The following is a 57,671-nucleotide window of genomic DNA, read 5'->3' on the forward strand; positions in this document are numbered from 1 at the left end:
AAAAAAAAAGCCCTAACCACTCGCAATGGTTGGGGCTTTTGTGCTATGAAACTTGCACTCGAAACTTCTAACGTTTTCGCACCTTTATTATATCATGGTTTTAAATTTCAATCAAAATACATAATTGATTAACATAAATCACGTTATGCATAGTTAAAAATAAGATGTTATACTTATTATAACCACTTGATATAAGTGTTATACAAAATAAGTTTTTAACATACCCCTCAATCCGTTAATCTATATTTTCTCAAATAATTGAGAAAATATAGATTAATAAATAACAACAGGTCCATAAGGTTTCCTACTAAAAATCGAAAGATAAAAACCTTAAATATAATATACAAGGATGAGAACATGAATACATACAATAAAAAAGATAATCCATTTTTAGTGAAAATTAATAGTGAATTACATTTTAACATCGAGGATATTATTATTCTAATTTGTTCTATTTTTATTGCATCTATTGGTTTGAATATGAATTCGACACCAATTGTTATAGGAGCAATGCTTATTTCTCCTCTAATGACTTCTGTGATAGGGATAGGAATTAGTTTGGCTTTTCAAGACACTTCCATTTTAAGAAAATCAATAACCTTACTAGCGCTACAAGTAATTGTCAGTCTAGTTGTTTCAACGCTATATTTTTCTTTCTCACCACTTACTTATGCAAGTAGTGAAATAATAGCCAGAACAAATCCTACAATCTGGGATGTTGTGATTGCTTTTACAGGAGGAGTAGCTGGTGTAATAGGGTTTAAGAAAAAAACTGCTAATAATATTGTTCCTGGAGTTGCTATTGCTACAGCACTTATGCCGCCTCTTTGTACATTGGGATATGCTATTTCAATTCAGAGTATGACTTATATTTTTGGTGCGTTCTATTTGTTTGTTATTAATATCTTTTTCATCAGTCTTTCGACATTTATAACTGTTTATATTTTTGAAGCAAAACATGATAAGCAGATTGATTCAATAAAAAAGAAATCAACAAATACAATGTTCATTATCTTGACGATTATTATCATTATACCTAGTATTTATACGGCTTCGTCAATGGTCAAAGATTCATTAAATGAAAATAATTTAAATCGATTTATTGAAAGTGAATTAAAAGACTCACTGATTTTAGAAAAGAAAATCTCAAAAGAAAAAAAGACAATTCATTTAACATTATCAGATACAAGTATCAATGATACTAAATTACAAAGTTTACAGAATAAATTACCAGAGTATCATCTAGGTAATATGGATTTAAATATTAAACAAATTACTGAAACAGATAGTTTATCTGGAAAAGAATTAGAACATTTAATTCGACAGCTGATTGACTCAGAAACTTCTGTGAGACCGTCCGTCAAGGAAGACCCCCAGACTCTAGAGGACTTCATTATTGAAAAAAACAAAATAATAAAAACAAACTTTCCACTTGATATTAAAAAATTATATATGAATTCAGAAGTAGCTAGTAATGAAAAACAAATTAAAAACGTGTTAACCATAGAGCTTAAATCCAATCTTACGAAGAGTTTAGAAAGTGACATAGAAAGCTATGTTTTAGATACTTATAATAATAAGATAGACAATTTATCAATAGTATTTAAGGAAGATGGAAATTAGATAAAGCGAAGATTGAAAATGGCTATGAGTTAGTCAAGAAAAGTTGACAAGAGGAAGTCTATTTTTGTGTATCTGTTGACAAATTATTATTCAGACTTATATTCATCCAATATTTTGTAAATCCTATCAAACTAAAATATAAATAAAGTATAGGCATGTTAATATGCAAAATTGTTGAATTAAACACCTTTAAAAAATGAAAAATAGGTTATTTTAACAAAAATTCTGGTAGCCGTTTTGATTGATTAAGAGTTTTACCGTACTGTTGACTAAATAAATATTATTACTAGCTAAAAAAAGCCCTCAGAATGATGAGGGCTTTCAGACTGTAGACAAAGTATTGATAAATTTCGATACTTTGTCTTTTTTTTTGGTAAAATAGAGGAAAGAAGTGACTATTAATGTTGAAAAAGCAAGATATGAGTAAACGCAATCAAATAGGTTTTTATTCATTAGAAGACTTAGTTCCACAGGAACATCTTTTAAGAGATATTGATAAATACGTCAATTTTAGTTTTATTTATCAACTTGTTGAGGATAAATATGATCAGTCTAATGGACGACCTAGTTTAGATCCAGTTATGTTAATCAAACTTCCCTTGATGCAATACTTATACGGAATTAAGAGCATGAGACAAACGATTTAAGAAGTCGAAGTAAATATGGCTTACAGATGGTTTTTAGGTTTAGATATCCAAGACTCAGTCCCTCACTTTTCGACTTTTGGTAAAAATGACTCAAGAAGATTTAAAGGAACAGATATCTTTGAACAAATTTTTTATGGTATTTTAGCGCAGTGTATAGAAGTTCATTTAGTTGATACGTCTGAGGTATTTATTTATGGGACTCATATTAAAGCACATGCAAATAATAAAAAGTATGAAAACAAAGAAATAACTGAAGACAAATTATTTTATGTAAAATCACTTCAAAAAGAAGTTGAAATAGGAAGTTGAAATAGATAGAGAAAAACAATTAAAAAAGCCCTTAAAAAGAAAAAATTGAGACAAATACAAAGGTTAAAAAAATTAGTAAAAACGATGCTGACAGTGTCATAAAGGAGAACATAAACAAGTCTTTGCCTATGCCACACAAGTGGCATGTGATAAAAACGGATGGGTTTTAGGATATACAACGCATCCAGGTAATCAACATGATAGTCGTACTTTTATCTCTATTTACAATAAATTAAAAAGTCATTTCACTCTGAAGTCTCAAGGTCTTTATTAAGATCTTGAGACTTTTTGTTAATTTATCTTATGAATCAAACGTAATGCTTAGATTATATTCCTCAGAATAAGGAGCGTGTTCTACAAAGACCGTTACTTCTTTATCATCTTTATCTTTACCAGTACGTTTGTAAGTAAATTTTTGTCATTTAATTCTGTTAGTTCTAACACAGCACCGTATTTATTTTCTCCGATTGAGACATGAGCACGTCATTTATTGTGATCAATGATGTTAAAGTAACCAAAGTCTCCTTTTGGTTTCCTTGTATTAAGATCGAAAAAGTCATTTTTATTATGGGTTACATCGACTTTTGCTAAACTAATAAACATGCTATTTTCTCTTATTAAGTCTTCTTTTTTAAGTCTTCTTTTTGGGAAGAATCAGTTGTTGTACTTGATTGTGATGAGGCAGACTCACTAGGTGTTGTCGTCTGGCTATTTGTTGAACATCCCGTAAGAATAGTACCGGTTAACGCTGTTGCAAATAATAAAGTATCTAGTTTTCTTATTATTTAGATGGTTTAGTTGAAAAATCGATTAAAGGTCATGCCCCTAATTATGGAATCAATAATTTTGAACCGATTGAGACATTAGATAATGCTAGGTGGGTGTACCACTATATTAAATCGGATTTTTTATATAAGGATGGAAAATATGGTAGCATGATTATTTTAAAGCGAGAAAGTAATTTATTGGAATTTTTTACTAAATGGGGCGTGTGGTTAGTTATTTTTATTATCCTTGTAGCAGTATTGTTGGCTTCTTTAATTATTCAACGCTTGAAAAAACCGATTATTCAACCGATTAAACATTTAGAAGAGACAACTTTTTCCGTTCAAGAATCGGATAGCTTACCTAATATGATTGAACAGTTTCCTGATAAGAATATTGCGAAAGAAGTTGAACATTTACAGATTAGTTTTAAAAATATGTGGATAGAGTTAGAAAGAGCAAAAAAATCAGTGAATAGTACGAAGATAATCGTAAAGAATTGATTACTAACATCTCACATGATTTAAAAACACCCATCACTTCTATTATAGGATATGTTGAAGGAATGTTAGATGGTGTATCCAATACATAGGAAAAAAGCAACGCTATTTACAAACCATCTATAAAAAGTCTCAAAGTTTAAATGAATTAATTGAAGCATTATTTTTATAGTCAAAATTTAATATGGATGCTGTTCTTTTTCATTACGATCGAGTTAACTTAACTAACTTTATACAAGAACTTATGGAAGATTATTTAGTTGATGAGAAGGTAGAATGGACGGTAAATTTATCCGAAGAAGCGATTTATTATGATATATATACCATTCAATTTCATCGTGCATTGACCAATATTATTCAAAATAGTTTGAAATTTTTGGATTCAACAAAAAAATATCTAAGATCAGTCTTTCTTTAATTAACACAGAACAATCTGTCATAATTGAAGTAATAGATGATGGGATAATGACACAAGAACAAGTTAATAAAGTATTTCAAAGATTTTATCGAGGGGATAAGTCGAGAACCCCTTTTACAAAAGGGGCAGGTTTAGGTTTAAGTATTGTAGAATATATGATTAAACCATTTAGTCCAAATGAGTTAATTACCCGGGTTAAAGCACATTTATCACGTTTTTATAAGTTAACTAAACAAGCATCTTCAGAAAAAGTTCTGATAAAAATTGCTAATGTTTCCATTGAGTCATCTGATAGAAAAGTCTTTATTAATAATGAAGAGGTCATCTTTACAACTAAAGCATGTTCTTTATTACTTTTCCTAGTGACATATCCTAATATTGTTTGGAGTAAAGAAAAATTATTTGAAATGATTTGGGGAAGTGGGAATCGATTTAATATATAACCATTGTTAGCCTAGTCCATAAATTACTTATTTGCATCCAGCATTAGACCTATTTTATGAAATGAAACAGGCTAATATAAAAGTATAGCTAGGGGATGACGAATCATGGAAATTAAAGGATTAGAACTAACATTATTTTTTAAAGAGGCAAAGAAAAATGATTCATTTATTTTGTTTTTGAAAGATGTTATTGATACAGGATTAAAAAAATTAGAGTCGAAAGGTATGCCAGACAGCTTACAATTGTATTCTAAATATCGACGTAAAGATGTATTAAGATTGTTAAATATGAAATTTAATCAAAATGAACAAGGGATTGGTGGATACGCCTATAATAATAATCAGTTTGTTATATTTGTCGCACTAGCCAAAGGAAAAGAGTCCAAAGCATCTTTAATGGCCTATGAAGAAGTATTTATTGATGAACAGACATTCCATTGGTTTACTAAACCTTCTAGAACCATAGATTCTCCAGTAGTAACAATATTAAGAGATTCAGAAAACTGGACGATTCATTTATTTATAAAGCGTAAATACAATCAACAAGACAGAGAAACAGATGTTTATTATGTTGGAGAAATGAATCCTATCATTGAAACAATTGAACAGAACAAAAAGCCAACATCTGATAATACATTAAAAAATGTTGTTGAAATGGATTTTTTGTTAAAAAATAGAGTCGAACCTAACATGTATGAATTTTTAACGGGTAATTTAGATTAGTATAAATGAAAACAAGTAGCCTGAAAATTGGCTACTTGTTTTCATTTCTTTTTCTTCATGTAACTCTCACGTAATTTAGCAAGTTGTTCTTTTTTGTCAACTTTATTTGGTGTTTGTTTTTCATGATACTTAGAAACAGCGACTTTTCCTTTTTGATCTAATTGATATTTTCCCATAGAATCACCTCTTTTAATTGATTTGTCTTTGCATTTATAATATACCTTAATATATAAGGAAAACCAATGGAAAGATAGGAGGATTATATGGAGCAGACAGATAAGCAATTATTAAAAGAATTTCAAACATCATGGACTAAACATAAATATTGGGTGATGTCTCGTTCACAACAGGCATACAATGATATCCGTTTACTAGCTAAAGGCAATCAATGGACTCAAGAAAAACATATCCAATATACAAACAAATTATCTGAATTAGAGGATTATCAACCAACAGACAAAACCTTGAGGGTGACTTACCAACATATTTGGGGATATTTTAAAAAGATTGCAACAGTTGAGGAAAAAAATAGATACAAAGATCTAATTGAAACAACACCTTTAAAAAGTAAAGAATTAGAAAATTTTTTAAAAGAGTTAAGTCAAAAGTATCATCAAACTTATTTATTGAATATAAAATGGGGACTGTCATCTAGCTAGATAAATGTAAAGTAAAAACGAAATGTTGGACAGTTTTTTTTTATAAATGCTATCATAAACGTATAATAAAAGTAAGGAGTGATACGATGACAGACTATCAATTACCAAAAATTTGGCAATGGGAAGATGAAAATAACAATAAAGGTGGGAACCGCCCAACAGCCGGCAGTCGTTTTGAACAAAAACTTCCTGTGGGGAGTGCACCATTTCAAGTCTATTCACTAGGAACTCCAAATGGTGTTAAAGTAACGATTCTGTTAGAAGAATTAAAAGAATTAGGAATAAAAGATGCAGAGTATGATTTATATAAGATTAATATAGGTGAAGGCGATCAATTTGGTTCAGATTTTGTTTCTATCAATCCAAATTCTAAAATTCCAGCAATGGTTGATCAAAGTCAAACCCCTAACATTGATGTATTTGAATCAGGTTCAATCTTAGTTTACTTAGCTGAAAAGTTTGGTGAATTTTTACCAAAAGATATTCAAGGTAAGACAGAAGTATTAAATTGGTTATTTTGGCAAGTTGGCTCTGGTCCATTTGTCGGTGGTGGATTTGGTCACTTTTTCCATTATGCACCAGAGAAATTGAAATACCCAATCGACAGATATACAATGGAAACTAAAAGACAACTTGATTTACTAGATAAAGTATTGGCAACTCGTGAATTTATTGCCGGAGACACATATAGTATTGCAGACATAGCTATTTGGTCTTGGTATGGTCAACTTGTATTAGGTGATTTATATGAAGGATCCGCTGAATTTTTAGATATTCAAAGCTATAAATATTTGGTTGAATGGACTCATCGAATTGCTAAAAGACCTGGAGTAAAGCGTGGATTGGCAGTAGAGTACCAATCAATTGATTAAATGAAAAATCTTCTAACTGTTGTGATTGGTTAGAAGATTTTTTGTGTTATTTAGTTGAAAATTTGAATTTTGCAAAAAAAGCTGTCGCGCTACCTAGTAAAAGTAATATCAATCCAGGTAAAACAGTGTTTGATTGACTAGTTTGAGGTAATTTTTTATTATTGACGTATTTTTCACTAGTATCCCCTGTTTTTTTTACGTTATTAACAAACTCTTTTTCATTTTGTTTTGCAGGGTTTGTGTTGTTATCTGTAGAGTTTTTAGGATTGGTTGTTCCACTTTGTTTTGTAGCATTTATGTTGTCATCTGTCGTATCTTTAGCATCAGTTGTGTCATTTTGATTTTGACTATTGTTTGTCGTATTTTCAGGCTGTTCCACTACGGCGTTATTTGTATCATTGTTTTCACCATCTTCACTAGGTTGTGGTACGTTAGTAAAAATAACTCTAATGAATGCACTGTAAGTACCGTTAGGAGTTTCGAAGAACGGTGCACCATTGCCCATTTCCCCACCAATGAAAGGAGTTAATCCAACTTTACCTGGATAATTAGCTTGTCCAACATTTACGTTTCCTAAGATTGGTTTAAAGACTAATTGGTCCCCTTCATCATAAATTCCATAACGAATATTTGTATCAAATTTACCATCTAAAACAGTATGATAAAGTTCAGTAGTACCAATTAAATTTTTGTTTTCTGCACTGTAAGGAACATTTACCAAAGTTAATTCACCAAGTTTTAATCCTTGAAACTCTGCAGGTTTGGGAACAGAAAAGCGATAGTCGCTAAAATCTTGATTGTCTTCATTTGTAGCATAACCAATCAATGTCACTTTACCTAAATTAGGTTTGACATCGTCAACTTGTTCTTTAGCAACGTCTTCTGTTTTTACCTCATCAGTTGTTTCCTCTGCAAAAGTTGTGACAGCAGTTCCTCCTATCAACAACATTGCTGAGAATAATCCAATATAAACATTATTTTTCAATTATAAAACCTCCAATAATATGATATAATACATTATTATAATAACACAAAAAAAGGAATAAAGTATGAAATGATGAAAAAAAGAACCGAAATAAGAAAGAAAAAACAAAAACTAAACAAAAAAAGGAGATTAATGTTTTTAATATCTTTTATTGTTATTTCTGTATCGTTAGTATTGTTGTTTGATCAAGAATTAACACAAATAGTTTTAAAAATGAATATTTCACCCAGTATCCATCAGACAACAAGCCATGATATAAAACAGAATCAAAAAAAATCAGAAAAAGATGATTTTAATTTTTCAAAAGCGAGTAGAGCTGACATTACTTCAGCTTTAAAATCAACTTTTAAAGATGATAAAGTCCCTGTTTTAGGTGGCATTACGATACCGGATTTACATATTAACTTACCAATATTAAGAGGTGTTTCTGATTATGCTATTTTAATGGGAGCAGGAACGATGAAAAAAAATCAAGAGATGGGTGTTGGAAATTATTCATTGACAAGTCATCATATGTTGAACAAAGAAGTGTTGTTTGGTCCGATAATCAATTCAAAAAAAGAGATGCCAATTTATTTGACTGATTTAGAATATGTGTATGAATATACAATCAACGACATGTCATACATCCAAGCTACAGATGTACACGTCATTGACGACCATCCCCAAAAGGCAGAACTAACACTTATCACATGCGATGAAACTGGTGAAGGTAGATTTATGGTAAGTGCAGAACTTGTCAAAAAAACGTTAGTAGATAAAGTCGATGAAAAGATTATGTCATCTTTTTATCAAAAACAGAATTTATATGAATAATGCTGTATGTTTTATATCGTGGTATAATTGAGCAATGCAACTTAAAAATGTGAACAGTAGAGGGATGGTATAATGGGAAGTAGGAGGAACAGGAACAAATCTAAAACAAAACTAAGCTTTATTGACGTAATTTTGGAGTTATTATCATCAGTACTAGTATTTTGGCCTTAATATAAAACCTATGTAATGAGTACCTATTCGCCTCATTACATAGGTTTTATTAGTCTAGCTAAGTAAAGTCAATATTTTATCAGTTAAAAAGGTTTCTAAACAGTCTGCCATAATAATTAAAGGTAGGGCATATCTGATATAGTGCAGGACACAACGTTTTAGTTCAAACGAGAAAGTCGTATTAATTGCCCTTTTGTGTAATTTATTTCTTATCCAGAGGTTTAGGTAATACAAGCTTGATGCCCAAATACAAAAGGTAGCTGGCTCTATAATAGAATGAGGGATTGAAGCAATGATTAGATTTAATCCTGTACTGATTGAGTATGACAAAACAGTACCAACAACAATGCCACCTAACATCGCTGATAAAAAGGTATTAAAGAAATAAAGATATGGAACAGGGATTAGAGCAAGTACAAGTATAGAGAAGGGCATTTTTAATCCGTTATTGATGATGTATTGCATTACTTTAACTAATTTATTTGACGTACTTGTTAACGTAGGGGTAGATTCTATGATACTTTTTAAATCAGGATGAATTATAAAGGTGATAAAACCTACTAATATGATAATCAGGAGTGTCGTACGTAAATAAGTGGTGCATTTTTTTATATCAATGGGTTTAATGAAAACAACCTCCTTAACTAAATTAATATTTTTAATGGTTTTATAATATCGTATCTTTGAATTCTAGTAAGTTAATTATTCGTATTACTAAAATTAGTATCACGCTAATTTACATTATAAAAAAGGTACGTTAGTATTATTAGAATTAAATGAGAGGAAATCAGAGATTATATTGATAAAAGGAGTGAATAAGGATGGAATTTGATTCATTGGTTGTCAAGGTATACCAGCAGTTGAAAATGAAAAAGGATCCGTTGTCCCACCAATTCATTTGGCTACACCGTATGTATAAGAGTCATTATCAAGTTTCCAAGAAATTTGGATACGGGCGAGGGGAAAATCGCACTCGATTTAATTTAGAGGCTTTAGTGAGCCAACTAGAAGGAGTGAAACATGGTTTTGCTTTTTCATCAGGTATGGCAGCGACGACAACTGTGTTTAATTTATTTAAACAAGGAGATAAAGTATTATTAAATTGTGATTTATATAGTGAAACTTATCGTTATGCAGATAAATTATTTACTCAACAAGGGATAGATTTTGAGTTAGTAGATGACGTTAATGACTTAACGGATACAGATTTAACACCCAATGTGAAAGCAATATTTATCGAAACACCATCAAATCCATTACTTCGAGTTATTGATATTTAAAAATTGAGTGATTTAGCTCATAGACATGATTGTTTGGTTATCATAGATAATACGTTTATGACACCGTATCTTCAACGATCATTTGAGTGAGGGGCTGATACTGTCGTGTGTTCAGCAACAAAATATTTAAGTGTGCATTCAGATATTATTGCAGGACTTGTGACCGTAGATGATGATGATTTGGTAGCGGAGATAAAGTTGTTATAGAGTACATTAGGAAATATTTTAAGTCCAACTGATTCATATCATTTGATTCAGGGGAGTAAAACATTAACAGTCTGCATGAATAAACAAGAGGAAAACACAAAGAGAATCATTCAGTTTCTTGAAAAACATCCTAGAATAGCAAACGTCTATTATCCTGGTTCATCATCAGTCGTTGAAGCCCAGATTCAGAAAAAACGAGCTTCAGGTATTGGAGCGGTATTTTCAATCAAACTAGTGCCAGAAGCAAGTCCAGAAAAATTCGTTGATGCATTGAATATTATTAATTTAGCGGTTAGTTTAGGTGAGTAGAGAGTTTAATTTGCCACCCTGCTAGTATGACTCATGATTATTATAGTCCAGAGTTACGTGCAAAAATTGGCATCTAAGAAGGCCTACTTAGATTAGCCATAGGAATTGAAAGTGCGGATGATTTAATTAAAGATTTAGAGCAAGCTTTAGATAAAGCAGTTTAACCTAAAAAGCAGATAGGAGTATATGACACTCTTATCTGCTTTTTTATGTGTTTAGAAATTTAAAGTATTGTAATTGCCACTGTTGCATTTTTAATGCTGTTGGGTTTAAGTCACGTTCCCATGTAGGATAGACTCTAATACCCATTTTTCCTATTTGTGACTCGGCTTGTAAGATTTTTTTCTGTAACAATATTTCTTTTGGAAACATAAAAATTCCTTTTTTATCGGCGTCGATAATCCAAACTAACGTTATATCTGAAGCTTCTTCAAATGAGCACGCTTTATTTTTTGATTTGTCATCTTTTCCCAAAAAGAAACAAAATAACCAGCTTTTTTCGGCGTTTTATTAGCTAAACGACTTCTGTAAGATTTCGTATCATGATAGAAATAGACTCCTTCATATTCAGCATTTTGTTCTTCATTGATTAAAGAAGGAGAGTGAAAATGGTGATTAATATAGGGTAAAGATTGCACAAACATCATCCTTTATGAGTGCTTATTTTTTGTTGATTCAGATAATCCATTACAAACCCAATAATAGAAAAGGCAATAAAGAGAAGTGGGATAATAATTAGTGGTGTTTTAAGTAACAGATTTTTATCGATGATGCCATTCATAATGCCCTGGTCATCAATAGATAATTAATATAGCTTAATAATTGTAAAGTAAACAATAATAATAGTCCGATTGTTAAACTAACTAGATAGTATTTTTTCATGTTAAAGTCTGCTTTTAAAAAAATAATACAGAAATTAATCATTTATAGCAAAAAAAACAGACCAAACGATGTATGGTCTGTCTTAGTTTCACCTATTAAAGTCCAGGAGCTTTATTAAGTGTGGCTTGTAGCATCCATACTTTTTTCTCAAGATCTGTCTTAAATGAAATAAAGATGTCTTGAGTTCCTAGGTCGCCTTCTTTTTCGCTCACTTCAATTCCTTTTTCATAAACACCGATTAGATATTTATAACCAGCGACTAAGTTTTTTAAGCGTTCAGGAATTGGTTTAGTATAGCTTCCCTTTTCATCTTTAATACCAGTGTTGTCAATAAATTCTTGTAAGGTAGAGTAAGGCTCGCCACCTAAAGTAATTAAGCGTTCAGAAATAACATCTAGCTGATCGTTTATTTCATCCATATACTCATCCATTAATGGGTGTAATGATAAAAATTCTGGCCCTCTCATATACCAATGCGTTTGATGAATAACCACCGAAAACTGACTTAAATCTGCTACTAATTGATTCAACGTACGTTTAGTTTCTTCTAATTTCATATATATCACCCTCCTAACTATATGATACAACTAAAGAAGAAAAATTACCAAAAATTTGAATACCCTTTATTGTTTTATCAAACAATTAATGAAGTCATGGTAAGTCTTATATTTTATTGCTTCTTCTAATTTATTTTTATCAGAGAAAAACCAATAATTGACAATTATCTCGTCATGTAAGATAATTTAATTAACTTAATACGAGGGAATGAATGTCTCCCACAGTTCGTTATAGATACTGAAACCGCAAGAAATGCTAATGACTTCTACATATCTTATTTAGGTGTGTAGGAGTCATTTTTTTAGGAGGAAAAAATGAAGAAGTTAATTAAAAGACAAACCATTTTAATAATTAGTAGTGTTGTTATTGGGTTAATAGTTGGTGGATTAGATACTTTTTTTGGTAAAATATTGATTTGGGTATCCACTATTAGGGTGGAATATTTCTATCAGCTTATACCATTTTTAGCCTTTTCTGGTATGATTTTTATGCATTTATTTATGAAGTATGGCAAAGAAAGTTATAAAGGTATGTCTCTTGTTTTTGAAGCAGGGCATGAAACAAGACAGGAGATTACATTGAGATTGATTCCTTTTGTTATGGTTGGAACATGGATGACGCATCTATTTGGTGGAAGTGCTGGTAGAGAAGGTGTCGCTGTTCAACTTGGATCAACAGTGTCAAGTTGGTTTGGGCGACTCATAAAACAAGAGGAGTTAACAAGTCATTTTATCATTATCGGGATTGCAGCAGGTTTTGCTGGATTATTTGAAACCCCTATTGCGGCGACTTTTTTTGCATTGGAAGTTCTAGTAGTAGGAACATTACGTCACGATGTACTATTTCCTACGTTGATTGGGGCTTTTGTAGCAAGTCAGACATCAAAACAATTAGGATTGGAAAAATTTCAGGTTCTATTAACGACAAAATTAGACATTGATTTATCGTTGTTTATTACTTTAGTTTTATTAGGAGTATTATTTGGGTTAACTGGTCGATTATTTGTCGGACTTGTAGAGTATACTAAAGGGTATTTGAGCAAATTAATTAAAAATCCTGTTATTAAAATTGGAATAGGTGGGGTAGTTTTAAGCGCATTATTGATGCTATTGGGACAAGGTAGATACTCTGGCTTAGGAACAAATCTTATCGAGATGTCCTTTACTAACCAATCAGTTCATTATTATGATTGGTTATTAAAATTATTATTGACTGTGTTAACCTTATCAGTCGGATTTCTAGGCGGAGAAGTCACACCATTATTTTCTATTGGGGCGACATTAGGTGTTGTCTTGGGTCAATTAATTGGGTTACCAATAGAACTGACCGCAGCATTGGGATATGCGAGTGTTTTTGGTAGTGCAACGAACACCCTTTTTGCGCCTATTTTTATTGGAGGAGAAGTATTTGGTTTTAGTTATTTACCTTTCTTTGTTATTGTTTGTGTGACATCATTTGTATCTGCAAAAGGAAAGAGCATCTACCCCTTACAAAAATACAATTAAGAAAGTTATTAAAAAATGTGAGACAGACCTCTATTTTTTAATGTATAATATTTATATGGTTGTTGATTAATTTATCATAGGAGATATATCATGAATAAAAAATGGAAAAAAATATTATTACTATGTGGCATGTTGGTGAGTGTTACAGCTTGTGGGAAGAGTGATAACTTTGATCAATCAATGCAAAAGACAAAAGAAGCGATTGTTGAGAAAAAATTTGAACAAGCTGAAGGATTTGTAGAAATGGCTTTGGAAAGTAAACCAAAAGATGAAGAAGCAAAAAACTATCAAAGTCAATTAAAACGTTACATTAATGCGCTGGATAAAAAAGAAAAGAAAAAATACGACGAAGCCAAGGCTAGTTTAGATGCTGTTATAAAAATTGAACATGGCTCTGATAAATTAGTAGAGTATGCCAAAAAAGAAAAAACAGAAATATCTCAGATGAAAAAAGAAGCCGAAAAAGATGACAGTAAAAAAGAAGAAAAAACAACGGAGAGTTCGGATAAAAAAGAAGCAGCATCAAATACTGTATGGAATGATAGTAAAAGAGATAGTCTAAGAGGATTTATGGCACAATTCAGTAATAAAATGGGACAAGATTACAAAGAATATAGCAAAACAAGTAGTGTTGATTTATATGGTGTCAATGTTCCAGGAGATATCTTTAGTGGTGAGTGGACTATGGCAATCAACAATCAACCAGTACAAGTAGAGTGGTCAGAAACAGGAGAAGGTAGCTCACCTTATCAATTAGTAGCTGTCTATTCAGATGCTGATACACAACCTTATTTACAAAAACATGTGTATTTCTTTATTATTGAAAATGGGAAACCAAAAGTATATGTAACACAACAAAATCAAGGTAACAATGAAAATTATTTACATTTTAGTGAAACACAAAACACTGATATTAAGGCTGGATTTAGTCAGATTGTAGGTGGAGATGTAGCACAGTCAACTCAATCAACATCAACAAGTTATGAAAACAATAAATTATTAGCAGCCAAAGTATTGATAAAAATGACTAACTTAACCGAGTCAAATGTGAGTAGCTTACTAAATTCAACCACAACTTACAGTTTATATCCAAATAAATCTTTACAAATCTGGGAAACGGGTGTTTATTTACCGGAAGATGTAACAGTTATTTCAGGAAACCCTCTAGCGGCAGGGATGTTTACATACCATAATAATGAAGATGGCACAGTGACTTTATATCCTGTTCCTAGTCATTATCAAGATAAAGAATGGGACGATCCTGTAAAAGGAAAAGAACTTGCCAATAAGGTAATTTCAGATGCGTCAGTTATTAACATTAAAGATGTTTCAGATGACTTAGCCAATAAGCTTATTCCAATCATTGAGAATGATATATAGGTTTTAATAATAGTTATATTTTTGGTAAAATGAGTAAAGTATGTTATGATGTATGTAATATGAAAAATATTTATTAAGCGAAATTTGGAATATTTTAATGAAATTTATTCAAACTGGCGTAGCTATAGGGCTACAAGGATGCAATAGAGGTTCGGGATTGTGTCGTTTAAATGAGAAGTAAACCTAAATGTAGTAAATAGTCACTCACAACTTTAAAACTTAAATATTGATTAGTTAGATAGCCTGTTTTCCTATAAGGAAAACAGGCTATCGTTCATTTAGTTTGTGTAACCTTGACTAAACATAAATAAAATAGATTCTGCTGTTTTATAATCTGTAGTACCAAACATATCCATAATTTGCTCATTTGATAAGTCATTTGAAGTTAATATAGATTCTTTATCATTAGTTTTTAAACTAGAAACAATACCTTCTTGATGCCACATATAAGAAATTTTATCGGTTCTATCTTGATAAAAAGAAAAGTTGTTTTTATCATTATATTGAACAGTGTATATTAGCTTTACTTTTTTAACTTTGTTATTTTTTACAAAAAGTATTATTTCGATTTGCCCGTCAAATTTTTTAATTGGTTATGAAAACACTATGTTTTTGCTCTATTTATAATAAAATGAGTAAAACTATTGCAATTAAAATCACTCTATATTTTGATAATCCATCTATAGACTCTACATACTTTTAGTTATTTTATCATACTATACAAATATTATTATTTAAGTATAAAGTAAAGATAAAATAACCGTAACCTATTAAATCTATATTACTTAATATGTATAAAAATAGTGCGTATTAATATTATTACTTATTTTTTACCATCAGCGTGCATCTTCCCACGCTGACTTTTTGTTGCTTTTGATTAGTGATTTCAGCTTGCCAAACTTGTGTTGTTTTTCCAATATGGTCAGGGATGGCTACAACCGTTAACGTATCACCTTTGACGGCACTCTTAAGATGATTGACTTGAATATCAAGTCCAACAGCAACTTGCTTGGTTGTATCTATTGACTCATTTGATCCAATACTTGTTGCTGTTTCAATCAAAACAGCATTCATCCCACCGTGCATTAAGCCAAAAGGTTGTAAGTGTTTCACATCAACTACCATAGTTAAGATGACCTTTTCTTTTAAAACGTCTTCGATTTTAATGTCTAAATAATCTAAAGCATTCACTTGTGATCAGTCCTTTGATTTAGTAGATAGATTATAACATTGCGAAGTATTTTATAAAAGTTTATTAGTAATAAGCATCAATTCTACTATTTCAGATAAGATTGTGTATAATTGATGAGTAGAAAATTAAGGGGGAACTTTATAAAATGTATGATTGGAAAACAATTAAAGAATATGATGAAATTTTATTCACACAACATGGGAAAATAGCTAAAATTAGTATTAACCGTCCGCAGGTACATAATGCCTTTACACCTAAAACAGTGTTTGAATTAATAGATGCATTTACAATTAGCCGTGATATGACAGATATTGGGGTGATTATTTTAACGGGAGAAGGTGAGTTAGCCTTTTGTTCTGGTGGTGATCAAAAAGTACGTGGACATGGTGGATATGTTGGAGAAGACCAAATCCCTCGTTTAAATGTTTTAGATTTACAACGATTAATTCGCGTCATTCCAAAACCGGTTATTGCAATGGTTAAAGGTTGGTCCATTGGTGGCGGAAATGTGTTGCAATTAGTGTGTGATTTAACAATCGCTGCTGATAATGCCATGTTTGGTCAAACAGGACCAAACGTCGGAAGTTTTGATGGTGGTTATGGGTCAGGTTATTTAGCACGTGTGGTTGGTCATAAGAAAGCTAAAGAAGTTTGGTTTATGACAAAACAATACACAGCTGAAGAAGCTCTTGAAATGGGTTGGATTAACACAGTTGCACCTTTAGATAAAGTCGAAGAAGTGACGATGGAATGGGCTGAAGAATTACTAACTAAAAGTCCAATTGCGCTACGTATGATTAAAGCGGCAATGAATGCAGATACAGATGGCTTAGCTGGTATTCAACAATTAGCAGGAGATGCGACCCTTTTATATTACACAATGGACGAAGCCAAAGAAGGCCGCGATTCGTTTAAGGAAAAACGTGATCCTGACTTTGATCAATTTCCAAAATTCCCATAAAAGAGTGAAGACAATGTTACCATGGTTAACAGCACAACTAGAAACACATCCAGACAAAATTGGGTTATATACTATTAATCAGTCTTGGACAATAGCAGAGATTGCTAGTGAAGTCGATGAAAGAGCCAAAAGAGTGATGGTGTTTTTATCACAAAATGATAAACGCGTCGCTATTTTGAGTCACAATTCAAGTGACATGTATTTTTTAATTTTAGCTTTGTGGTCATTAGGAAAAGAAATTGTCTTTTTAAATACGCATCTAACCACTCAAGAATTGTCATATCAACTGGAAGATTCTGGGGTGAAAACGATATTTGTCGCAGATGATTTAAAAGAAAAAAATTTCAATCACGTTCAGTTGATTTCTTTTTCGGATATCCATTGTCAACCACTGCTTGATTCGATTAGTTATCCAACCTTTTCAGTTGATGCAACAGCTTCTATTATGTATACTTCAGGCACAACTGGTAAGCCTAAAGGTGTGATCCAAACGTTTCGTAATCATTTAGCAAGTAGCATAGGGACACAAAAAAATATGAACATTACGGCTCAAGATGTTTGGGGATGTGCTGTTCCAATGTTCCATATTAGTGGTTTATCCATTGTTGTTCGTCAGTTAGTGATAGGGTGTGGAGTGTATATACTTGAAAAATTTGATGCATCTCTTATGTCTCGTTTGTTTAAAACAGGAGACATAACCGTTTCATCAGTTGTTAATGTGATGCTCAAACAATTATTACAAGCCTATCCAAAGCAAGGATATTCTGATAAGTTTAAATGTTTACTTGTTGGTGGCGGACCTGTCTCTAAAGAGATGCTACAAGATTGTTTTAGCAAAGACATTCCAGTGATTCAGTCCTTTGGTATGACTGAAACGTGTTCACAGGTAGTGGCATTAGGATATGATGATGCCCTTCAAAAAATAGGGTCATCTGGCTTACCATTAGATGGGATAAGTCTTGTCATTAGAAAAAATGATGAAACCTGTGAACCAATGGAAATTGGTGAAATACTATTATCTGGTCCCAATATTTCCCCAGGTTATCTCAATAAATCGTCGTCATGGACGTCAGATGGTTACTTTAAAACTGGTGATTTAGGATATCTTGATGAGGACGGATACTTATATGTTGTCAGTCGTTTGAGTGAACTCATTATTTCGGGTGGGGAAAATATCTATCCAGCTGAAGTTGAACAATGCATAGCAAGTTTATCCGGTATAATGGAAGTCGCTGTTGTAGGAGAGAATGACGATACATGGGGTGAAGTTCCTGTAGCATATATTGTGATGGACGACACGATAGATATAGAGAAGATAAATGAAACTTGCCTTAACTTTTTAGCGAAATATAAATGCCCAAAAAAATATTATGTCGTTGAATCCTTACCACGTACAGCTAGTGGTAAAGTGGCAAAACGATTATTAGTAAATGAGTAAAAGAAGCGCCAACCATCTTGATAGGTATGGTTGGCTTCTTTTCATTGTATTAAAGGAGTTTTAATTCATGTTTAATATACCAAATGATGTTAGAAAATTAGAGATAAATAAACCAACGTTGGTTAGTTGGGTAGTCAATTTATCCGACATTTTAGAGGCTGTTGTGCCTTATTTTTATCAAGCAAAAAAAGTATTTACCACTCGTTATTTTTGGCAAACACCAGATGCGTCGTTTTCTATTGTGGGCTTAGGCACATGTAAAGAATATGTGGCACAAGATTACCGTGATATGGCGATTAGTCGTGAAAAATTGTTGAAAAACACGATAACGAATGCTAAACACAGTGGAACTGGACCTGTTTTTTTAGGTGGATTTCCTTTTGATAAAACTGTTGATAGTCAAAAAACATGGCAAGAGTTAGGGGATGGGTATCTCTTTATACCTAAAATCATGGTAACCCAAACAAATGATAATCGCTTTTTAACGTTCAATATGATTGTAGAATCAAGTAATGATTTAAATACACAGTGGGAAAACATCGTGTCATTGTGGAATACGGTTAGTCAAAGTAGACAATCTGAGTCACCAACTCGTCAACAGATACAAGCTAATGAAATTCATGTTCCAGAGTGGTTAGAGACGGTTGAACTGGCGATTGATGAGATAACCTCTGATAGTGATATTAGAAAAATTGTTTTAGCACGAGAGTTGTTTATAGAGGCAACAGAGGTCTTTTCAGTGAATGATGTTTTAAAAAATTGTCTAGAGCAACAAGAAAATACGTATGTTTTTGTTTTAGAACATAACGAGAATGCTTTTATAGGTGCCACACCAGAAAGATTGTTGTTACTACAAGAAAATAACATTTCAACAGCGTGTGTAGCAGGGTCTATACCACGTGGAAAAACAGTAGGAGAAGATAATCAACTTGGCAGTCAATTATTAAATGACATGAAAAATCAAGTGGAGCACCAAATCGTTGTAGAGGCAATTGAGCGTGATATGAGCCAGATTACTGAAACTTTATCGGAAAAAGGTCAGCCATCATTATTAAAAAACCGAGACATACAACATTTGTTTTACCCATTTAGTGGCGAAAAAAAAGCTGATATATCATTTTTTTCAGCTATCGAGCAGTTACATCCAACGCCAGCATTAGGTGGACAACCCAAAGAGTTGACAACAAAATGGATTAGAGAACATGAACCAATCAACCGTGGCTTGTACGGAGCCCCAATTGGTTGGAGTTCAGTGATACTTGAGGAAGGGGAATTCGCGGTAGGCATTCGTTCGGCACTTTTATCAGGAAAATCAGCAACGTTATATGCAGGCTGTGGGGTTGTAGCGGACTCTATTCCTCAAGAAGAATTAAAAGAAACACGTGTGAAATTTCAGCCAATGTTACGTGCGATAGGAGGAGAAGAAAATGTCACATCAAAGTAGTATGACAAACTATATCAATTCATTCATCCAAGGGTTGATTGATGGTGGAGTAACTCAAGCAGTGATTAGTCCAGGGTCTAGGTCTACGCCCGTGTCCATTTTATTGCACCAACGTTCAGAAATAAAAACCTATATCGATGTCGATGAACGTTCAGCGGGATTTTTTGCTGTGGGGTTGAGTAAAGCAAGTCAAAAACCAGTGGCGTTAGTGTGTACATCAGGAACAGCGGCGGCAAATTATTTACCTGCCGTGTCTGAGGCGAAGCAATCGAATGTACCGCTTGTTGTGGTGACAACAGATCGCCCACATGAATTAAGAGATAACGGTGCACCACAAACGATGAATCAACTTAATATGTATGGTTCACAAGTTAAACAGTTTGTTGAAATGGCGTTACCTGAAGGAACAGAAGAGATGTATCAATATGCTTACGTTCAAGGAGCAAAATTATCAAATCTATCTTATTCATTGCCACAAGGACCTGTTCATCTGAATTTACCGTTAAGAGAGCCACTATTACCTGATTTAGACTTAGCTGTTCCAAAAGTTAAGTCAGTTAATACAATGACTGGAAAAAGGTGTCTATCAAATGCTGAGATTGAAAAGATAAGCCAAAACTGGTCAGGAAAAAAAGGCACTTTTGTTGTAGGGCCATCATTTGATGAGGAAGCAGTGAGACAATTAGTTGACTTGGCAGAACAATTAGGTTGGGTTATTCTAGCTGATCCGTTAGCAAACATTCGAACTTTTGGCATAAATAGTCCCACAATTTCACCATACTATGATACGTATTTACGTTATGTCAAAGAAAATATGACACCTGATATCATTGTGCGATTTGGAAAACTACCTGTTTCAAAACCGTTAAATCAGTGGCTCGCGACATTTACAGGTGATTATTATCTAGTAGAATCTGCAACAGAATGGTTAGATGCATCAAAAATGATGACAACATTAATCGTGTCAGATGAAGTCGACTTTTTATCCAATATGTTAGAAACTCAGTTAAAAAGGGCTGATGAAAGTTGGCTAGAATTATTTAATAAATTAGACCAAATCGTTGTAAACAGCATAAAAAACCAAGATACAACATTATTTAGTGAAGGTAATATCACCCAAGTCGTTTATCACACGATGCAAGAAAATGATCAGTTGTTTGTCTCAAATAGTATGCCTATTAGAGATTTAGATACATATCTTCCTGTCACGAAAGAAAGAGTTACTATTTATGGTAATCGTGGGGTAAACGGAATAGACGGGGTAACCTCAACTGCTATAGGTGTAGCAGCAAATGATACAACACGTCACACACGACTATTGATAGGGGACTTATCTTGTTTTCATGACACGACAGGTTTGGCTATGGCGACAAAATATCAATTACCTATTACGATTATTGTGATAAACAATGATGGTGGTGGAATATTTTCAATGCTATCTCAAAAAAACTTACCGACTTCGTTGTTTGATGATTTATTCGCTACCTCAACTAATGTTAATTTTGAAGCTATGGCTAACATGGTATCGCTGGATTATTCATCTGCTGAATCCTTAATTGAGTTAGAAAGCTTACTTAACGACCGACCGAATTATCCAAGATTGATTGAAGTTCGTACTAATCGAGAAGAAAACGCAGAGTTAAGAAGAGCGTTCCAACAACAAGTACGTCAGACAATAGAACGTGATATGACATGCTAATAAGCGTCAGAGATTTAGACTATTATATCAATTATGTGACAGAGTTCGACTGTATGAAACCAACATTACTGTGTTTGCATGGGTTTACTGGAACATCACAAACGTTTCGTTTTTTACATGCTATCAAAACCCATAATGTTATCGCGATTGATTTGATAGGGCACGGAAAGACAAGTGTCTTTGTTCACCCTTATCGCTATACAAGTGAACAACAGGTAAAAGATTTGGAAGAGATACGTGAGTTTTTAAATCTAGATAAAATAGATCTGTTGGGTTACTCAATGGGAGGACGTCTTGCATTGGCTTACGCATTTGAATATCCGACACGAGTCAATTCACTGATTCTGGAAAGTTCTTCCCCAGGGTTAGCTGAAGCTGATTCAAGGGGGAATCGTCGCCAATCAGATAATCGTTTAGCTTGTTTATTGCTAGATAAGGGGATTGAAGCATTTGTTGATTACTGGGAGACGATCCCTTTATTTGATACACAAAAGACGTTGTCACAAACAGTTCGTGAGACTATTAGACAGGAACGACTGTCGCAACAAGCAATCGGACTTGCTATGAGCTTGCACTATTTTGGTACAGGGACTCAACCATCACTATGGAGGAAATTAGAAAAAGAGTATCCTTTTCATCCTTATTTTTTGGTTGGACAGAAAGACGTTAAGTTTGTATCACTGGCTAAGCAGATGAATCAGCTTATGAAAGAATCAACGGTGATTGAGTTTGAAGATAGTGGTCATTGCATTCATGTTGAAAAACCAGCAGTGTTTTTAGCAACAGTGATACAACTTTTAGAGTGAGGGATAGGTTATGAATATCACAAAAATAGAGAGTTATCATGTGCAACTACCTTTAGTGGCACCATTTAAAACAAGTTATGGCTTTTTATCGCATAAAGCGATGGATATTCTTGTTGTGACAGATGAACTTGGTAACCAAGGATACGGGGAATTAGTAGCGTTTAAACAACCTGATTATACAGAAGAAACATTAGAAACAGCTCGGTTGATTCTAGCTAATCATTTAATTCCGTTGTTAGTTCAGTCACAGATTACTCATCCCGATGATGTCACACGATTATTTTCTGTAATACGTGGAAACTGGATGGCTAAATCTTCTTTAGAAACAGCAATTTGGGATTTGTATGCAAAAAGGCATAAAAAAAGTTTGGCAGAACTATTTAGTAGTCAGACTGATAAATTATCTGTTGGGGTGAGTATTGGCATTCAAAAAAGCGTACAGGATTTGATTGAAGTGGTATCACGTTATGTGGCTGAAGGATATACTCGGATAAAATTAAAAATAGCACCCAATCAGGATGTAGATTTTGTGAAAGCTGTAAGAAGTCATTTTCCAGAGATGCTTTTAATGGTGGATGCAAATTCTGCTTATGATTTAGACAGTCTAACTATTTTTAAAGAACTAGACACGTATCAACTATCGATGATTGAGCAACCTTTTGGCTATTCAGATTTTTTAGAACATGCTGAACTTCAAAAGAATATTGAAACACCGATTTGTCTAGATGAAAATATTCGTAGTGTAGAAGACGTGATGTTAGGTCATCGTTTAGGTAGCTTGGGAGCTGTTAATCTAAAAATTTCGCGTGTAGGTGGTGTGACACAAGCACAAAAAATTGTTGAGTATTGTAAAAATAATGGCTTAGGACTATGGTGTGGTGGCATGTTTGAGTCAGGTGTTGGACGAGCACTTAACTTGGCTTTTGCTTCTCAAGAAGGGTTTAATTTTCCGGGTGATATTTCCGCTTCAACTCGATATTTTAAAGAAGATATCATTAATGAAACGTTTGAACTAGAAAATGGAAGGCTAAGTGTACCTAGGGAAACTGGGTTAGGTGTGACATTAAATAAAGAGATGTTAGAAAAATATGGTCACTATCATGTGATGTATGTCAAATAAATATTTTTGTATTTTATAAGCAGCCAAGGGTTGCTTTTTATTTTATATTTTTCATTTGTCAAATTAAGCTAGAAAAAATCTATGTTGTCTACATAACTCAAAAATACTTCTAATGGTGTTTTATAGTTTAATGATTTTCTAGGAATATTATTTCTTTTAGATGTGATAGAATGGATAAACGAGTTCTCCACTTCATTGAAATCCATTTTCTGGGCAATTTATCTTGACGTAGCAACCCATTAGACTATTCGTTTAAACCTCTTTGGGATGGGGTTCCAGGCTCAGTAAAATAGATATCAACATCATTATAATTAATCAAAGACAGTTGTTTAAAAAACGTCTGCCTTTTTTATGTAATTAATCGTGATTAAGTTAAAATAGATAGTAAAAAAGCAATAAAAATTAACTATTATTATATTTTTAATTATATTTGTTCGTTTCACTGTTGAAAAAGTAAAAGAAAGTTGTTATGATATCGAGGTAATAAAAAACCATATAATTCTAGTAATACGGTCTAGAAGTTTCTACAAGTTACCCGTAAAGTAACTTACTTTGGCAAATGAATCTTATTATTCTGCCATGATGTGTTTTTTAAATCAATAGGAGGAATAGTAATGAAGGAAAAGATTGATCAGTATTTTGGTATCACCGCTTCAGGTTCTACTTTTAAACGAGAGTTTACAGGAGGGTTAACGGCATTTTTTGCGATGTCCTATGTTATTTTTGTTAATCCGATTATTTTAGGGCAAGCAGGGATGCCACAAGATGCCGTCTTTATGTCGACTATTTTGTCTTCAGCCATCGCCATGCTTATTGTGGGGTTATGGGCAAAATTTCCACTAGGTCTTGCACCATGTATGTCAATGAATGCTTTTTTTGCTTATTCAGTTGTTTTGCAAATGGGAAAATCTTGGCAAGAAGCATTGGCATCCGTTTTCGTTGCCTCAGTATTATTTTTAATGCTTGCTTTTTCAGGTGCTCGCTCTAAAATAATTAAAGCTATACCAACGAATGTGAAACAAGCAGGAACAGTAGGTTTGGGGATTTTTATCGCTTTTGTTAGTTTTAAAAATTCAGGAATCATCGTACCAGATGAGGGAATGTTTATTACATTTGGCGGTTTTTCTAACCCTAATGTGATTATCGCATTCTTTGGTATCATCACAGCCGCATTTTTCTTAGTGAGAAAAAATCAATATGCCGTGTTTCTAGGAATGATTGGTGCTGCCGTATGTGGATTGTTTATTCGATTTGGTGCATCAATGAATTGGTTTAACCTTAGTGCAGATGTTATCGCGACATTACCGCAATTACCAAAGGGATCGCCCGTTGTCATTCCGACTGAGCCAATGAATGCCATGATGAACGATACATTTATGGTTGCGGTGAAAAATTTAGATAAGATGTTATCGTTAGATTCTATTGTTATTATTTTGACATTTTTATTTTTAGATTTCTTTGGAACAGCGACGACATTGTCTGCAGCTGCAACACAAGTATCCGATATTAAACAAGAAAGCTTTGAAGACAACAAACGTATTTACAGTGCCGATGCTTTGGGAACATTTTTTGGTTCAATCTTAGGAACATCAAGTTTATCAACTTATATTGAATCTGTATCAGGAATTATTGCTGGTGCTAGAACTGGTTTGATGAGTGTCATTGTGGCGGGATTATTTTTATTATCAGCCTTCTTTTATCCAGTGTTATCTCTTGTCACAACAGCTGTGACCACGCCAGCGATGGTTGTAATTGGTATTTTTATGATGCAAAACATCACAGGGATTGATTGGGATGGTGGATTTGAAGAAGTTATTCCAGCATTTTTAACGATTGTCATGATGCCGTTAACCGGTTCAATTGCTTTAGGACTTGTATTAGGATTTTTATCTTATGAGTTATGCATGATGTTTGCCGGACGATTAAAAGAAATTCCAAATGTGATGCATTTTATCACAGTGATTTCTATACTCTATTTATTTACAATTTAACTAAAATCCACATGTCTAAAAGTGATGACATGTGGATTTTGTATCTTATACGGTTTGTTTGCGAAACATACTGTAATAAAAATAAGTTAACTTACAATCGACTTAAAGTTGTCGGTCAAGCCCCTCCCAAAAAGAGATGTATTATCGTTTACTTTGTGGGGATATTCTACCTAAAACAATAAAACGTGTACTTTAACTGGATCCAGATATCTTAGTACTAAATTCGTTAGAAGGATTATGGTGAATTAATTTACAAGGAATTTTATTAGCAGCCTCGACTTATAAAGGTGTTACAAAAATCAGTTCAGTATTAATAATATAAGACTTAATACAAATCATGATTATTATGATTCTGTCGTGATGTTGATAGATATCGACAAAGCTCGAGGATGATTAATAGTAACAGTATAAATGATGCGAGAAAATACATGAGTTATTTGGCTAGAAGTTGCGGAAATCATGACCTGTTTTAGGTCATGACCAATACATCTACTTTAAGCCTTTTTAGTCAGCTTTTTATTTCACTTGTTTTCCTTGATAATAGCTTGATGTGATAGGCGATTTTCTAGCAACAAATTCAGCTGATGACATTGCTGGAGTAAGTAAATAAGTAGCTTCATCACCAACATTAGGCCATATATGGTTTCCGTCTTTATCTAAAGTAGTCACGCCATCAGTCATTAATCCTAAAAGCTGAGTCAAATCATTTTGATCTTTTACGTTAAATAATTCACCTAAACGCACCAATTTTTCTTGAAGTGAGCCATCACCGTAAGGAGACCAACAGTCGTAAATATTATCACAACCTAGATGAACAGAGACACCGTAATCGATACGTTCCATGATCGGAGGAATCGTATTTGGTGTAATAGGAACACTCGTTATAATCTAGTGAGTAAGGATCCACGCCGCCAACAAAATTAGCACCATTTTGTAAAGTTCGTTCCATTAATTGATTGATTTTTGAACGTAATAATCCATGTTGTGGAAACGCAACTAATTTTATAGGTGTACACACATTTTTTCGCAATGATGTCATGGCGTTTAGGTATCTAAGGCCTGTTGCTAGCTCAATATCTATATGAGACCTAAACGCAGTCACGCCATGAGAAACTTCTAAGTCATACAGTGCTTTAAGACGCACCTCAATCGGTTCATCTAGACTATCCAATATAGGAATTTCTGTTTCGAAACGTTCCACTAAACTTTTAGCAGGAGTGATCAGAGTATAGGGTGTTCCTAATTTACTTTTGTCTAAGTGGCAGTGTTTATCTACGATACCTGGAAGCAGTAACTGTTCATTACAATCTATAAATTTTTCATCAGTAGCAGAAAAATCTTCTGTAGGAATAATCGTTGTAATCTTTCCATTGTGGATATGGATCGCCACTAATTGTGTTTCAGTTGCTTTAATCTAGTCATTTTCTCTGATAAATCCAGTTTCTATACGCACGTTTGTTAACCAGTAAGCATATTATCTCTCCTTTAATGATGTTGAAAATCACGATTGATTTAAGAGTACACGATGAATAAAAAAATACTAAATAAATGCACGTTAAAAAAAGACTCTAAATTGAGTCTTTCGTTGTTATTAATTAGTTTCATAATCTTTCCAAACTTTATTAGCATAAACACTGTTAAATAAAAGTGCAGCTTGTAGAGCAATTTGAGAAAGATAAATCCCTAACGAGCCGATATCTGATTTTCCTGTCCATGAATTAAAGGCAAGTAGTGACCAGTATAATAGATTGGCAATATTGACAAAAATCCATAATAACCAGTTTTCTTTGTATTTGAAAATATAAAGAGTTTGTGCAATTAAAGATATGACAAGGTTTGCGCTATCAATATATGGTAGTTGCCCACCAAAATTCCCAATGACAATCCAACCAATGACCCAAGCAATCACACTTCCTAAAAATAGGAACTGTTTTGTTTTAGGTTTGAATTCATGCACAGCTTCATCATTACCCCATAAAAACCAGCCAATTGGTTGTGAGATAACATAAATAATATTCATGACAAATGAGCCATAGGCATGACTCTGCCAAGCAATATACGTCATTGCAAGACATTGAATAATACCAAATAAGAACGTGATTTTTCGCCCTTTCATCCCATAAACCAGACAGATAACACCAGCAACTCCACTAATCATTCCGATAACTGAGTCTGGAGAAATCATAAAAACAATCAGTTGAAGAGATAATAAAACAGAAACGTATTTTACTTCAAATGGCTTCCAACCAACAAATAATTGATTATAAATCCATGAATGTTTTGTATCAGTCATTTTAATTTCCCACCTCATTTAAAATCGTTAAAGCAAGTTTTATTGAATCCATTTCACCTTTTGCAACAGCATCTTCTTCATTTACTAAACTGTTGACACCTTCGCTTAAGTCGGCTTCGTAAAGAACTACATTATTTAAGATAGAAAGGGCACGAATACCCTTTAAGCTACCTAAAACATAAAGAGCGCTACTTTCCATATCGGCACCTAAAATACCAAAATGAGACCAATATTTTTCCGTTTCGGCATTATTTTCCATATAAAATCCATCATGCGAACGAGTAATACCATAATAACCATTTGGTAAAAATTTTTTTGCGCTAGATAGTAACTCATTGTTTGCAACAGCAGGAAAATCAGTAGGAACATATTTTTTTGTCAATCCTTCATCGCGAACAACCCCTGTCGGAATAATTAAGGCACCGAGTGGAATATTGTGTTGCATGGCTCCACAACTTCCTACCCGAATAATAGTATCAATCCCAATGTTAGCTAATTCTTCTACAACAATTGCTGTGGAAGGAGCACCGATGCCGGTAGCAATGACTAAAATAGAAGCGCCTTGGTAGTCACCTTTAATAGAAATGTAGCCACGATTATCACTAAGTTTCTCTACGTTTTCTAAACATGAAGCGACACGTTCGACCCGTTTTGGATCACCGACAATAATTGCTTTTGAAACTTGTTTCATTTTTTCTAGTTGGATATGTGCTTGTTTGGTCATAAGATTTCCTTTCTTAAAAACGTTTAGTAGTTATTTCTTTAGATAATATAATACACTAAAAAAATAAAAAGATATAATAAATTTTTAAAATAGTCCGAGACAAATAAATTGCACTAATAAAAAGACGGTGTTACTATAATAACATAATAAAACTTACAAAATGTAAGTGTATATAAGGAGATAATCATTATGAAAAAATACGGAGTTATTGTAGGTTCAACAAGAAAAAATTCTTATTCAGAAGCGGTAGCAAAGGCAATAGTAAAAGGTTTACCAAATGGCGCAGAGGTAACATTCATCAACATCAGTGATTTACCTTTGTACAATCAAGATTTAGATGCCAACTCACCTGCTGAATACACACGTTTTAGAGAAGAAGTCGCTGCACAAGATGCCATTATTTTTGTCACACCAGAGCACAACAGAAGTATACCAGCTGCTTTAAAAAATGCATTAGATGTTGCTTCAAGACCATGGGGACAAAATGTATGGGCTAAAAAACCAGCACTTGTTGCTTCTCAATCTATTTCAGGTATTTCAGGTGTCTTAGCACATCATGTGTTAAGACAGTCATTAGTATTTTTAGATATGCCAACTATGCAACAACCTGAATTGTACATTGGTCATTCCGATCAGTTGTTTGATGAAAACTTAGAACCAACAAATGATGATACAAAACAATTTTTAGCAAATGCTGGAAAACAATTTAGTGAATTTGCAGCAAAATTTGCTTAGTTAAAGACAAAAAAACTATCACAGTAAATGACTGTGATAGTTTTTTTGTCTTTAAGGATGGTGTTATGTCATAAAAAATATATAGAAACCTCTAACATGATATTTATACATCAATGCTAATGTCATGCATTACCATTTTGTTTATTTTACCCCTTGTATCGTATTCGGTTGTAGATGAATAATCTATTACTATGGTATTCATAAAATACTATGGTATTCATAAAAAAATATTAGATAACCTTACCAAAGTGAGAGAGGTTATCTAATAGAGGAATATTTTAAATAGGTTTTCGTTCAAAAGCATCTGTACTGATTCCTTGATCTAATACAGTTTTAGCCCATTCTTTTGCAGAAAACAATGAATGATCTTTATAGTTTCCACAACTTTTAGCATCAGTTCCTTGGACATCTTCCCAAGAAATCTCTTCTACAATTTGAGTTAATGTTTCTTTTAACGCTTTTGCTACAACATCAGCTGGGTAGTTATCCCACACAATTAAGTGAAAGCCAGTTCGGCAACCAAATGGTGAAATATCGATGATTCTATCTAATCGATCTCTTAATAAATCAGCTAATAAGTGCTCTAAAGTATGAATAGCACCTGTAGGCATTTCTCCTTTATTAGGCTGAACAAATCGTAAATCGTAATTTGTGATTGAATCTCCTTTTTTTCCATTTTCTGTTGTAATCACTCGAACATACGGTGCGATAACTTTATTATGGTCTAATGTAAAACTTTCTACTTCTGCCATTTATATCATTCCTTTCAGTATTATAAAAAGTCATTTTTTAGATGATACCTCAAGGATAACCTTTTTTTAAGAAGTGTCAATAAGGTGTTGAAAAATCCGCTAAAAATCTATTTTTTAAAAACAAGTTAATCACATGTTAAAAAAAATCATTTTTTTAACATCATAAATAAAGGTCATTTTTTTAACATCATAAATAAAGATCATTTTCTTTTTGTTGTAGATATGTAATCAACTACTGAATATTAAAAAAAATAAGAATCTAGTTGACAATAAAAAAAATATTTGATAATATTCAAAAATATAAAGCGTAATAATTACGATTTAAAAGTTAAAGAGTTAGGTAGGGTTTTTGGATGAAGAAAAAAATAGTACTAGGTATGTCATGGATAATGATGGGAGGGTTACTTGCAGCATGCTCGACTGCTAAAACTGAGCAGACAAATACTGACAAAATAAAAGTAGCCACCACATTTTATCCAATGTATGAATTTACGAAAGAAATTGTAGGTGATGCTGGAGAAGTGGATATGATTGTTCCAACCGGAGTTGAAGCACATGATTTTGAACCATCAGCTAAGGATTTAAAGAAAATACAAGATAGTGATGTCTTTGTCTATAATAATGAAAATATGGAAACGTGGGTACCTTCCGTTGAATCAGTATTAAAGGAGGGAAACGTAACAAAGATAAAAGCAACTGAAAATATGGTATTACTACCTGGAAGCGAAGAAGAACATGACCATCATGAACACGGTAAGGAGGGGCACTCACATGAACTAGATCCACATGTCTGGTTAGCACCTAGTTTAGCAATTAAAGAAGTCGAAGAAATTCGCAATCAACTGATAAAAAGATATCCAGACAAAGAAAAAATATTTACTACAAATGCTGATAAGTACTTAAAAAAATTGGCTACTTTGGATAAGTCGTATCAAGATACATTAAAGAACGCTAAACAAAAAAGTTTTGTGACACAGCATGCAGCATTTGGTTATTTAGCATTGGAATATGGTTTAACACAAGTACCAATTTCTGGTCTTTCTCCAGATGAAGAACCATCGCCAGCTAGATTAGCTGAACTAAATAAGTATGTGAAAGAGAATGATATTAAGTATATTTATTTTGAATCTAATGCAACAGATGCTATTGCTAAAACATTGGCAAAAGAAACTGGTGTGGAATTACTAGTATTAAATCCGTTAGAGGGGCTAAGTCAAAAAGAGATTGATAAAGGTGAAAACTATGTTTCGACTATGGAAAAAAATCTAACAGCTTTGCGTAAAACTACTGGCGAAGAAACGACAAAATCTATTGTAAGTAAAACACCTGAAAAAACAGTACAAGCAGGATACTTTGAGGATAGTCAAATACAGGATAGACCATTATCAAATTGGAAAGGAAGTTGGCAGTCAGTTTACCCACTTTTAAAAGAGGGCACATTAGATCAAGTGTTTGATTACAAAGCTAAAATGAAAAAAGATAAATCGGCTGAAGAATATAAAAAGTATTATGAGTCAGGGTATAAAACATCAATTAAAGAAATTGATATTACAGATTCAACGATGACTTTTATTGATGATAGTGGTAAAAAAATGAGCTCAAAATATAAGTATATTGGTCAAAAAGTTTTAACTTATGAAAAAGGAAACCGTGGTGTGAGATATTGCTTTGAGGCAACAGATCCTAGTCAAGGGGCTTTTAAGTATGTTCAGTTTAGCGACCATGAAATCACGGATACTAAATCAGCTCATTTCCATTTGTACTTTGGCAATGATAGTCAAGAGGCACTGTATAAAGAACTTGAAAACTGGCCAACTTATTATCCTAAAGAATTATCTGGAAAAGAAGTCGCACAAGAAATGATGGCTCATTAGAAAGGAAGAGATGTATGAGAACACCCATTATATTAGAATGTTCTGAAACAAAAGAACGATTGTATTTAACAAGTAAGAATAAACGAAACACACCTGAACGACTGGAGTTAAGAAAATATTCTCCAAAGCTTAGACAGCATGTGATATTTAAAGAGACCAAAAAATAAAGGAGCTGAATAAAGTGGCAAAAAAATCTAAGATAGCCAAATATGAAAAACAAAAAAAATTAGTGGCAGAATATGCAGAAATAAGGAAAGAATTAAAAGAAAATAAGGACTATGAGGGGTTACGTAAACTACCTAAAGAGTCAAATCCTAATAGATTAAAGCTAAGAGATGAAACAGATGGTAGACCAAGAGCTTATATGCGTAAGTTTGGCGTGTCTCGTATTACATTTAGAGAACTTGCACATAAGGGACAATTGCCCGGCGTTAAAAAAGCAAGTTGGTAAAAAAGAGGAGGAAACAATTTGGCAGTTCCAAAAAGAAAAACATCAAAAGCTAAGAAAAATGCGCGACAAACACATAAAAAACTATCATCAACAGTGTCTTATGATAGTGTATTAGGAGTATATAAACGCAGTCACTATGTATCAAGTGATGGTTACTATAAAGGTAGAAAAGTCATTTAGTAGGGGGTGAATCTAGATGAATATTATTTATCCACCACTTGTTGAGGATAGTTTATCTTATCATTTTGATGAAAAGAATATTGAGATGGAAGATAAAATTAGGATGTATCAGCATATGATTGAGGTAGGAATTATTACAGAACAGGGCCTCCCAACTGAAAAAGCATTAGATATGGGTTGGGTAAAAGACTTTTATGAAGAAGAAGACCTGTCCTTTGAAGACTTTTTGACTCTGTATCCTGTTTTTAAACGATACGACGTCAATCTTTTTCAAAAGATTGATGGTTTTTGGGAAATCTCACTTTCGTTTAAAGAATTGTTAAAAGATCATCTTTTATCTGAAAATATGAGTTATGATGATAGGCTACAAATTACTGAATATTTATCAGAAAGGTAGAGGGATATGGGTATACCAATTACAGTTATCTCAGGATTTTTAGGTTCAGGAAAGACAACATTAATTAATCAAGTCATTAAAGGGAGTGATCTAGCACCTGAAGAGGTTGTCATTATAGAAAATGAATTTGGTGAAGCAGGAATTGACCATGAGTTATTAATTCATTCAAAAGAAAATATTGTACAGATGAACGGTGGGTGTATTTGCTGTAGTTTACGTGGTGATTTGTTAAATGCATTAACAGCAGTGTTAGATGTGTTTGTAACACAAGATTATCCAATTAAACAAGTTATTATTGAGACAAGTGGCGTGTCTGATCCACAACCAATTATTCAAACGATTGTGGGTACCCCTAATTTACAGCCTTATTTTTATTTGGATGGTGTTATTGGGGTTGTAGATGCTGAGAATATTGAACAAAACCTCCAACATCATGAAGCGACAAAGCAACTTGTTATGTCAGACCGACTATTGATTTCACAAAAAGGCGTTACGAATAAAGATAGTATGAATCAAATGAAAGAGCAACTAAAAGAAATTAATCCACTAGCAGATATATACGAGTTTTCATTAATTCAATCATCTTCAGAGTTAGCTGATTTGGTACTAGGAAATCATTTATTTAATCAATCAATCGATGATGAAGAAGAACACCATCATCACCATCATCACCATCATCATGAATTTGAATCAATGATTATATCTGAATCAGGTTATGTTAAAGAAGGTTTATTACACAATTGGCTTTCTTGGTTAATGATGAACTATCAGGAATCTATTTATAGAATAAAAGGTTTTGTCAATGTGTCTGATCAAGACTTTCAAACAGAAATTCAAGGTGTGAATCAGTTATTAAATTTTAATTTGACTAATCGTTTAACAGAAGACAATGACAATAAGTTAGTTATCATCGGTAAAAATATCGATAAAGATGACATTAATCAAGCATTTCAATTAGTGATAGAAAAATCAACAGAGGGAGACTAATCAATGGAAAAAACAGATGTGTCGAGTGCCTATAGACGTTTAAGTAGTCCTAATATTAAAACAAAAAAACGTGCACTAAAAATTATTAAAGAAGCCAAAAGAAATAAACGTGGAAAATAGTCAAAATGCCTTGATTTAATCAAGGCGTTTTTATTTTTTAATTGATAATGAATCTCAATTTTCTTATTTATGGTAGAATATAAAAAATATTATCAATAAATAGGAGGAAGCATATGATATTTGGTTATAACAAATACCATAACGTTCATATAATGAAGTAAATAAAAAATGTCGCAAATTGGTTTATTGATAGCCGATTTGTGGTATTTTATTTTTTTATCACCGTATTATACTAGGTTCATAGATAAGAGTTACACAATTAAAGTTGCCGCTATTAATTGTATGCTTATCAATTAATCTATCTTCCTCCTAATTGAAGTATAGACTATAAAAACACCTACAGTTATTCCCTTTTCTGTAGGTGTTTTTTGTTTAGTTAGCTAAGAAGTTTTAAACCCATAAACCGACAAAGAATAAAACTACTTGTGTGATGGCTATCATACCTAAATTTTTAATGGCTAATGGAAATGTTTTTGTTTTGATTTGTTCTTTCGAATAAATCATAGTATTTTTCCAAATCTTCGGAAAAATTAACCAAATACCAAGTAACGTGATGGGAACGATATTTAACACCACACCAAGCGTGGCAAATACAAATGATAAAATCACGAGTAATTTAAATAGTGACACAGCTCGTTTTTTTCCGATATAGTATACAAGTGTGTGTCTGTTGTTTAAAACGTCTTCTTCCACATCGCATGTATTATTAGCTAACATAAGATTTGAAATGGCTAGAGCAGTTGGTAGTGATAAAATCGCTACTTGAATGATAAACTGACCATCAAATGGTAAAATATCAAATACGTTCAAGTAAACACAGATTAAAGGAATCACAATCCCCATTGTCACACCAGAAGTCACTTCACCAACCGGAAGGCTAGAAAGTGGTTTTGGTCCAGCTGAATAGGTAATCCCAATGAAATAACTAAACATTCCTAACCATAAAATGACCCAGCTTGTTTGAGACGCAAGATATACACCAATAATAGCAGAAGAGACAATCAACCCAATCATCATATTTCTTACAAGAGTGAGTGATAAATTTTCTCGCCCGATAATATTGGTTTCTTCTTTATAGTCGTGCACATCAGTCGCATTATGATAGTCCATGTAGTTATCTAATATATCGACAGCCATATTAAATAATAACATTGAGATGAAAAATAAGAGCATATACATTGGTTTGACTTGTTGATAGTGGTACCATGAATATAAAAATCCCATGATAAAAGGGAAAATACTCGCTGCTTTTGCTTTCAGCTCGATTAATTCGGCAAATACTTTAAAATTCATTCGTAAACTCCTTCACATTTTATCCACTGTTTATTATACTGTTAGAGTAGGTATTTTTCAAAAATGAGTGATTATCATTTTATGATTACTTGTTTATTGTACATTATATAAGTTTATAGGAGGCCGCTATGATTGTTCATCCATTGTGGGAAATGTATCCTGCTGTCCAAAAAGATTTGATTGAAACAAAGCGTGTCATGGAAAAATCAGTAAAAATCAGAAACAAAGAGATTACTGCAACACTGCAATTATTTTTTGGTGCTGGTGGCAAATTATTACGCCCAGCATATTTTTTATTGTTTTCAAAATTTGGCACAATAGAATCAGATAAAAAACGTTATCGTATGGCAGCCTCATTAGAAATACTCCATGTTGCAACGCTTATTCATGATGATATTATTGACGATTCTCCGGTTCGTCGCTCAATGCCATCTGTTCAGGCATTATATGGTAAAGATATTGCTGTTTATACAGGAGATTTTTTATTTACAGTGTATTTTCATTTATTGACTAATGCGACAAGTGATTTAAAAACTATCGCGTTAAATGCCCAAAGTATGAAACGTATTTTAGTTGGAGAGTTAGATCAAATGAATTTACGCTATAATACAGATATTACAGTGAAACAATATTTCCAACATATTAAAGGTAAAACGGCTCAGTTATTTGAATTTTCTTGCTATGAAGGAGCGCATTATGCTCATGCTTCTAAGATAATTCAATTACAGGCTAAACGAATTGGATATAATATTGGAATGGCATTTCAGATTATGGATGATATTCTTGATTATAAATCGACAGAAGAAGACATGCAGAAACCTGTTTTTGAAGATATGAAAAATGGTTATTATACACTGCCACTTATTTTAGCAATGAATGAAAATCGTGCAGCATTTTTACCTTATCTAGAGAAAAAGACAGAGTTGTCTAATCAAGAGATGAAAGAAGTACAGCAACTAATCGAAAAATATAAAGGCATAGAAAAAGCTGAGATGATTGCAGAGCGATTCACTAATAAAGCCCTAACAAGCATAAAAAAATTACCAGATATTGCAGAAAAAGATATTTTGTATCATGTAACAGAAGTACTTTTAGATAGAAATAATTAAAAAACATCATCTAACTTTTAAGTAGGAGAAAGTTAGATGATGTTTGTTTAGTTGATTAAGTTAGTTGTAATAAACTGGCGGAAAGAGGAACCACGATAACAGTAATGACTCCCACTAAAATCATAGAAATACTAGCCATAGCTGCTTCTGTTTCACCTAGTTCAATCCCAACTGACACACCTAGTGCATGTCCAGCAGATCCAAGAGCTAATCCTTTAGCAATAGGGTTGTTGATATGAAAGAACTTTAAGGCCATCTTACCAGTGGCGTAAATAATTACGGCATTAAAGATAACGGCAAAAGCGGTTAAAGACACAATCCCATTCATTGATTCAGAAATTGGAACGGCAATAGCTGTTGTTGCTGCTTGTGGTAGGAGAGAGACCATCATTTGTGGATGCATACGAATTAATTTTCCAACAGCAACAATACTTGTGACAGATACAGCTGATCCTATTGTAATCGCAGCCACTATTTCCACCCAATATTTTTGTAACAACTCTCTTTTTTTGTATAGAGGAATAGCAAAAGCAATGGTTGCAGGTTCTAAGAAGAAACTGATGACTGTTCCACCTTGATTATATTGTTCGTAGTTGATACCAGTTGCTTTTAATATGATGACACCTAAAATCATGGCAACAAATAATGGGGTGAATAAGAAAAAGCCATTTGTTTTTTTGAATAAGAATGTTCCAATTCCAAAAGCAACGAATGAAATAACAATACCGATATATGGGGTCATTATCTTTGCACCTCCTCTAATTGTTGTTTTTTAAGAAAGGCTAATTTTCTCTCTTTAGCGCCAGATTTTTCTTTAACTTCTAATAGGTAAGATGCACTCCAACCTGTAATAGCAAGAATGACAAAAGTTGCAATAAAAATGACTGCTAAAATTGGCACACCGTAAACTTTTAAAATATCTAATGAGTTGTATAAAGAGATACCAGAAGGAACAAATAGGAAAGAAATAATACCAGTTAAACTCGTTCCTAAACCTTCAACTTGTTCTAGTTTTACAACATTAGTGCTTAATGCGACAAACAGAAGAATTAACCCAATAACAGATGCAGGCATAGGGATAGGTAAGATAAAGGCAATTCCTTTAGAGATAAGCATAATGGCTGCAAAAATAAAGGCTTGGTGTAAGAATGAATAAACTTTTTTTTCCATTTGAAAAACTCCTTTTGACTGATTCATTTGATACATTGAGTATAGGTTAGAAACGCTGATTTGTGTGGTGTTTGACGTGAAACGTAAAAATGTAAGCGTATAATACAAAAAATCACTCCTAAAATGCATGAAGCAAAATGGCAGTGATTTTATTTAAGATAAGCCAATCATTTCTTTGAATGGTTTGACGTATGATCGGCTGACAGGCACCTTTAATCCATTATCTAGTGTAACTTGTAATGTATTGTTAAACCATGGCTGAATTTCTTGTATTTTTGTTGTATTTAACATAAAACTTCGATGCGTTTTGATAAAAATATCTGTTGGTAATCGTGTTTCGATTTTACTTAAACTACCGCTAGTTTGATAGGTTTCACTTTCTGTATGGACGCTGAGTTCTTTGTCTTCAACAGAAACTAGGTAAATATCGTTTGGATGAATTAAGAAAATACGGTCCTCACCTTGTATAGGAATAGCGTCAATTGACTCTGTTTTCTTTTTTGGAGAGGTGTTAGAAGGTTTAATGATAGAAATGGCTTTATCAAGCGCCTCATGGACAATAGTCTCATCAAATGGTTTTAAAATATAATCCATGGCATTGACTTTAAACGCTTTTAACGCATAGTCATCATAGGCAGTAGCGAAAATCAGATAAGGAGGTTTCTTTAATTTTTTTAATTTAGTAGCTAAATCAAACCCACTTTCATCAGTCAAATGAATATCTAAAAAAATAATATCTGGTTTTTTATCCATTATTTGTTCCATTGCTTCTTCAACAGAATCAGCTTCGGCAGTGGATGAAATATTAGGATGTTGTGTCACTAAATAAGCGAGTTCCTCGCGAGCAAGAGGTTCATCATCAACAAGTAAGACATGTGTCATAAATTATCATTCCTTTAACTTAAAGTGGTTGAATTATTTGTTTCAATTAGTGGCATAGTTAAAGTAAACATTGCACCACTATCTATATTATTCTTTACATTAAACTCAGCTTGTTCACCAAATAAATTAGTCATCCGTTTTGAAAGGTTGTCTAGTGCTGTACCAGTTCCTTTTTCTGAAATAACGGATTCTTTTCCTAAATGGGTTAATCTCTCATCAGGGATACCTAAGCCATTATCTTTCACACTGATAATCAATTTTGCTTGTTTTTTATAGATTGAAACATGAGCGTAATTATTTTCTTTTCTTGACCCAAAGGCATGTTTAATGGTGTTCTCTACTAAAATTTGGACGGCATATGGAGGAACCAAGTAGTGTATCAAGGTATCATCAACATCAAAAGTAACCGTGTAGCGATTTGGAAATCGTGCTTGCTCTAGTGATAGGTAGGCATCTACTTGTGCTAATTCCTGTTTCAAAGGGATGAGTGTTTGTCTTGCGCCTTGCAAATTCCCTCTAAAATAAGTGCTTAACTGAAGCAAGAGCGTTCTAGCCTTATCACTATCTTTTCTCATTAAAGCAGAGATAGTATTAATCGCATTAAAGAAAAAATGTGGATTTACTTGTGCTTGTAAGGATTTAATTTCTGCTTCTTTTAATAATTTGGATTGGACTTCTGCTTCACCTAACTCGATTTGTGTAGAAAAAATAGTCCCCAAACCTTTAGCAAGTTGTTCTTCAACATGAGTAAGTTGACTAGCATCAGTAAAATACATTTTTAGTGTGCCGACAATTTTTTTATGAACAAACAAAGGAATCACAATTGCCGCTTTAAGAGGGCAATTTGGGTTTGAACACCCAATCTGTTCTTTATGATGAACAATGGAGAGTTTACCATGTTTTAATACATCTTTTGATAATTCGGTAATTACTTCTAGTTCAGGAATATGATGATCACTGCCCGCACCATAATGAGCAAGTATTTGGTGAGTATCGGTTAAGCTAATAGCACTCACCTTAGTATAATGCTGAATAATAGTTGCAACTTCTTGTGCTGAATGTTCATTTAAACCTTCTCTAAAGTAAGGAAGTGTCGCAGCTGCCAACTCTAATACATCATGTGTTTGAACGGCTTTGGCTTGTTCTTCTTGTTGTAAGGTAGTGGTTAAAATAGATAAGAATATAAAAGTTCCCGTACTATTTAATATAATCATAGGAAAGGCAATAAAGCTTACTAAGTTTATCCCTTGTTGTAAATTTCCACCACTAAATAGCATAATAAATAACATTTGAACGACTTCCATAAAAGCTCCAATAAAAGCAGCTTGAGTCGCAGTAGGAAATTGTCCTTTTTTAGTAAGTTTTTTTCCAAGCCAACCAGATAAAAAACCAACTAGAAGGGAAGAGGGGATATAAAACAAACTATAGTGACTTCCTTGGATGAATCGATGTGTTCCAGCAATCAAGCCGACTATTCCCCCAACAAAGGGTCCACCCACAATACCAGATACACCAATCGCCAATGTTCTTGTATTGGCTATGGAAACATTATCGTGTAAATTCGTTAAAATACTACTGGGAACAATTTGATTGTCTTTGATTTCGATTCCAGTAAAATTTGAAATAATGGCAAATAAACTAAAAATGATTGCAAGCTGTAACTTTGATTGATACTTATCCCGGCTTAATAGTATTTTTTTAAAGTAGGGGACGTTTACTAATAAAAAAGCAAGTAGAATAATTAAACCCACACGCTCCATCATTAGGATAAATAGCTCTATCATAATATTAAAACTCCTTAGTAATTTAATCATAGTGTAGCATAAAAAATTTTTAAAAAGAGAAAACATAGCACAAAAAAACGCATTGACCGAGAAATCCTCTTTCAATACGTTTTTTAAATTATTTAACCATACCCCATTTACTAGGTGGCCAAAAGGCAATTTTTGATTTACCGATAATATTTTCTTTTGGAATGAATCCAACCTCAGGGAAACGACTATCTTTTGAATTTTGTCGGTTATCTCCCATAACAAAGTAAGTATTTTCTGGAACAGTATCTTTTCCAGTTAATGATTTTAATGTAAAATCATAGGTTAAATTTTCATCAGGGGCTGTTTGCTTCAATTCAGCTTTTTTCTCATCTAGATAAGGTTCATCTACTCTTTTTCCATTGATATATAATACATCATCTTTGTACTCAATAGTATCACCAGGCATTCCGATAACACGTTTGACGTAATTTTTTGATGGGTCGTCTGGTGCCACTAAAGAGACAATGTCAAATCGTTTTGTGTCACCCATTTTTAAAGCAATATTCCTTTCGCCGTCGACTAACGTTGGCATCATTGATTCTCCACTAACTGTTACGGGAGTAAATACAAAGACACGTAGTAATACAAGTGCGATAATTAAGAAAACATACCAGATTAAATCCTTAATCCATGTTGATTTAGTCATAATAAACCTCCTATTTATTTAGTTCCTATTTCGCAAAATAGATAACTAACAAGGATTATTATACGACAGTTTAAACAGAAAGTCATTTAATTAATGTGTAGTAATAAACAATTTCTTTTAAGAATATTAAGCTATTTTTTGAAGTATGTTTAGTATAATATTGAGTGAAACGGTCATCTGCTAGATACATATCAAGCATTTGTCTATGATAGTTATGAGAGTAGATAGAGTTAACAGTGATAACCCTTCTTTATGTTATAAAACAGCATCCGTTGCTAATGGGTGAGTAACATCAGTAATGGATTGTGTTTCTAAGTCATTTAATTGAATAAAAAGCGTTTCTTCTATATTTTTTAGTTTGACATAATCTTCCTCAGATAAATTCATCCAGTTATCATTATATTGTTTAATGGTTTCTTCAACATATTTTTGCTGTAATTCCTCATTATATATGTCGTTGTTGTTTTGTATTAGTTGTTGTTTAAATGCAGTAAATTTTTCTTCATTTGTCATCGTAAAAACGGTATTCATTCTCACCTATACTAGTAGGTTTTAATAAATCAATCCTGTCATAGTAGCGTAATGATTCTAGTTGTGACACCAGATAATTTAGCTAATTCAGTTATCGAATACACTGTATTTCCTCCTTTCAATAAGTAGTGTATGGCTTGATATTGCGTCAAAGTTAACAAGTGAAAGACTATCTTTTCCTTCGGTTTTATCGTAGAATAAGTTATATAATGTTCAATGGGGTGAGAATATGGTCGACTTATGGCGACGTATGAAAGCGAGTGACAGTGTTCGACGAACGCTGGTTTTGCTAATTATTTGTTCGGGATTATATTTGATACGTAATATCCTTAGTTTAATTTTATTAACCTTTATCTTAACGTATTTAATCATTCGGGGAGTAGATGGTATTCATCATGTAACAAAACTTCCTAAAAAATTAGTTGCTATTGCGATGTATTTGTTAATGATCATTTTTTTATACTTTTCAATAACAGTATATGTTCCAAAACTGTTCAATCAAACGATACAGATGATAGAAGAAGTCTTTAATTTTTATCAAAAAGCAGATACCAATAATAAATTATATGAATGGATTGCTCAAAATGTCGGGTTTAATGAAATCAAACAACAATTAACAACAGGAGCTAAAGTTGTATTTACTACAATTACGAATATTGGTTCTATGGGAATTACGTTTGTGATGTCATTGATTTTAAGTTTCTTCTTTATTATAGAAAAAGATTGGGTAACCGAGTTTGGTCAAGCCTTTTTTAAAAGTAAGATAGGATTATTTAGTCAAGATGTTGCTTATTTAGGGAAAAAATTTGTTAATACTTTTGGGGTAGTGATAGAGGCACAGTTTATTATCGCGATAGTAAATACTATATTGACTATTATCGGATTAATTTTTATGAAATTCCCACAAGATCAATTATTAAGCTTAGCATTAATGATATTCATATTAAGTTTGATACCGGTAGCTGGGGTCATTATTTCTTGTATTCCGTTATCGTTAATTGCCTATACAGTGGGTGGTGTTCAAGATGTTATTTACATTTTGATTATGATTATGATTATTCACGCGGTTGAATCTTACTTATTAAATCCTAAATTAATGAGTAGTAAAACAGATTTACCTATTTTTTATGTGTTTGTAATTTTAATGTTTTCAGAGAAATTTTTTGGTGTATGGGGATTAGTTATAGGAGTACCAGCCTTTGTTTTTTTACTTGATTTATTAGATGTTAAAGTAGAGCATAAAAAACCACCAGTTCTTCCACAAATAAATTCATCTAAATAAAAAAGTTGTTTTCTTCTAAAGAAAACAACTTTTTTATTTAAAAGATATCAGGATTTTTATAATTCCGTAATTTAATTGCAGTAACTAATTCTGAGATACCTGATAATGTTAATACAATACCAAAAAATTGGAATAATACAATTAAACTACCAAATGGATTAAATAAAATAAATATACCTGCTATAAGAAGAGCAATACCATAGACTAACATAGGAACGTAACTGATGTTAACATATTGTCTTAAGTTTAATGCACGAGAAATACGTGTAGCACCACCAATAATAATTAAAATACCTAAAAAGATAGGAAGGATACTAACTATTGGTTGGGCGAATAGCCAGATAATAAGCGCGGCTATAAAATAAAATATACTCATAGAAACTTGACCGTTTTGCTTGTTCTTCAAATAGCCAACTAAATTAATTACCCCAAGTAACACATTATAACCAACGATTAGATAGACACCCGCATCAAATAGTTGTTTTGGTTTTAAAAAGATTAAGATACCTATCAGTAAATAAAGAATCCCACGAGAGAATGCATGACGTTGGATTGAACGAAATAGAGAAGACATAGAAAATCACTCCTTGTTTAAATTGACTTAATGCTAATGTTATTATACGTGTCTATCAAAAAAATAACCAATAAAAAGATAAAACTGTGCTACTTCGTATAAGCCATTATCAGAAGTAACACAGTTTGTTACATAGAATCTTTAAAAACGTGTTTATTTTTTACGAAATAATCAATACCAGAGTAAATAGTAGCAGCTAGGCAGATATATAAGAAAATCTGATCAAGTGGCAAATTAATTGCACTAAATGGAACATTACCCAATAGTAATAAAATAATAGCAACCATTTGAGTAGCAGTTTTTACTTTGCCTGGCCATGCGGCAGCCATAACCTCGCCATCCTCCACTAATAATAAGCGTAAACCTGTAACAGCTAATTCACGACAGACAATAATAGCGACAACCCAAGATGGAGCAAGACCTTGCCCAACCAATATGATAAAAGCTGTCATAACTAACATTTTATCCGCTAGTGGATCAGCAAATTTCCCAAAATTGGTTACCAGATTATGTTTTCTGGCAATTTTACCATCTAACCAATCTGTAATACTTGCTACGGCAAAAATAATAGCAGCAACTAATTGAGAAATCAACAGTGGACTACCTAATACATCAATCATTCCCCAGTTAGGGACTAAAGCGACAATGATAAATAAAGGAATCATACATATTCTAATCACTGTCAACTTATTTGGTAAATTCATTTATAAACAACCTTCCTTTTTATTCATTTTCTTTAGTAGTAGTATCAAAATTAATCGTGATAATTTTTTTCCCAGTTGTTGGATTAGATTTATTGAAAGCTAATTCTTGATCGTTAACTTTAATAGATAGATTATTAGATGCTCCAACAATAATATCAATCCCCGTTGCATCTTCTGGAACAATGGAGCTAATCTCTTCACCTGCTTGTAATGTGTATTGATAATAAATAGCACTTGTTCCGCTTTGTTGTAGACCAATCCAAACAGGGCCTTCTAAGGCAGTGAAATCAAGTTTAATAGGTTTTGAAACATTACTACCAGAGTAAGTTACTAAATCAATGGAATCAGAGGTAATATTAAATTTACTATCATTTTTTTTCTTTTTAGAAGAATCTTTTGTTTTTTCAGTCATGTCAGTAGGACTAGACTGGGAGGTACTTTCTTCCTTATTCTCTTTTGAATCACTTCCAATGACTACTGCCTTTTCAGGTTTTGGTACTAAAGGTCCACTAGCAATATCTAAACGCATGGCATAGATAATGGTTCCAATAATTGCAATAACAACTAGAGAAAGAAGAGTTACTGGTAAGTAATCTTTAAAGGTTGGTTGTCTTTTCTTTTTCTTACGATGTTTTTCTTTACGAGACCCCCTGATTGGCTTAGTTTGAGGTAGTTCCTCTTGTGTCTCATCGGGCTTTCCTTCAAATCGGCGAATTAGGGGACGGGCATTTAGACCAACAGCTTCAGCATATTGTCTAATAAATGTTTTCGTATAGTAATCACTAGGCATTGCGTCAAAGTCATTTACTTCAATAGCAGATAAGTAGCGACGCTGAATTTTGGTGATTTTTTGTAAATCTTCCATTGTTAGCCCTTTTTCTAAACGGGCCTGTTTTAATTGTTCACCGATTGTATCCACGGGAGCTTACACCTTTCTTTCTCATTTTATTAAACGGACCACCCACCAGTTAGCGGGATGGTTGAACCTGTAATATAAGATGCGTCTTCACTAAGTAAGTAGGAAACAAGTGAGGCAACTTCTTTTGGCTGTGCCAAACGATTAAGTGGTATATCTAAGAGTAATGATTGTTTTTCTTCTTTAGACCACAACGTATTCATGCTTGTATCAACAGCTCCTGGAGCAATTGCATTGATTGTTAGGTTCATCGAGGCGACTTCTTTTGCATAAGATTTAACAAAAGCAATTTGAGCTCCTTTAACTGTACTATACATAACTTCCATGGAACTGCCAATTAGACCATAGACTGAACTGATAAAAACAATTTGACTATGGGAGTGTTGCGTTAATTTTGGCTGGCATAATTGGCATAACCTGATGGGATTATAAACATGAGTATGCCATAAATGTGTCATCTCATCAGGCGTTGTATCAGAAAGTAATTTGTATACCGTATCTCCATGAGCAAAAATGATAGCATGCAATTGAAACATATCTTTTGTTAGCTGCTTCACAGATTTTGGAGAACTTAGGTCAGCTTGAAGAGCAAAGAAATCCTGTTTTGGATACTTTAAGATTAAATCAGATAATAAAGACTTAATTTTTTGTTCATTGCGAAAGTAATGGCAATAGACTGAATATCCTTTCTTTGCTAACTGCTTTACACACGCTTCACCAATGTCACCACTTGCACCAGTTACTAAAACATAGTTCATTATTTTATTACCTTTCTTCGGGATAAATGAAGAAACGACTTAATGCTTCTGGCCTGATAAAGGACTGATGGACGGCTTTAATATCACTTAATTCAATACTATTAATGACAGTCACTAAATCAAATAATGTTGTATCACCGTATTTCATCCCGCTAAATTGATTGGCAATATATTCAAGGGAATCTAAAGATTTTAGATGCTTTCCAATCATTTTTTTCTTAGCCAAATCTAAATTTTGTTTTGTTAATTCAGAACTGCCCTCAGATTTTAATAAATAATTGATAATTTGATTTGCAAACCGTTCAGGTTCATCAGTATCCGAGCTGAAATCGGCAAAATGGAAACTACGATCGAACGAAAATTCGAAAGAAAAGCTATCATCAATTAAACCACTATTGTACATTGCTAAATAGTTTTCAGAACTCATACCAAATAGTAATTGTAATAATAGTTGAATGGTTGTTTGGTATTTCAATCGTTCAAATCCATCAACAGGTGGTGTGTCCAGTCCCTTTAAGCCAACAACAGCCTTAGGTCGATTAACAGATAGGGTGATACTATCTTCTTTGACAATATCATCCGCTGTTTCTTTTGGAAAATGACGTTTAATTTCGGCTGCTTTTGGAAATTCTTTTGCAGCTTGATTTTCTTTAATAAAAGTCATCATTTCTTCAGGATTCATTTTACCAACAATAAAGAGGTTCATATTACTTGGATGATAGAAAGTGTTGTAACATAAATATAAATCTTCAGCAGTGATTGGTTCAATACTTTCAATGGTTCCTGCGATATCGATATGTAAGGGATGTTTTGGATACATATTATTTAAAATACCAAAAAATAATCGCCAATTTGGGTCATCTTGATACATTTGGATTTCTTGACCAATAATCCCTTTTTCCTTTTGAACCGATTCTTCTGTAAAGTAAGGACTTTGAACAAAATCGATTAATGTTTCGATATTTTGCATCACATTATCAGTACTTGAGAATAGGTAGCTTGTGCGAGTAAAACTTGTAAAAGCGTTTGACGCAGCCCCTTGTCGTCCAAACTTTTGGAAAACATCTTCGTCCTCTTTTTCAAATAATTTATGCTCCAAAAAATGAGCAATGCCATCGGGGACAGTTATGAATTCTTTTTGTCCAATGGGCACAAATTCACTGTCAATTGAGCCATAGTTTGTTGTAAATAATCCATATGTTTTATGGAAATCTTCTTTTGGTAATAACATCACTTCTAAACCATTTGGTAAAACTTCAGTATAAAGTGTTTCATTAATAGAAGGATAATAGTTTTTTTCCATGTTATTTTCCTCCTTCCATGAAGTAAACTGCTTGTAGATTAATTCCTGTTGCTACATCTTGTACATCTTCTTTTGTAACAGCGTTCATTTTCTTCATCCATTCCTCTTGAGATAAATCTGCGTAAGGAACATTTGAGAACAGATAGTGTTGTTCTACAACAGCACGTTGATTATCAGATGATAGTAAGTATTGATTGATTAACATTTTTTTTGTTTGCTCAAGTAATTCATCTGAAAACTCACCAGCAGTCATGTCTTTTAATTGCTCATTAACCAAACGTAAAACACGTTCACGGTTTGAACTATCAATCCCAGTTTGGACACTAATAAATCCACGGAAAGGGTCAATTGAACTACTTGCATAGTAAGCGAGACTATGTTTTTCACGAACATTTAAGAACAATTTAGAATGTGGAAATCCACCAAATAATCCGTTAAAAACCATTAATGGAAAATACATGTCATCATGATAATAAACATCACAGTGATAGCCAATATTTAATTTAGATTGAACAACTGGTAATACTTCACTTTTTTGTTGGATAATATTTTTAAAAGGTTGCTTATAAAACAAATCGGTTTTCATTTCTTCTCTATCTACAAATCCAAAATTTTTAAAACAACGTTCGACATAGCCTTCTTCAACATTGCCACTTACTAGAATATCGATTTTGTCATGAGCAATCATGTCAGTATAATATTCAGCAATAGATTCAGGTGTTTCTTGTTTGATTTGTTCAATGTCTCCAAAACTTGGTGTTTTTTGATTTTTATTATCAGAAAAGAAAAGATTTTGTAAAGACATGGCAGCATAAGTTTGCTTATCATCAAAAATTGATTCAATATCAACTATTAAGTTTTCTTTTTCACGAGCAAAGGTTTCAGTATCAAAGGCATTATTTTTAATATTTGGATTAAAAATAATTTCCTTTAAAAATTCAACAGAATCTTCTAAAATAGACACGCCATTTGGTGCGATGTTATCATTTATCACATTCAAACCAATGCTTAAATAATGTTGATTCCCTGTACGATTCACACTAACATAAAACCCTGCACCGTATAATTCAGCTAATTTTTTACTAAGTGCTACTTGATCAGGAAAGTTTAAACTATTTGTTTCCATTAAGCTGGCAAGTAAAGAACGTTTACTACTTGTTATCGCATCAAGAGGTGTAGCGAAACGAACGACAATACGAACAGTTTTATATTTATTGGTAGGAATAATATGTAAATTTACCTGGTTATTTAATTTAATTGTCATAAAAAAACTCCTTTAATTACCGTCAAATAGTGTGTTTCTAACATGACGATACACATCCCTAGATTACCAAAAATAAGCATGGTAAGATAGGAAAACACATTGAATTTTATATTTTTGATTAAAATTTAACAAAATTGTAATGCTAACAATAGATATGCATGATTACAATATATTATCATATATTACAACAGTATTACATGTCAATTTATAATAAATGATTTCTTGAAAAAAATTTGATATAATATGAAATTGATTGGAGGGGTATAGATGGTAAAAGAATTTAAGGAATTTATTGCACGTGGAAGTGTGATAGATATGGCGGTAGGTATTATTATTGGTGGGGCCTTCACAAGTGTTGTTAATGCATTAGTTGATGGAATGATTACACCGATTATTGGTTTAATTATCAGTTTTTTATTTCCAGGTGCAGAAACAGTAGAAGATGCAACAAAAGGTTTGACATTTATAGTTAATGGTGTAACGTTTGACTATGGTAAACTTATCTCAGCAATTATTACATTTTTGATTACAGCTTTTGTTTTGTTTATTATTGTTAAATCTGTTAATAAAGCAGAGACTCTAATGAGTAAACCAGGAGAAGAGGAAGAACAAAAAGAAGAAGAACAAGCCGAAACAACTGAGGATGTTTTAAAAGATATTCGCCAGTTATTAGCAAGCCAAGTAGCAACTGATACAAAAGATGAGAAAACTGAAGGTAAAAAATAAACCATGAGGAGTTTAAACTCCTCATGGTTTTCTATTTACGTTTTTTTTCAAATAATGGGCTAACCGGTTTGTTCTCATGGATACGTTTAATAGCATCACCCATCAATTCACTAACGCTAACTGTTTCGATTTTATCAGATTTTTTCTCTTCTGGTAAAAGGATAGAGTCAGTAATAATCAATTTTTCAATTGAAGAGTTATTTATGCGATCAATTGCTGGTCCTGATAAAACAGGGTGTGTACAACAAGCAACAACTTCTGTAGCACCTTTTTCTTTAAGAGCCTCAGCAGCTAAAGTGATTGTTCCAGCTGTGTCAATCATGTCATCGATAATAACACACTTTTTACCGTTAACTTCACCAATGATATTCATTACTTCAGCAACGTTAGCTTTTGGACGACGTTTGTCAATAATCGCAATTGGTGATTTTAAATGTTCTGCTAATTTACGAGCACGTGTGACACCACCATGATCAGGTGATACAACAACGACATCATCACCTTCATAACCATGATCGATGAAGTAGTTTGCAAGTAAAGGAGCAGCCATTAAATGATCCACCGGAATGTCGAAAAATCCTTGAATTTGAGCAGCATGTAAGTCTAGTGTTAATAAACGAGTTGCTCCAGCTGTTTCAAGCATATCCGCAACAAGTTTAGATGTAATTGGCTCGCGAGAGCGTGCTTTTCTATCTTGTCTTGCATAGCCGTAATAAGGCATAACGATATTAATAGTTTGTGCACTAGCACGTTTAAGAGCATCAATCATAATAAGTAATTCCATTAAATGGTCATTTACTGGGTTACTTGTAGATTGGATTAAGTATACGTGACTACCGCGGATACTTTGCTCGATATTGATTTGAATTTCACCATCACTAAACTTTCTTACTTCAGACTTACCAAGTTCCACACCAACTGCATCTGCAATTTTTTGTGCTAACGGTTTGTTTGAATTTAACGAAAAGATTTTTAACTTTGGATCAAAGTAATGATTAGACATGAGGACCTCCACTTTCTTGTTTTAACTGAGTATACACTTACATACAAATAGTAGACATTTTCTACTAATAAATCAAGTGTTTGATTAATAATTATTTATTATATGGTAATTTTTTAGCATAATTCTTCAAATTTTCTTGGCGAGAACGAGCAATTCCTAAGTCATTTTTACTGATATCTTTAGTAATAGTAGAACCAGCCGCTGTCATACTATTGTCCTCAACAGTTAGTGGGGCAACTAAAATAGTCCCACTACCGATGAAAACGTGATTTCCAACTGTAATATGATGTTTATTTTTACCATCATAATTAGCAAAGACCGTTCCACAACCAATATTAATATCTTTTCCTAAGGTGGCATCACCCACATAAGTTAGATGACCAACCTTTGATCCATTATCAATGGAAGCATTTTTTATTTCAACAAAATTTCCAATGTGGACATGTTCTTTTAAGTCAGTATGAGGTCTTAGGTGGGCATATGGACCTACATCAGAATAATCACCAATATTAGATTGTTGAATGGTTGAAGATTTAATTTCTACATGGTTACCTATGACACTATCAATGATGGTTGAATGTGAACGAATGACACAATTGTTACCAATAATAGTGTTACCTTTGATCATGACACCAGGTTCAATAACAGTATCTGCACCAATAACCACATCTGATTCAATGTATGTATTGTCCGGATCAATAAATGACACGCCTTGTCTCATATGCTGTTCATTAATTCGCTTTTTCATTAATTGGTTTGCTTTAGCTAAGGCAACACGATCATTGACACCCATAGACTCTTCTTCAGATCCCATCGTGTAGGCAGTCACGACTTCACCTTGTTGTTTTAAAATACTAATGACATCAGGTAGATAATATTCTCCTTGAGCATTATCATTTCCAACTTTTGTTAAAGCATTAAATAAAAATTGGTTATCAAAACAGTAAGTACCCGTATTAAATTCTTTTATAGCGAGTTCTGATTCTGAAGCGTCTTTTTGTTCAACAATTTTCTCGACTAAATTTTCGTCATTTCGAATGATACGCCCATATCCAGTCGCGTCTTCTGCAACTGCAGAGAGGATTGTTGCTTTTGCGTTTAGTTGTTCATGATGATTGACTAATTTTGTTAATGTTTCCTTTGTTAGTAGAGGAGTATCACCACAAATTACCAAGGTAGTCCCTTCTTTATCTTTCAATAAATCAGCTGTTGCCAAAACGGCATGACCTGTTCCTAACTGTTCTGTTTGTAAGGCATATTTTGAGCGCTCACCTAATTGCTCTTGGACTTTTTCAGCACCATAGCCTACAACTGTTACAATATCTGTTGTATTTAATGGTTCAATTTGTTCGAATACGTGTTCAACCATGGGTTTTCCAGCAACAGGATGTAATACTTTATATAATGATGACTTCATACGAGAGCCTTTTCCTGCTGCTAAAATAATAGCATATCTATTTTTCACGTTATTGACACTCCTTAAGTGTAGTTTTAAACACTTTATTCTAACAAAAAAAGAGCTTGATATTCAAGCCCTTAATTTTATCTAGTCCTTTTTTTCCATAATTGAAAAGTAATTTCCAGGTACAACTGTGATGTTTTTAGTTTTTGTGTCAACTTCTTTTACACAAATAAGTGAGGTATAATCTTCTACCATACGACGACCACTAAAAGTAGATTCTGCAAAAACAGTAATACCAACAAGTTCTGCTTCAAATTCTTCAATCAAAGACTTCATACCATTAACAGTTCCGCCACCTTTCATGAAATCATCCACAACTAATACTCGAGAGCCACGTTTCAAACTACGTTTAGATAACTCCATTTTTTCAATTCTCTCAGACGATCCAGATACATAATTGACACTAACTGTTGATCCTTCAGTAATTTTTGAATCACGTCGAACGATGACAAATGGTACGTTTAAGTAGTATGATACAGCTTGCGCAATAGGGACACCTTTTGTGGCTACCGTCATAACGGCATCAATATTTTTATTAGCATATTGTGTTGAAATAATTTGCCCAATTTGTTTTAGCAGTTGAGGTTCCCCTAACAAATCTGACAAGTAAACATACCCACCAGGAAGTAAGCGATCTTGTTCAGATAATCGTTCACATAAAGAATCAATCATCGATTTTGACTCACTAAACGGGATAGACGGTGTAAAGATAACGCCACCAGCTGCTCCAGCAACGGTTTCAAGTATACCAAAACCACGTTCTTTAAACGTTTTTTTAATAATCGTTAAATCCTCACTAATTGAAGATTTCGCTGATTCGTATTTTTTAACAAAATAAGTCAGAGGAGTCAATGTATGGGGATGATTTAAGATATAAGCAGTCATATCAATCAATCGTTCACTTCGTTTTATTTTCATTAAGATACTCCTTTTAAAGTTAAATTTAAGTAATATAAACTATTATAGTATTAAATTCCAAAAAAGCAAAGTATTTTTAAAAATAAATAAAAAATGTTCGTAAAAACGAACAGATTATTTGGAAATCTGTCTGTTTTTTTTACGAACATTAGTTAGTAAATTGATTAGAATAAACATGGCAATAAAAATTAATGTAATAGTTGCACCAGGTGGTGTATCTAGTTGGTATGAAGTAATTAGTCCTGATGTCATACCGATAAACCCAACAACGATACTACTTAAGATAACAGTTGAGAATGTTTTTCCAATCTTCATTGAAATGGTTGCTGGTAAAATCATAATGGCTGAAACAAGTAGGGCACCAGCAATAGGAATCATGACGGTAATAGCAACACCTGTAATAACATTAAATAGCATAGATAACACATGGATTGGTAGTCCATCAACATGAGCTGTATCTTCATCAAACGTTAACACATACATTGGTTTTCTTAAAACTAAAAATAGTCCAACAATGATGACTAAAAGAATTGCCAAAATTTTTACTTGTTGCCAATTGATGGTCACGATAGAACCAAATAAATACTGTTGAATATTCATGGAATTTTTACCCTTAGTCAAATTCATCAATACTAAGGCTACAGCTAATCCGCCAGACATTAAAATAGCAGTAGATACTTCTGAATACGATTTGTATAAGTTTTTAATATATTCTAAAACAAAAGCAGAAGCAATTACGACAATTAATGTGGTAACAGTTGGATTAACATTAATGAAAAAACCTAGTGCAATCCCGGCAAGAGAGACGTGGGATAGAGTATCTGCTAAGAGCGATTGGCGACGTAGCACAAGAAAGACACCTAATGATGGTGCAATGACTGCCATCATGGAAGCAGCGATTAATGCTCGCCTCATGAACTCATATGAAAACATCTCCATTCAGTTTCCTCCTTTCTAACAAGGTGGATATGTCGATCCATATATTCTTTGATTTCTTCATGATCATGTGTCACCATTAAAATCGCTTTATTATGCTCTTTGACACTATGTTGAAGTAGTTTATAAAAATCATTACGAGATGACTCATCCATACCTGTTGTTGGTTCATCTAAGACAAACAAATCAGGATCAGTTGCAAATACGCGTGCTAAACAGACGCGTTGTTTTTGCCCACCAGATAAATCACCAATCCGTTTTTTTCTCATATCCCACATACCGACAGAGTTCAGTGCTTTTTCAACATGTTGATGGTCAATAGTATCTAATCGTTTAAACCACTTTCCACGTTGAAAACGGCCTGATTGAACAAATTCTAAAACAGTACTAGGAAATCCAGCATTGAAAGAAGCAATTTGTTGGGGAATATAACCAATTGTTAATTTATCGCCATTTATATTGGTAGGAGAGATGTAGACTTCTCCTTCATCAGGTTTTAATAACCCTAATGTATTTCTGATTAATGTTGATTTTGCCGCACCATTTTCACCAGTTAATATGACAAATTCTCCTGGACTGACTGTATAAGAAACGTCTTCTAGGACGGGTTCATCGTCATAATAAAATGTGAGGTGTTTGACATCAATATAGTTCATGGTAACCTCCTTTAATCGTAAGTATTACGTTTTAAAACCAAAAGAATCATAACACTTGTGTCAAAATAAAGCAAGAATAGTTAATCGGTTGTCCATAACAAAACAGATAAAAAGCAGGATAGTTTCTACTTCTTATCTGTTTAATGTCCTAACTAAATACACTTCATCACAAAATCCTTTTAAAGCATTTGCCACATGGACAGCTCGTGAACGTTTTTTACAAAGCGCAAGAACGGTAGGACCGCTGCCGCTCATGACGGCTGCATCTGCTCCGAATTCTAGCATTTTATTTTTAACATATTTAACAATAGGAAAAACTTCCATCGTGTAAGATTCTAGAGAATTCCCCAAATGTTGAATCATTTCTTGGTAATCTTGGTTTTCTATTGCATGATATATAGCTTTTATATTTGGATGCGAAAGTGAGTCAACTTGTATTTTTGAAAACACGCGAGGAGTGGATACACTGATTTTGGGTTTGACTAGAACAATCCAACACTGTGGCATTGGATGAGATAGTGGTTTCACACAATCACCAACGCCTGTCACAAGAGCTGTTTGCCCATAAAGACAATATGGAATATCTGTGCCAATGGGAACGGATAATTCTGCCATTTCTTCCAATGTCGCACCAAGATCAAACAAGCGATTGACCCCTCTAAACGCAGCAGCAGCATCACTGCTACCTCCACCTAAACCAGCTGCAACGGGTAGGTTTTTCTTTAAATTTACTTCAACACCTTGAGTGAACCCATATGTTTTTTTCATGATATCAATTGCTTGATAAATATTATTTTTACGGTCTACTGGTAGGAAGCCATTGTCTGTTTTGATAATGATATCATCTTTTGAAATAGGTTTTAAAATTAAGCGGTCAGATAAATCGACACTTGCCATAATCATTTCAAGTTCATGATACCCATCATCACGTTTAAATAGGACATCAAGTCCCAAATTTATTTTTGCCGGGGCTTTTTCGATGATTTCCATTGACTACCTCCAATTCTTCAAAATATTCTATTTGTTTGATTATACATGAAAAAAGAGCGAATATAAAACAATTTAAGCACCTACTTTAGAGATTTTATTGAATAAAGAAAAAGATAGGAAAAAATCCTATCTTTAACGATACATTTTAAATTTTAAGAATAGATCATTATAGCGTTCTAAATAGGTTTGTCCTAAATCCTCATACACTTCTAAGTGCTCGATAATTTTGTCACTTGGGTAAAACTGTGGGTCACTTGTAATTTCTTTAGGTAATATTTTTAACGCTTTTTTATTTGGCGTAGAGTAACCAATGTATTCGGCATTTTGAGCAGCGACATCTGGTTTTAACATAAAGTTAATAAAATCATACGCACCATCAATATTTTTTGCTGTTTTTGGGATCACAAAATTATCAAACCAAAGATTAGAGCCTTCTTCTGGAATCACATAATGCAAGTGCTCATTTTCTTCTAGCATACTAGCAGCTTCACCAGAAAATGTGACCGCAGCAGCACTTTCACCATTTATCATGTACATTTTGATTTCATCAGCTACAATCGCTTTGACGTTGGAACTTAGTCCATCTAATTTTTTTGAAGCATTATCTAGTTGTTTATCATTTTTACTATTTAATGAATGCCCGTCACTATTTAAAGCCAATCCCATGACTTCTCTAGCTCCGTCAATTAACATCACATTATTTTTTAGTGAGGGATTCCATAAATCATCCCAATGTTTAATCTGACCCTCTTTAACGAATTCATCATTGTATATAATTCCCAATGTTCCCCAAAAATAGGGGATAGAAAATTTGTTTTTAGGGTCAAATGGAATATTTAAAAAACGACTATCTATGTTTTCTAGTCCTTTGATTTTAGAATGATCAAGCGGAATGAGCATATCTTGTTTCACCATTTTTTGAATCATGTATTCACTGGGAATGGTTAAATCATAGGCTGTTCCACCTTGTTTGATTTTGGTCATCATGCTTTCGTTCGAATCAAAGGTTTCGTAAATGACTTTATAGTTATATTCTTTTTCAAATCGTTTGATTAGCGAAGGGTCAATGTAATCTCCCCAATTATAGATAGTTAATACACGACCACCAGAGGCACCATTGTTTTTTTCAAGATTAAAAGAAGTAACAGCTAGAAGGACAATGATAAGAAGAATACCTGAAAAAAGAGCATTGAGTTTCTTCATCTTATTTACCTCCTATTTTTTGTGTTTTTTTCTTTTTGTATTTTGGTTTATTGTCTTTACTGATAAAGTAATACCCAGTCACTAACAAAATAGAAAATAGGAAGAGTAGAGCACTAAGAGCGTTGATTTCTAAACTAATCCCTTGTCTAGCACGAGAATAGATTTCAACAGATAAAGTACTAAATCCATTCCCTGTTACAAAAAACGTCACAGCAAAATCATCTAATGAATAGGTAAATGCCATAAAATATCCGGCAATAATTCCTGGTGTTAAATAAGGTAAAATAATTTGTCTTAGTACCTGCCAGTTGTTTGCTCCTAAATCTCGTGCAGCATCAATAAGTGATGGATTCATCTCTTGCATTTTTGGCAAGACCATTAAAACGACAATCGGGATACTAAAAGCAATATGAGAGAGTAGTACAGACATAAAACCTAATTGAAACCCAAACCAAGTCCCTAGAAAAGTAAATAGGATTAAAAAACTTGCCCCAATAATAACATCAGGAGACACCATTAAAATATTGTTTAAACTTAGTAATGTATTTCGTACGCCACGTTGTTTGGTGTAGTGAATCCCCATTGCACCAAACGTTCCAATAATAGTAGCGATTAAAGCAGATAGAAAAGCTAGTAAGAACGTGTCTATCACAATGCCAATTAACCTGGTGTCTTCAAAGACAGCTCGGTAATGTTCTAACGTAAATCCGGTAAATGATGTCATCGTTCCACCGGCGTTGAATGAATAATAAATTAGATAAAAGATAGGTGCGTACAGAATAATGAAAACTAAAATCAAATAGAGATGGCTCCAATTAAATTTATGGTTGCTCATTTTTTCTTCGCTCCTTTCTTTTTCTTCTCGCCGGTTAGCATCATAATGATAAACATCGCGATAATCAGAACGACACCAATAGTTGAGCCCATCCCCCAGTTTTGTGTGACAAGGAAATGTTGTTCGATGGCCGTTCCAAGTGTTATCACACGATTTCCCCCAATTAAGCGAGTTAGCATAAATAGACTAAGTGATGGGATGAATACGGCTTGCACACCACTTTTTACGCCATTTAAAGATAGTGGGAAGATGACACGTCTAAATGTTTCAAAATTACTCGCGCCTAAATCACGACTGGCAAACACAAGAGAAGGGTTAATTTCTTCTAAGGCATTAAAAATAGGTAAAATCATAAATGGGATTTCAATATAGGTCGCAACGGTTAAAAAACTAAAATTTGTAAAAAGAAGTTGTTGCGTCCCAATACCAACAGTATCTAGAAAATTATTGATTCCACCATGGATACTAAAAATCCCAATA

The 57,671-nt window shown here is 33.0% G+C and carries 59 protein-coding genes, 6 pseudogenes and 2 riboswitches (1 of these 67 running past the window's edge); of the genes and pseudogenes, 30 read left to right on the forward strand and 35 right to left on the reverse strand.

Annotated elements, in window-relative coordinates:
* Positions 1-357: 357 nt before the first annotated feature.
* Both MN581_RS03765 and MN581_RS03770 read left to right on the forward strand, forming a co-directional pair.
* Positions 358-1,623: a TIGR00341 family protein gene (locus MN581_RS03765; protein ID WP_241699223.1), complete on the forward strand. Its 1,266-nt coding sequence runs from the start codon at positions 358-360 to the stop codon at positions 1,621-1,623.
* Positions 1,624-2,024: 401 nt separating this feature from the next.
* Positions 2,025-2,832: pseudogene (locus MN581_RS03770) on the forward strand (transposase); the annotation flags it as partial.
* A 48-nt stretch (positions 2,833-2,880) separates the two neighbouring features.
* On the opposite strand, the pseudogene MN581_RS03775 reads toward MN581_RS03770, so the two are convergent.
* Positions 2,881-3,188 (reverse strand): annotated as a pseudogene (locus MN581_RS03775) (DUF4822 domain-containing protein); the annotation flags it as partial.
* A 272-nt stretch (positions 3,189-3,460) separates the two neighbouring features.
* Between MN581_RS03775 and MN581_RS03780 the strand changes: the two are divergent.
* The 3 genes from MN581_RS03780 (at position 3,461) to MN581_RS03790 (ending at position 5,428) form a co-directional block, all read left to right on the forward strand.
* A complete protein-coding gene (locus MN581_RS03780) occupies positions 3,461-3,847 on the forward strand; it encodes a hypothetical protein (protein ID WP_147340774.1) in 387 nt (128 codons plus the stop codon).
* Positions 3,848-4,246: 399 nt separating this feature from the next.
* Positions 4,247-4,705, forward strand: coding sequence for an ATP-binding protein (locus MN581_RS03785; RefSeq protein ID WP_255424292.1), 459 nt, complete (start codon positions 4,247-4,249; stop codon positions 4,703-4,705).
* Positions 4,706-4,810: 105 nt separating this feature from the next.
* Positions 4,811-5,428: a DUF3427 domain-containing protein gene (locus MN581_RS03790; protein WP_241699224.1), complete on the forward strand. Its 618-nt coding sequence runs from the start codon at positions 4,811-4,813 to the stop codon at positions 5,426-5,428.
* A 41-nt stretch (positions 5,429-5,469) separates the two neighbouring features.
* Here MN581_RS03790 and MN581_RS10080 read toward each other — a convergent pair whose 3' ends face one another.
* Positions 5,470-5,604: a hypothetical protein gene (locus MN581_RS10080; protein WP_255424286.1), complete on the reverse strand. Its 135-nt coding sequence runs from the start codon at positions 5,602-5,604 to the stop codon at positions 5,470-5,472.
* 87 nt (positions 5,605-5,691) lie between these two features.
* Between MN581_RS10080 and MN581_RS03795 the strand changes: the two genes are divergently transcribed.
* Together MN581_RS03795 and yghU are read left to right on the forward strand one after the other, a co-directional pair.
* Positions 5,692-6,087 carry a DUF1722 domain-containing protein gene (locus MN581_RS03795; RefSeq protein ID WP_241699225.1) on the forward strand — a complete coding sequence of 132 codons (396 nt, stop codon included), beginning with the start codon at positions 5,692-5,694 and terminating at the stop codon, positions 6,085-6,087.
* An 86-nt stretch (positions 6,088-6,173) separates the two neighbouring features.
* The gene (gene yghU / locus MN581_RS03800) at positions 6,174-6,959 is read left to right on the forward strand and encodes a glutathione-dependent disulfide-bond oxidoreductase (RefSeq protein WP_241699226.1); all 786 of its coding nucleotides are present in this window, start codon (positions 6,174-6,176) and stop codon (positions 6,957-6,959) included.
* Between the two features lie 46 nt (positions 6,960-7,005).
* Here the strand turns inward: yghU and MN581_RS03805 are convergent, their stop codons facing one another.
* A complete protein-coding gene (locus MN581_RS03805) occupies positions 7,006-7,944 on the reverse strand; it encodes an LPXTG cell wall anchor domain-containing protein (RefSeq protein ID WP_241699227.1) in 939 nt (312 codons plus the stop codon).
* Positions 7,945-8,076: 132 nt separating this feature from the next.
* Between MN581_RS03805 and MN581_RS03810 the strand changes: the two genes are divergently transcribed.
* From MN581_RS03810 to MN581_RS10085, 3 genes and pseudogenes are all read left to right on the forward strand, one after another.
* Positions 8,077-8,760 carry a class A sortase gene (locus MN581_RS03810; RefSeq protein ID WP_241699228.1) on the forward strand — a complete coding sequence of 228 codons (684 nt, stop codon included), beginning with the start codon at positions 8,077-8,079 and terminating at the stop codon, positions 8,758-8,760.
* 1,082 nt (positions 8,761-9,842) lie between these two features.
* Positions 9,843-10,727, forward strand: a pseudogene (locus MN581_RS03815) (PLP-dependent aspartate aminotransferase family protein).
* 86 nt (positions 10,728-10,813) lie between these two features.
* Positions 10,814-10,891 (forward strand): annotated as a pseudogene (locus MN581_RS10085) (hypothetical protein); the annotation flags it as partial.
* 43 nt (positions 10,892-10,934) lie between these two features.
* Here MN581_RS10085 and MN581_RS03820 read toward each other — a convergent pair.
* The 3 genes from MN581_RS03820 to MN581_RS03830 all read right to left on the reverse strand — a co-directional run bounded on the left by MN581_RS03820 (position 10,935) and on the right by MN581_RS03830 (position 12,166).
* Entirely contained in the window at positions 10,935-11,201 is a 267-nt protein-coding gene (locus tag MN581_RS03820; protein WP_241699229.1) for a MepB family protein, read from the reverse strand.
* Positions 11,141-11,365 carry a MepB family protein gene (locus tag MN581_RS03825; protein WP_241699230.1) on the reverse strand — a complete coding sequence of 75 codons (225 nt, stop codon included), beginning with the start codon at positions 11,363-11,365 and terminating at the stop codon, positions 11,141-11,143. The genes MN581_RS03820 and MN581_RS03825 overlap by 61 nt, the downstream gene beginning before the upstream one ends.
* A 339-nt stretch (positions 11,366-11,704) precedes the next feature.
* On the reverse strand, positions 11,705-12,166 hold the full coding sequence (locus tag MN581_RS03830; protein WP_241699231.1) for a DNA starvation/stationary phase protection protein: 462 nt from the start codon (positions 12,164-12,166) through the stop codon (positions 11,705-11,707).
* Between the two features lie 195 nt (positions 12,167-12,361).
* A riboswitch (Fluoride riboswitch) is annotated at positions 12,362-12,442 on the forward strand.
* Positions 12,443-12,481: 39 nt separating this feature from the next.
* Here MN581_RS03830 and MN581_RS03835 point away from each other — a divergent pair.
* Complete coding sequence (locus tag MN581_RS03835; protein WP_241699232.1) at positions 12,482-13,672, forward strand: chloride channel protein; 1,191 nt, start codon at positions 12,482-12,484, stop codon at positions 13,670-13,672.
* 90 nt (positions 13,673-13,762) lie between these two features.
* The gene (locus tag MN581_RS03840; RefSeq protein WP_241699233.1) at positions 13,763-15,052 is read left to right on the forward strand and encodes a DUF4767 domain-containing protein; all 1,290 of its coding nucleotides are present in this window, start codon (positions 13,763-13,765) and stop codon (positions 15,050-15,052) included.
* A 278-nt stretch (positions 15,053-15,330) separates the two neighbouring features.
* Here MN581_RS03840 and MN581_RS03845 read toward each other — a convergent pair whose 3' ends face one another.
* Positions 15,331-15,498, reverse strand: a complete 168-nt coding sequence (locus MN581_RS03845) for a hypothetical protein (protein WP_241699234.1) — start codon at positions 15,496-15,498, stop codon at positions 15,331-15,333.
* Positions 15,499-15,871: 373 nt separating this feature from the next.
* Positions 15,872-16,243 carry a hotdog fold thioesterase gene (locus MN581_RS03850; protein ID WP_241699235.1) on the reverse strand — a complete coding sequence of 124 codons (372 nt, stop codon included), beginning with the start codon at positions 16,241-16,243 and terminating at the stop codon, positions 15,872-15,874.
* 146 nt (positions 16,244-16,389) lie between these two features.
* Here MN581_RS03850 and menB point away from each other — a divergent pair, with 146 nt between their 5' ends.
* From menB to menC, 6 genes are all read left to right on the forward strand, one after another.
* Complete coding sequence (gene menB, locus MN581_RS03855) at positions 16,390-17,205, forward strand: 1,4-dihydroxy-2-naphthoyl-CoA synthase (protein WP_117972382.1); 816 nt, start codon at positions 16,390-16,392, stop codon at positions 17,203-17,205.
* 13 nt (positions 17,206-17,218) lie between these two features.
* Positions 17,219-18,643, forward strand: coding sequence for an o-succinylbenzoate--CoA ligase (locus MN581_RS03860; protein ID WP_241699236.1), 1,425 nt, complete (start codon positions 17,219-17,221; stop codon positions 18,641-18,643).
* A gap of 67 nt (positions 18,644-18,710) precedes the next feature.
* On the forward strand, positions 18,711-20,087 hold the full coding sequence (locus MN581_RS03865) for an isochorismate synthase (RefSeq protein WP_241699237.1): 1,377 nt from the start codon (positions 18,711-18,713) through the stop codon (positions 20,085-20,087).
* Positions 20,071-21,786 carry a 2-succinyl-5-enolpyruvyl-6-hydroxy-3-cyclohexene-1-carboxylic-acid synthase gene (menD, locus tag MN581_RS03870; RefSeq protein ID WP_241699238.1) on the forward strand — a complete coding sequence of 572 codons (1,716 nt, stop codon included), beginning with the start codon at positions 20,071-20,073 and terminating at the stop codon, positions 21,784-21,786. Before MN581_RS03865 ends, menD begins: the two co-directional genes overlap by 17 nt.
* A 53-nt stretch (positions 21,787-21,839) precedes the next feature.
* Entirely contained in the window at positions 21,840-22,592 is a 753-nt protein-coding gene (menH, locus tag MN581_RS03875; protein WP_241699239.1) for a 2-succinyl-6-hydroxy-2,4-cyclohexadiene-1-carboxylate synthase, read from the forward strand.
* Between the two features lie 10 nt (positions 22,593-22,602).
* Entirely contained in the window at positions 22,603-23,712 is a 1,110-nt protein-coding gene (gene menC / locus MN581_RS03880; protein WP_117972387.1) for an o-succinylbenzoate synthase, read from the forward strand.
* 68 nt (positions 23,713-23,780) lie between these two features.
* Here menC and MN581_RS03885 read toward each other — a convergent pair.
* A pseudogene (locus MN581_RS03885) lies at positions 23,781-24,034 on the reverse strand (IS30 family transposase); the annotation flags it as partial.
* A 149-nt stretch (positions 24,035-24,183) separates the two neighbouring features.
* Positions 24,184-24,285: riboswitch (purine riboswitch) on the forward strand.
* A 41-nt stretch (positions 24,286-24,326) separates the two neighbouring features.
* On the opposite strand from MN581_RS03885, the gene MN581_RS03890 reads away from it, so the two are divergent.
* Complete coding sequence (locus MN581_RS03890; RefSeq protein WP_241699240.1) at positions 24,327-25,703, forward strand: NCS2 family permease; 1,377 nt, start codon at positions 24,327-24,329, stop codon at positions 25,701-25,703.
* 516 nt (positions 25,704-26,219) lie between these two features.
* Here MN581_RS03890 and MN581_RS03895 read toward each other — a convergent pair.
* From MN581_RS03895 to MN581_RS03905, 3 genes and pseudogenes are all read right to left on the reverse strand, one after another.
* Positions 26,220-27,117, reverse strand: a pseudogene (locus MN581_RS03895) (deaminase).
* A 177-nt stretch (positions 27,118-27,294) separates the two neighbouring features.
* On the reverse strand, positions 27,295-27,996 hold the full coding sequence (gene pnuC, locus MN581_RS03900; protein WP_241699241.1) for a nicotinamide riboside transporter PnuC: 702 nt from the start codon (positions 27,994-27,996) through the stop codon (positions 27,295-27,297).
* A gap of 1 nt (position 27,997) precedes the next feature.
* Positions 27,998-28,720 carry a nucleoside phosphorylase gene (locus MN581_RS03905; protein ID WP_117972390.1) on the reverse strand — a complete coding sequence of 241 codons (723 nt, stop codon included), beginning with the start codon at positions 28,718-28,720 and terminating at the stop codon, positions 27,998-28,000.
* A 189-nt stretch (positions 28,721-28,909) separates the two neighbouring features.
* Here MN581_RS03905 and MN581_RS03910 point away from each other — a divergent pair, with 189 nt between their 5' ends.
* On the forward strand, positions 28,910-29,455 hold the full coding sequence (locus MN581_RS03910) for an NADPH-dependent FMN reductase (protein WP_117972391.1): 546 nt from the start codon (positions 28,910-28,912) through the stop codon (positions 29,453-29,455).
* Positions 29,456-29,733: 278 nt separating this feature from the next.
* Here MN581_RS03910 and MN581_RS03915 read toward each other — a convergent pair whose 3' ends face one another.
* Complete coding sequence (locus MN581_RS03915; RefSeq protein ID WP_241699242.1) at positions 29,734-30,207, reverse strand: S-ribosylhomocysteine lyase; 474 nt, start codon at positions 30,205-30,207, stop codon at positions 29,734-29,736.
* Between the two features lie 389 nt (positions 30,208-30,596).
* On the opposite strand from MN581_RS03915, the gene MN581_RS03920 reads away from it, so the two are divergent.
* The 7 genes from MN581_RS03920 to MN581_RS03950 are packed head-to-tail and all read left to right on the forward strand — an operon-like array spanning position 30,597 to position 34,216.
* On the forward strand, positions 30,597-32,081 hold the full coding sequence (locus MN581_RS03920) for a zinc ABC transporter substrate-binding protein AdcA (RefSeq protein ID WP_241699392.1): 1,485 nt from the start codon (positions 30,597-30,599) through the stop codon (positions 32,079-32,081).
* 14 nt (positions 32,082-32,095) lie between these two features.
* Complete coding sequence (gene rpmG / locus MN581_RS03925) at positions 32,096-32,248, forward strand: 50S ribosomal protein L33 (RefSeq protein WP_117972393.1); 153 nt, start codon at positions 32,096-32,098, stop codon at positions 32,246-32,248.
* Positions 32,249-32,262: 14 nt separating this feature from the next.
* Positions 32,263-32,532, forward strand: a complete 270-nt coding sequence (gene rpsN / locus MN581_RS03930; protein WP_071456270.1) for a 30S ribosomal protein S14 — start codon at positions 32,263-32,265, stop codon at positions 32,530-32,532.
* 18 nt (positions 32,533-32,550) lie between these two features.
* The gene (rpmF, locus tag MN581_RS03935) at positions 32,551-32,712 is read left to right on the forward strand and encodes a 50S ribosomal protein L32 (RefSeq protein ID WP_071456271.1); all 162 of its coding nucleotides are present in this window, start codon (positions 32,551-32,553) and stop codon (positions 32,710-32,712) included.
* 16 nt (positions 32,713-32,728) lie between these two features.
* The gene (locus MN581_RS03940) at positions 32,729-33,109 is read left to right on the forward strand and encodes a hypothetical protein (protein WP_117972395.1); all 381 of its coding nucleotides are present in this window, start codon (positions 32,729-32,731) and stop codon (positions 33,107-33,109) included.
* A 6-nt stretch (positions 33,110-33,115) separates the two neighbouring features.
* Positions 33,116-34,096, forward strand: coding sequence for a GTP-binding protein (locus MN581_RS03945; protein WP_241699243.1), 981 nt, complete (start codon positions 33,116-33,118; stop codon positions 34,094-34,096).
* Positions 34,097-34,099: 3 nt separating this feature from the next.
* Positions 34,100-34,216, forward strand: a complete 117-nt coding sequence (locus MN581_RS03950) for a putative metal homeostasis protein (protein WP_117972397.1) — start codon at positions 34,100-34,102, stop codon at positions 34,214-34,216.
* Positions 34,217-34,606: 390 nt separating this feature from the next.
* Here MN581_RS03950 and MN581_RS03955 read toward each other — a convergent pair whose 3' ends face one another.
* Positions 34,607-35,509 (reverse strand): prenyltransferase, encoded by a 903-nt coding sequence (locus tag MN581_RS03955; protein ID WP_241699244.1) that lies wholly within the window; start codon positions 35,507-35,509, stop codon positions 34,607-34,609.
* A gap of 128 nt (positions 35,510-35,637) precedes the next feature.
* On the opposite strand from MN581_RS03955, the gene MN581_RS03960 reads away from it, so the two are divergent.
* The gene (locus MN581_RS03960; RefSeq protein ID WP_117972399.1) at positions 35,638-36,618 is read left to right on the forward strand and encodes a polyprenyl synthetase family protein; all 981 of its coding nucleotides are present in this window, start codon (positions 35,638-35,640) and stop codon (positions 36,616-36,618) included.
* A 55-nt stretch (positions 36,619-36,673) separates the two neighbouring features.
* On the opposite strand, the gene lrgB is transcribed toward MN581_RS03960, so the two are convergent.
* The 6 genes from lrgB to MN581_RS03990 form a co-directional block, all read right to left on the reverse strand.
* Positions 36,674-37,360 (reverse strand): antiholin-like protein LrgB, encoded by a 687-nt coding sequence (gene lrgB / locus MN581_RS03965; protein WP_117972400.1) that lies wholly within the window; start codon positions 37,358-37,360, stop codon positions 36,674-36,676.
* Complete coding sequence (gene lrgA / locus MN581_RS03970; RefSeq protein ID WP_117972401.1) at positions 37,360-37,788, reverse strand: antiholin-like murein hydrolase modulator LrgA; 429 nt, start codon at positions 37,786-37,788, stop codon at positions 37,360-37,362. Before lrgA ends, lrgB begins: the two co-directional genes overlap by 1 nt.
* A 153-nt stretch (positions 37,789-37,941) precedes the next feature.
* Positions 37,942-38,670: a LytTR family transcriptional regulator DNA-binding domain-containing protein gene (locus tag MN581_RS03975; protein ID WP_241699245.1), complete on the reverse strand. Its 729-nt coding sequence runs from the start codon at positions 38,668-38,670 to the stop codon at positions 37,942-37,944.
* Between the two features lie 14 nt (positions 38,671-38,684).
* The gene (locus MN581_RS03980; protein WP_241699246.1) at positions 38,685-40,454 is read right to left on the reverse strand and encodes a sensor histidine kinase; all 1,770 of its coding nucleotides are present in this window, start codon (positions 40,452-40,454) and stop codon (positions 38,685-38,687) included.
* A gap of 118 nt (positions 40,455-40,572) precedes the next feature.
* Positions 40,573-41,130 carry a signal peptidase I gene (gene lepB, locus MN581_RS03985; protein ID WP_241699247.1) on the reverse strand — a complete coding sequence of 186 codons (558 nt, stop codon included), beginning with the start codon at positions 41,128-41,130 and terminating at the stop codon, positions 40,573-40,575.
* Positions 41,131-41,385: 255 nt separating this feature from the next.
* Positions 41,386-41,661 (reverse strand): TipAS antibiotic-recognition domain-containing protein, encoded by a 276-nt coding sequence (locus MN581_RS03990; RefSeq protein ID WP_241699248.1) that lies wholly within the window; start codon positions 41,659-41,661, stop codon positions 41,386-41,388.
* 229 nt (positions 41,662-41,890) lie between these two features.
* Between MN581_RS03990 and MN581_RS03995 the strand changes: the two genes are divergently transcribed.
* Positions 41,891-42,943 (forward strand): AI-2E family transporter, encoded by a 1,053-nt coding sequence (locus MN581_RS03995; RefSeq protein ID WP_117972407.1) that lies wholly within the window; start codon positions 41,891-41,893, stop codon positions 42,941-42,943.
* 37 nt (positions 42,944-42,980) lie between these two features.
* Here MN581_RS03995 and MN581_RS04000 read toward each other — a convergent pair whose 3' ends face one another.
* From MN581_RS04000 to MN581_RS04025, 6 genes are all read right to left on the reverse strand, one after another.
* Positions 42,981-43,517 (reverse strand): DUF308 domain-containing protein, encoded by a 537-nt coding sequence (locus MN581_RS04000; protein WP_117972408.1) that lies wholly within the window; start codon positions 43,515-43,517, stop codon positions 42,981-42,983.
* 128 nt (positions 43,518-43,645) lie between these two features.
* Positions 43,646-44,221, reverse strand: a complete 576-nt coding sequence (pgsA, locus tag MN581_RS04005; protein WP_117972409.1) for a CDP-diacylglycerol--glycerol-3-phosphate 3-phosphatidyltransferase — start codon at positions 44,219-44,221, stop codon at positions 43,646-43,648.
* 19 nt (positions 44,222-44,240) lie between these two features.
* Positions 44,241-45,140 carry a helix-turn-helix domain-containing protein gene (locus tag MN581_RS04010; RefSeq protein ID WP_117972410.1) on the reverse strand — a complete coding sequence of 300 codons (900 nt, stop codon included), beginning with the start codon at positions 45,138-45,140 and terminating at the stop codon, positions 44,241-44,243.
* Positions 45,141-45,169: 29 nt separating this feature from the next.
* Positions 45,170-45,895 (reverse strand): SDR family oxidoreductase, encoded by a 726-nt coding sequence (locus MN581_RS04015; RefSeq protein ID WP_241699249.1) that lies wholly within the window; start codon positions 45,893-45,895, stop codon positions 45,170-45,172.
* 7 nt (positions 45,896-45,902) lie between these two features.
* The gene (locus tag MN581_RS04020) at positions 45,903-47,198 is read right to left on the reverse strand and encodes a pitrilysin family protein (protein WP_241699250.1); all 1,296 of its coding nucleotides are present in this window, start codon (positions 47,196-47,198) and stop codon (positions 45,903-45,905) included.
* Position 47,199: 1 nt separating this feature from the next.
* Positions 47,200-48,462 carry a pitrilysin family protein gene (locus tag MN581_RS04025; protein WP_241699251.1) on the reverse strand — a complete coding sequence of 421 codons (1,263 nt, stop codon included), beginning with the start codon at positions 48,460-48,462 and terminating at the stop codon, positions 47,200-47,202.
* 267 nt (positions 48,463-48,729) lie between these two features.
* Between MN581_RS04025 and mscL the strand changes: the two genes are divergently transcribed.
* Positions 48,730-49,188: a large conductance mechanosensitive channel protein MscL gene (gene mscL / locus MN581_RS04030; protein ID WP_241699252.1), complete on the forward strand. Its 459-nt coding sequence runs from the start codon at positions 48,730-48,732 to the stop codon at positions 49,186-49,188.
* Between the two features lie 31 nt (positions 49,189-49,219).
* On the opposite strand, the gene MN581_RS04035 is transcribed toward mscL, so the two are convergent.
* The 9 genes from MN581_RS04035 to MN581_RS04075 all read right to left on the reverse strand — a co-directional run.
* On the reverse strand, positions 49,220-50,191 hold the full coding sequence (locus tag MN581_RS04035; RefSeq protein WP_117972415.1) for a ribose-phosphate diphosphokinase: 972 nt from the start codon (positions 50,189-50,191) through the stop codon (positions 49,220-49,222).
* Between the two features lie 91 nt (positions 50,192-50,282).
* Entirely contained in the window at positions 50,283-51,656 is a 1,374-nt protein-coding gene (gene glmU, locus MN581_RS04040; protein WP_117972416.1) for a bifunctional UDP-N-acetylglucosamine diphosphorylase/glucosamine-1-phosphate N-acetyltransferase GlmU, read from the reverse strand.
* An 81-nt stretch (positions 51,657-51,737) separates the two neighbouring features.
* On the reverse strand, positions 51,738-52,571 hold the full coding sequence (gene purR, locus MN581_RS04045; protein WP_241699253.1) for a pur operon repressor: 834 nt from the start codon (positions 52,569-52,571) through the stop codon (positions 51,738-51,740).
* Between the two features lie 114 nt (positions 52,572-52,685).
* Positions 52,686-53,510 carry a metal ABC transporter permease gene (locus tag MN581_RS04050; protein ID WP_241699254.1) on the reverse strand — a complete coding sequence of 275 codons (825 nt, stop codon included), beginning with the start codon at positions 53,508-53,510 and terminating at the stop codon, positions 52,686-52,688.
* Entirely contained in the window at positions 53,483-54,163 is a 681-nt protein-coding gene (locus MN581_RS04055) for a metal ABC transporter ATP-binding protein (protein WP_241699255.1), read from the reverse strand. Before MN581_RS04055 ends, MN581_RS04050 begins: the two co-directional genes overlap by 28 nt.
* Positions 54,164-54,295: 132 nt before the next feature.
* Entirely contained in the window at positions 54,296-55,153 is an 858-nt protein-coding gene (gene ispE / locus MN581_RS04060) for a 4-(cytidine 5'-diphospho)-2-C-methyl-D-erythritol kinase (protein ID WP_241699256.1), read from the reverse strand.
* A 132-nt stretch (positions 55,154-55,285) separates the two neighbouring features.
* Positions 55,286-56,356, reverse strand: coding sequence for an ABC transporter substrate-binding protein (locus MN581_RS04065; protein WP_117972421.1), 1,071 nt, complete (start codon positions 56,354-56,356; stop codon positions 55,286-55,288).
* Position 56,357: 1 nt separating this feature from the next.
* Positions 56,358-57,191: an ABC transporter permease gene (locus MN581_RS04070; RefSeq protein ID WP_117972422.1), complete on the reverse strand. Its 834-nt coding sequence runs from the start codon at positions 57,189-57,191 to the stop codon at positions 56,358-56,360.
* Positions 57,188-57,671, reverse strand: partial view of an ABC transporter permease gene (locus tag MN581_RS04075; RefSeq protein WP_117972423.1) — the 3' portion only. 329 nt of this gene lie beyond the right edge of the window; the window shows 484 of its 813 coding nt (coding positions 330-813); the start codon falls outside the window, past its right edge; its stop codon occupies positions 57,188-57,190. The genes MN581_RS04070 and MN581_RS04075 overlap by 4 nt, the downstream gene beginning before the upstream one ends.

The organism is Vagococcus sp. CY53-2, from assembly GCF_022604695.1.
GTDB lineage: Bacteria > Bacillota > Bacilli > Lactobacillales > Vagococcaceae > Vagococcus.

Coding starts and splice junctions, on each gene's coding strand:
- MN581_RS03765 (WP_241699223.1), top strand. CDS start 358: ATGAATACATACAATAAAAAAGATAATCCATTTTTAGTGAAAATTAAT.
- MN581_RS03790 (WP_241699224.1), top strand. CDS start 4,811: ATGGAAATTAAAGGATTAGAACTAACATTATTTTTTAAAGAGGCAAAG.
- MN581_RS10080 (WP_255424286.1), bottom strand. CDS start 5,604: ATGGGAAAATATCAATTAGATCAAAAAGGAAAAGTCGCTGTTTCTAAG.
- MN581_RS03795 (WP_241699225.1), top strand. CDS start 5,692: ATGGAGCAGACAGATAAGCAATTATTAAAAGAATTTCAAACATCATGG.
- yghU (WP_241699226.1), top strand. CDS start 6,174: ATGACAGACTATCAATTACCAAAAATTTGGCAATGGGAAGATGAAAAT.
- MN581_RS03810 (WP_241699228.1), top strand. CDS start 8,077: ATGTTTTTAATATCTTTTATTGTTATTTCTGTATCGTTAGTATTGTTG.
- MN581_RS03830 (WP_241699231.1), bottom strand. CDS start 12,166: ATGAAATTAGAAGAAACTAAACGTACGTTGAATCAATTAGTAGCAGAT.
- MN581_RS03835 (WP_241699232.1), top strand. CDS start 12,482: ATGAAGAAGTTAATTAAAAGACAAACCATTTTAATAATTAGTAGTGTT.
- MN581_RS03840 (WP_241699233.1), top strand. CDS start 13,763: ATGAATAAAAAATGGAAAAAAATATTATTACTATGTGGCATGTTGGTG.
- MN581_RS03845 (WP_241699234.1), bottom strand. CDS start 15,498: ATGTGGCATCAAGAAGGTATTGTTTCTAGTTTAAAAACTAATGATAAA.
- menB (WP_117972382.1), top strand. CDS start 16,390: ATGTATGATTGGAAAACAATTAAAGAATATGATGAAATTTTATTCACA.
- MN581_RS03860 (WP_241699236.1), top strand. CDS start 17,219: ATGTTACCATGGTTAACAGCACAACTAGAAACACATCCAGACAAAATT.
- MN581_RS03865 (WP_241699237.1), top strand. CDS start 18,711: ATGTTTAATATACCAAATGATGTTAGAAAATTAGAGATAAATAAACCA.
- menD (WP_241699238.1), top strand. CDS start 20,071: ATGTCACATCAAAGTAGTATGACAAACTATATCAATTCATTCATCCAA.
- menH (WP_241699239.1), top strand. CDS start 21,840: ATGAAACCAACATTACTGTGTTTGCATGGGTTTACTGGAACATCACAA.
- menC (WP_117972387.1), top strand. CDS start 22,603: ATGAATATCACAAAAATAGAGAGTTATCATGTGCAACTACCTTTAGTG.
- MN581_RS03890 (WP_241699240.1), top strand. CDS start 24,327: ATGAAGGAAAAGATTGATCAGTATTTTGGTATCACCGCTTCAGGTTCT.
- pnuC (WP_241699241.1), bottom strand. CDS start 27,996: ATGACTGATACAAAACATTCATGGATTTATAATCAATTATTTGTTGGT.
- MN581_RS03905 (WP_117972390.1), bottom strand. CDS start 28,720: ATGACCAAACAAGCACATATCCAACTAGAAAAAATGAAACAAGTTTCA.
- MN581_RS03910 (WP_117972391.1), top strand. CDS start 28,910: ATGAAAAAATACGGAGTTATTGTAGGTTCAACAAGAAAAAATTCTTAT.
- MN581_RS03915 (WP_241699242.1), bottom strand. CDS start 30,207: ATGGCAGAAGTAGAAAGTTTTACATTAGACCATAATAAAGTTATCGCA.
- MN581_RS03920 (WP_241699392.1), top strand. CDS start 30,597: ATGATGGGAGGGTTACTTGCAGCATGCTCGACTGCTAAAACTGAGCAG.
- rpmG (WP_117972393.1), top strand. CDS start 32,096: ATGAGAACACCCATTATATTAGAATGTTCTGAAACAAAAGAACGATTG.
- MN581_RS03940 (WP_117972395.1), top strand. CDS start 32,729: ATGAATATTATTTATCCACCACTTGTTGAGGATAGTTTATCTTATCAT.
- MN581_RS03945 (WP_241699243.1), top strand. CDS start 33,116: ATGGGTATACCAATTACAGTTATCTCAGGATTTTTAGGTTCAGGAAAG.
- MN581_RS03950 (WP_117972397.1), top strand. CDS start 34,100: ATGGAAAAAACAGATGTGTCGAGTGCCTATAGACGTTTAAGTAGTCCT.
- MN581_RS03955 (WP_241699244.1), bottom strand. CDS start 35,509: ATGAATTTTAAAGTATTTGCCGAATTAATCGAGCTGAAAGCAAAAGCA.
- MN581_RS03960 (WP_117972399.1), top strand. CDS start 35,638: ATGATTGTTCATCCATTGTGGGAAATGTATCCTGCTGTCCAAAAAGAT.
- lrgB (WP_117972400.1), bottom strand. CDS start 37,360: ATGACCCCATATATCGGTATTGTTATTTCATTCGTTGCTTTTGGAATT.
- lrgA (WP_117972401.1), bottom strand. CDS start 37,788: ATGGAAAAAAAAGTTTATTCATTCTTACACCAAGCCTTTATTTTTGCA.
- MN581_RS03975 (WP_241699245.1), bottom strand. CDS start 38,670: ATGACACATGTCTTACTTGTTGATGATGAACCTCTTGCTCGCGAGGAA.
- MN581_RS03980 (WP_241699246.1), bottom strand. CDS start 40,454: ATGATAGAGCTATTTATCCTAATGATGGAGCGTGTGGGTTTAATTATT.
- lepB (WP_241699247.1), bottom strand. CDS start 41,130: ATGACTAAATCAACATGGATTAAGGATTTAATCTGGTATGTTTTCTTA.
- MN581_RS03990 (WP_241699248.1), bottom strand. CDS start 41,661: ATGAATACCGTTTTTACGATGACAAATGAAGAAAAATTTACTGCATTT.
- MN581_RS03995 (WP_117972407.1), top strand. CDS start 41,891: ATGGTCGACTTATGGCGACGTATGAAAGCGAGTGACAGTGTTCGACGA.
- MN581_RS04000 (WP_117972408.1), bottom strand. CDS start 43,517: ATGTCTTCTCTATTTCGTTCAATCCAACGTCATGCATTCTCTCGTGGG.
- pgsA (WP_117972409.1), bottom strand. CDS start 44,221: ATGAATTTACCAAATAAGTTGACAGTGATTAGAATATGTATGATTCCT.
- MN581_RS04015 (WP_241699249.1), bottom strand. CDS start 45,895: ATGAACTATGTTTTAGTAACTGGTGCAAGTGGTGACATTGGTGAAGCG.
- MN581_RS04020 (WP_241699250.1), bottom strand. CDS start 47,198: ATGGAAAAAAACTATTATCCTTCTATTAATGAAACACTTTATACTGAA.
- MN581_RS04025 (WP_241699251.1), bottom strand. CDS start 48,462: ATGACAATTAAATTAAATAACCAGGTAAATTTACATATTATTCCTACC.
- mscL (WP_241699252.1), top strand. CDS start 48,730: ATGGTAAAAGAATTTAAGGAATTTATTGCACGTGGAAGTGTGATAGAT.
- MN581_RS04035 (WP_117972415.1), bottom strand. CDS start 50,191: ATGTCTAATCATTACTTTGATCCAAAGTTAAAAATCTTTTCGTTAAAT.
- purR (WP_241699253.1), bottom strand. CDS start 52,571: ATGAAAATAAAACGAAGTGAACGATTGATTGATATGACTGCTTATATC.
- MN581_RS04050 (WP_241699254.1), bottom strand. CDS start 53,510: ATGGAGATGTTTTCATATGAGTTCATGAGGCGAGCATTAATCGCTGCT.
- MN581_RS04055 (WP_241699255.1), bottom strand. CDS start 54,163: ATGAACTATATTGATGTCAAACACCTCACATTTTATTATGACGATGAA.
- ispE (WP_241699256.1), bottom strand. CDS start 55,153: ATGGAAATCATCGAAAAAGCCCCGGCAAAAATAAATTTGGGACTTGAT.
- MN581_RS04065 (WP_117972421.1), bottom strand. CDS start 56,356: ATGAAGAAACTCAATGCTCTTTTTTCAGGTATTCTTCTTATCATTGTC.
- MN581_RS04070 (WP_117972422.1), bottom strand. CDS start 57,191: ATGAGCAACCATAAATTTAATTGGAGCCATCTCTATTTGATTTTAGTT.